This is a genomic window from Streptomyces sp. NPDC051987, from assembly GCF_040680735.1.
GTDB lineage: Bacteria > Actinomycetota > Actinomycetes > Streptomycetales > Streptomycetaceae > Streptomyces.
This window is the reverse complement of record NZ_JBFAXI010000042.1, coordinates 1-56474: the sequence shown is the minus strand read 5'-3', so window position 1 is coordinate 56474 and position 56474 is coordinate 1. Positions and strand designations below refer to the sequence as shown.

At 70.2% G+C, this 56474-nt stretch carries 51 protein-coding genes; 23 read left to right on the top strand and 28 right to left on the bottom strand.

Features of this window, described 5'->3' with window-relative positions; all coding sequences use genetic code 11:
• Window positions 1–315: 315 nt before the first annotated feature.
• The 8 genes from AB0M11_RS22955 to AB0M11_RS22920 all read right to left on the bottom strand — a co-directional run bounded on the left by AB0M11_RS22955 (window position 316) and on the right by AB0M11_RS22920 (window position 9074).
• Window positions 316–1707 (bottom strand): 3-deoxy-7-phosphoheptulonate synthase class II, encoded by a 1392-nt coding sequence (locus AB0M11_RS22955; RefSeq protein WP_365708307.1) that lies wholly within the window; start codon window positions 1705–1707, stop codon window positions 316–318.
• Between the two features lie 40 nt (window positions 1708–1747).
• A complete protein-coding gene (locus AB0M11_RS22950; RefSeq protein WP_365708305.1) occupies window positions 1748–2677 on the bottom strand; it encodes a diiron oxygenase in 930 nt (309 codons plus the stop codon).
• 13 nt (window positions 2678–2690) lie between these two features.
• Window positions 2691–3506, bottom strand: coding sequence for an aminotransferase class IV (locus tag AB0M11_RS22945; protein ID WP_365708303.1), 816 nt, complete (start codon window positions 3504–3506; stop codon window positions 2691–2693).
• 20 nt (window positions 3507–3526) lie between these two features.
• Window positions 3527–5683, bottom strand: a complete 2157-nt coding sequence (gene pabB / locus AB0M11_RS22940) for an aminodeoxychorismate synthase component I (RefSeq protein ID WP_365708301.1) — start codon at window positions 5681–5683, stop codon at window positions 3527–3529.
• A complete protein-coding gene (locus AB0M11_RS22935; protein WP_365708299.1) occupies window positions 5683–6513 on the bottom strand; it encodes an arylamine N-acetyltransferase in 831 nt (276 codons plus the stop codon). Before AB0M11_RS22935 ends, pabB begins: the two co-directional genes overlap by 1 nt.
• Window positions 6510–7337 carry a 4-hydroxybenzoate octaprenyltransferase gene (locus AB0M11_RS22930; RefSeq protein WP_365708297.1) on the bottom strand — a complete coding sequence of 276 codons (828 nt, stop codon included), beginning with the start codon at window positions 7335–7337 and terminating at the stop codon, window positions 6510–6512. Before AB0M11_RS22930 ends, AB0M11_RS22935 begins: the two co-directional genes overlap by 4 nt.
• Before the next feature lie 79 nt (window positions 7338–7416).
• Window positions 7417–8589, bottom strand: coding sequence for a cytochrome P450 (locus AB0M11_RS22925; RefSeq protein WP_365708295.1), 1173 nt, complete (start codon window positions 8587–8589; stop codon window positions 7417–7419).
• Complete coding sequence (locus AB0M11_RS22920; RefSeq protein ID WP_365708292.1) at window positions 8586–9074, bottom strand: polyprenyl synthetase family protein; 489 nt, start codon at window positions 9072–9074, stop codon at window positions 8586–8588. Before AB0M11_RS22920 ends, AB0M11_RS22925 begins: the two co-directional genes overlap by 4 nt.
• A gap of 504 nt (window positions 9075–9578) precedes the next feature.
• Here AB0M11_RS22920 and AB0M11_RS22915 point away from each other — a divergent pair.
• Window positions 9579–10874, top strand: coding sequence for a cytochrome P450 (locus tag AB0M11_RS22915; protein WP_365708290.1), 1296 nt, complete (start codon window positions 9579–9581; stop codon window positions 10872–10874).
• Between the two features lie 321 nt (window positions 10875–11195).
• On the opposite strand, the gene AB0M11_RS22910 is transcribed toward AB0M11_RS22915, so the two are convergent.
• A complete protein-coding gene (locus AB0M11_RS22910) occupies window positions 11196–12026 on the bottom strand; it encodes a methyltransferase domain-containing protein (protein WP_365708288.1) in 831 nt (276 codons plus the stop codon).
• Between the two features lie 212 nt (window positions 12027–12238).
• Window positions 12239–13150 carry a methyltransferase domain-containing protein gene (locus AB0M11_RS22905; protein ID WP_365708286.1) on the bottom strand — a complete coding sequence of 304 codons (912 nt, stop codon included), beginning with the start codon at window positions 13148–13150 and terminating at the stop codon, window positions 12239–12241.
• Between the two features lie 467 nt (window positions 13151–13617).
• Between AB0M11_RS22905 and ispH the strand changes: the two genes are divergently transcribed.
• The 3 genes from ispH to ispG all read left to right on the top strand — a co-directional run bounded on the left by ispH (window position 13618) and on the right by ispG (window position 17659).
• Window positions 13618–14568 (top strand): 4-hydroxy-3-methylbut-2-enyl diphosphate reductase, encoded by a 951-nt coding sequence (ispH, locus tag AB0M11_RS22900; RefSeq protein ID WP_365708284.1) that lies wholly within the window; start codon window positions 13618–13620, stop codon window positions 14566–14568.
• 128 nt (window positions 14569–14696) lie between these two features.
• Complete coding sequence (locus tag AB0M11_RS22895; protein WP_365708282.1) at window positions 14697–16520, top strand: 1-deoxy-D-xylulose-5-phosphate synthase; 1824 nt, start codon at window positions 14697–14699, stop codon at window positions 16518–16520.
• A 17-nt stretch (window positions 16521–16537) separates the two neighbouring features.
• Window positions 16538–17659 carry a flavodoxin-dependent (E)-4-hydroxy-3-methylbut-2-enyl-diphosphate synthase gene (ispG, locus tag AB0M11_RS22890; protein WP_365708323.1) on the top strand — a complete coding sequence of 374 codons (1122 nt, stop codon included), beginning with the start codon at window positions 16538–16540 and terminating at the stop codon, window positions 17657–17659.
• Window positions 17660–17779: 120 nt separating this feature from the next.
• Here ispG and AB0M11_RS22885 read toward each other — a convergent pair whose 3' ends face one another.
• Both AB0M11_RS22885 and AB0M11_RS22880 read right to left on the bottom strand, forming a co-directional pair.
• Window positions 17780–18064 (bottom strand): LuxR C-terminal-related transcriptional regulator, encoded by a 285-nt coding sequence (locus AB0M11_RS22885; protein ID WP_365708279.1) that lies wholly within the window; start codon window positions 18062–18064, stop codon window positions 17780–17782.
• 239 nt (window positions 18065–18303) lie between these two features.
• Window positions 18304–19245 (bottom strand): helix-turn-helix domain-containing protein, encoded by a 942-nt coding sequence (locus tag AB0M11_RS22880; RefSeq protein WP_365708277.1) that lies wholly within the window; start codon window positions 19243–19245, stop codon window positions 18304–18306.
• A gap of 709 nt (window positions 19246–19954) precedes the next feature.
• On the opposite strand from AB0M11_RS22880, the gene AB0M11_RS22875 reads away from it, so the two are divergent.
• A complete protein-coding gene (locus AB0M11_RS22875; protein WP_365708275.1) occupies window positions 19955–20212 on the top strand; it encodes a hypothetical protein in 258 nt (85 codons plus the stop codon).
• Window positions 20213–20298: 86 nt separating this feature from the next.
• On the top strand, window positions 20299–21165 hold the full coding sequence (locus AB0M11_RS22870) for a polysaccharide deacetylase family protein (protein ID WP_365708273.1): 867 nt from the start codon (window positions 20299–20301) through the stop codon (window positions 21163–21165).
• 22 nt (window positions 21166–21187) lie between these two features.
• On the opposite strand, the gene AB0M11_RS22865 is transcribed toward AB0M11_RS22870, so the two are convergent.
• Window positions 21188–22054 carry an endo alpha-1,4 polygalactosaminidase gene (locus tag AB0M11_RS22865; RefSeq protein WP_365708271.1) on the bottom strand — a complete coding sequence of 289 codons (867 nt, stop codon included), beginning with the start codon at window positions 22052–22054 and terminating at the stop codon, window positions 21188–21190.
• Between the two features lie 954 nt (window positions 22055–23008).
• Between AB0M11_RS22865 and AB0M11_RS22860 the strand changes: the two genes are divergently transcribed.
• Entirely contained in the window at window positions 23009–24940 is a 1932-nt protein-coding gene (locus tag AB0M11_RS22860; protein WP_365708269.1) for a hypothetical protein, read from the top strand.
• Window positions 24941–25151: 211 nt separating this feature from the next.
• Here AB0M11_RS22860 and AB0M11_RS22855 read toward each other — a convergent pair whose 3' ends face one another.
• The gene (locus AB0M11_RS22855) at window positions 25152–25322 is read right to left on the bottom strand and encodes a hypothetical protein (protein WP_365708267.1); all 171 of its coding nucleotides are present in this window, start codon (window positions 25320–25322) and stop codon (window positions 25152–25154) included.
• A gap of 187 nt (window positions 25323–25509) precedes the next feature.
• On the opposite strand from AB0M11_RS22855, the gene AB0M11_RS22850 reads away from it, so the two are divergent.
• Together AB0M11_RS22850 and AB0M11_RS22845 are read left to right on the top strand one after the other, a co-directional pair.
• A complete protein-coding gene (locus AB0M11_RS22850; protein WP_365708265.1) occupies window positions 25510–26124 on the top strand; it encodes a class I SAM-dependent methyltransferase in 615 nt (204 codons plus the stop codon).
• Window positions 26125–26228: 104 nt separating this feature from the next.
• The gene (locus AB0M11_RS22845) at window positions 26229–26708 is read left to right on the top strand and encodes an alpha/beta fold hydrolase (RefSeq protein WP_365708263.1); all 480 of its coding nucleotides are present in this window, start codon (window positions 26229–26231) and stop codon (window positions 26706–26708) included.
• A 117-nt stretch (window positions 26709–26825) separates the two neighbouring features.
• Here the strand turns inward: AB0M11_RS22845 and AB0M11_RS22840 are convergent, their stop codons facing one another.
• Entirely contained in the window at window positions 26826–27554 is a 729-nt protein-coding gene (locus AB0M11_RS22840; protein ID WP_365708261.1) for an SDR family oxidoreductase, read from the bottom strand.
• A 75-nt stretch (window positions 27555–27629) separates the two neighbouring features.
• On the opposite strand from AB0M11_RS22840, the gene AB0M11_RS22835 reads away from it, so the two are divergent.
• Window positions 27630–28007, top strand: coding sequence for a MerR family transcriptional regulator (locus AB0M11_RS22835; protein ID WP_365708259.1), 378 nt, complete (start codon window positions 27630–27632; stop codon window positions 28005–28007).
• Between the two features lie 175 nt (window positions 28008–28182).
• Here the strand turns inward: AB0M11_RS22835 and AB0M11_RS22830 are convergent, their stop codons facing one another.
• Window positions 28183–28509: a hypothetical protein gene (locus tag AB0M11_RS22830; RefSeq protein WP_365708257.1), complete on the bottom strand. Its 327-nt coding sequence runs from the start codon at window positions 28507–28509 to the stop codon at window positions 28183–28185.
• A 609-nt stretch (window positions 28510–29118) separates the two neighbouring features.
• On the bottom strand, window positions 29119–29934 hold the full coding sequence (locus AB0M11_RS22825; protein ID WP_365708255.1) for an SAM-dependent methyltransferase: 816 nt from the start codon (window positions 29932–29934) through the stop codon (window positions 29119–29121).
• Window positions 29935–30616: 682 nt separating this feature from the next.
• Here AB0M11_RS22825 and AB0M11_RS22820 point away from each other — a divergent pair.
• A complete protein-coding gene (locus tag AB0M11_RS22820) occupies window positions 30617–32104 on the top strand; it encodes an FGGY family carbohydrate kinase (RefSeq protein ID WP_365708253.1) in 1488 nt (495 codons plus the stop codon).
• A 130-nt stretch (window positions 32105–32234) separates the two neighbouring features.
• Here the strand turns inward: AB0M11_RS22820 and AB0M11_RS22815 are convergent, their stop codons facing one another.
• On the bottom strand, window positions 32235–32693 hold the full coding sequence (locus tag AB0M11_RS22815; RefSeq protein WP_365708251.1) for a MarR family transcriptional regulator: 459 nt from the start codon (window positions 32691–32693) through the stop codon (window positions 32235–32237).
• A gap of 63 nt (window positions 32694–32756) precedes the next feature.
• On the opposite strand from AB0M11_RS22815, the gene AB0M11_RS22810 reads away from it, so the two are divergent.
• On the top strand, window positions 32757–33125 hold the full coding sequence (locus tag AB0M11_RS22810) for a VOC family protein (RefSeq protein ID WP_365708249.1): 369 nt from the start codon (window positions 32757–32759) through the stop codon (window positions 33123–33125).
• Window positions 33126–33238: 113 nt separating this feature from the next.
• Here the strand turns inward: AB0M11_RS22810 and AB0M11_RS22805 are convergent, their stop codons facing one another.
• The 3 genes from AB0M11_RS22805 to AB0M11_RS22795 are packed head-to-tail and all read right to left on the bottom strand — an operon-like array spanning window position 33239 to window position 35633.
• Window positions 33239–34228: an acyl-CoA dehydrogenase family protein gene (locus AB0M11_RS22805; RefSeq protein ID WP_365708247.1), complete on the bottom strand. Its 990-nt coding sequence runs from the start codon at window positions 34226–34228 to the stop codon at window positions 33239–33241.
• Entirely contained in the window at window positions 34228–35397 is a 1170-nt protein-coding gene (locus AB0M11_RS22800; protein WP_365708245.1) for an acyl-CoA dehydrogenase family protein, read from the bottom strand. Before AB0M11_RS22800 ends, AB0M11_RS22805 begins: the two co-directional genes overlap by 1 nt.
• Window positions 35397–35633, bottom strand: a complete 237-nt coding sequence (locus AB0M11_RS22795) for a hypothetical protein (protein ID WP_365708243.1) — start codon at window positions 35631–35633, stop codon at window positions 35397–35399. The genes AB0M11_RS22800 and AB0M11_RS22795 overlap by 1 nt, the downstream gene beginning before the upstream one ends.
• 79 nt (window positions 35634–35712) lie before the next feature.
• On the opposite strand from AB0M11_RS22795, the gene AB0M11_RS22790 reads away from it, so the two are divergent.
• From AB0M11_RS22790 to AB0M11_RS22775, 4 genes are read left to right on the top strand one after another with little or no spacing between them, the layout of a single operon-like run.
• Window positions 35713–35931, top strand: coding sequence for a hypothetical protein (locus AB0M11_RS22790; RefSeq protein WP_365708241.1), 219 nt, complete (start codon window positions 35713–35715; stop codon window positions 35929–35931).
• The gene (locus tag AB0M11_RS22785; protein ID WP_365708239.1) at window positions 35928–36716 is read left to right on the top strand and encodes an SDR family oxidoreductase; all 789 of its coding nucleotides are present in this window, start codon (window positions 35928–35930) and stop codon (window positions 36714–36716) included. Before AB0M11_RS22790 ends, AB0M11_RS22785 begins: the two co-directional genes overlap by 4 nt.
• Window positions 36717–36731: 15 nt before the next feature.
• Window positions 36732–37355 (top strand): TetR/AcrR family transcriptional regulator, encoded by a 624-nt coding sequence (locus AB0M11_RS22780; RefSeq protein WP_365708237.1) that lies wholly within the window; start codon window positions 36732–36734, stop codon window positions 37353–37355.
• A 26-nt stretch (window positions 37356–37381) separates the two neighbouring features.
• Complete coding sequence (locus tag AB0M11_RS22775; protein WP_365708235.1) at window positions 37382–38539, top strand: acetyl-CoA C-acetyltransferase; 1158 nt, start codon at window positions 37382–37384, stop codon at window positions 38537–38539.
• A 125-nt stretch (window positions 38540–38664) separates the two neighbouring features.
• Here the strand turns inward: AB0M11_RS22775 and AB0M11_RS22770 are convergent, their stop codons facing one another.
• From AB0M11_RS22770 to AB0M11_RS22755, 4 genes are all read right to left on the bottom strand, one after another.
• Window positions 38665–39732 carry a nitronate monooxygenase gene (locus AB0M11_RS22770; protein WP_365708233.1) on the bottom strand — a complete coding sequence of 356 codons (1068 nt, stop codon included), beginning with the start codon at window positions 39730–39732 and terminating at the stop codon, window positions 38665–38667.
• Entirely contained in the window at window positions 39729–40493 is a 765-nt protein-coding gene (locus AB0M11_RS22765; RefSeq protein ID WP_365708321.1) for a CoA-transferase, read from the bottom strand. The genes AB0M11_RS22770 and AB0M11_RS22765 overlap by 4 nt, the downstream gene beginning before the upstream one ends.
• Window positions 40494–40567: 74 nt before the next feature.
• Complete coding sequence (locus AB0M11_RS22760; RefSeq protein ID WP_365708229.1) at window positions 40568–41431, bottom strand: CoA-transferase; 864 nt, start codon at window positions 41429–41431, stop codon at window positions 40568–40570.
• Window positions 41428–42201 carry an enoyl-CoA hydratase family protein gene (locus tag AB0M11_RS22755; protein WP_365708227.1) on the bottom strand — a complete coding sequence of 258 codons (774 nt, stop codon included), beginning with the start codon at window positions 42199–42201 and terminating at the stop codon, window positions 41428–41430. Before AB0M11_RS22755 ends, AB0M11_RS22760 begins: the two co-directional genes overlap by 4 nt.
• 78 nt (window positions 42202–42279) lie before the next feature.
• Here AB0M11_RS22755 and AB0M11_RS22750 point away from each other — a divergent pair, with 78 nt between their 5' ends.
• The 4 genes from AB0M11_RS22750 (at window position 42280) to AB0M11_RS22735 (ending at window position 47519) form a co-directional block, all read left to right on the top strand.
• A complete protein-coding gene (locus AB0M11_RS22750) occupies window positions 42280–43056 on the top strand; it encodes an SDR family oxidoreductase (protein WP_365708225.1) in 777 nt (258 codons plus the stop codon).
• Window positions 43057–43087: 31 nt separating this feature from the next.
• On the top strand, window positions 43088–43999 hold the full coding sequence (locus AB0M11_RS22745) for an SDR family oxidoreductase (protein WP_365708223.1): 912 nt from the start codon (window positions 43088–43090) through the stop codon (window positions 43997–43999).
• A 260-nt stretch (window positions 44000–44259) separates the two neighbouring features.
• Window positions 44260–45342, top strand: a complete 1083-nt coding sequence (locus tag AB0M11_RS22740) for a protein kinase family protein (protein ID WP_365708221.1) — start codon at window positions 44260–44262, stop codon at window positions 45340–45342.
• A gap of 137 nt (window positions 45343–45479) precedes the next feature.
• Window positions 45480–47519: a fibronectin type III domain-containing protein gene (locus AB0M11_RS22735; protein ID WP_365708219.1), complete on the top strand. Its 2040-nt coding sequence runs from the start codon at window positions 45480–45482 to the stop codon at window positions 47517–47519.
• Window positions 47520–48214: 695 nt separating this feature from the next.
• On the opposite strand, the gene AB0M11_RS22730 is transcribed toward AB0M11_RS22735, so the two are convergent.
• Together AB0M11_RS22730 and AB0M11_RS22725 are read right to left on the bottom strand one after the other, a co-directional pair.
• Complete coding sequence (locus tag AB0M11_RS22730) at window positions 48215–50386, bottom strand: SpoIIE family protein phosphatase (protein ID WP_365708217.1); 2172 nt, start codon at window positions 50384–50386, stop codon at window positions 48215–48217.
• A 415-nt stretch (window positions 50387–50801) separates the two neighbouring features.
• Window positions 50802–51467 (bottom strand): TetR/AcrR family transcriptional regulator, encoded by a 666-nt coding sequence (locus AB0M11_RS22725; RefSeq protein WP_365708215.1) that lies wholly within the window; start codon window positions 51465–51467, stop codon window positions 50802–50804.
• A gap of 196 nt (window positions 51468–51663) precedes the next feature.
• Here AB0M11_RS22725 and AB0M11_RS22720 point away from each other — a divergent pair, with 196 nt between their 5' ends.
• Entirely contained in the window at window positions 51664–52884 is a 1221-nt protein-coding gene (locus AB0M11_RS22720) for an oxygenase MpaB family protein (RefSeq protein WP_365708213.1), read from the top strand.
• Window positions 52885–52997: 113 nt separating this feature from the next.
• Window positions 52998–54506 carry an MFS transporter gene (locus AB0M11_RS22715; protein WP_365708211.1) on the top strand — a complete coding sequence of 503 codons (1509 nt, stop codon included), beginning with the start codon at window positions 52998–53000 and terminating at the stop codon, window positions 54504–54506.
• A gap of 384 nt (window positions 54507–54890) precedes the next feature.
• Here the strand turns inward: AB0M11_RS22715 and AB0M11_RS22710 are convergent, their stop codons facing one another.
• Entirely contained in the window at window positions 54891–55823 is a 933-nt protein-coding gene (locus tag AB0M11_RS22710; protein ID WP_365708209.1) for an LLM class flavin-dependent oxidoreductase, read from the bottom strand.
• A 109-nt stretch (window positions 55824–55932) separates the two neighbouring features.
• Between AB0M11_RS22710 and AB0M11_RS22705 the strand changes: the two genes are divergently transcribed.
• On the top strand, window positions 55933–56385 hold the full coding sequence (locus AB0M11_RS22705) for a MarR family winged helix-turn-helix transcriptional regulator (protein WP_365708207.1): 453 nt from the start codon (window positions 55933–55935) through the stop codon (window positions 56383–56385).
• The last annotated feature ends 89 nt before the right edge of the window (window positions 56386–56474 follow it).

The window sequence follows — 56474 nt, the reverse complement described above, 5'->3', positions numbered from 1 at the left end:
CGTCGGACCGGGCCCCTGCACCGCCACGCAGGGACCCGGGAGCGCGCCGCCTCCCTTGTCCCTCACGTGGGCGGGCGCTCGAACGGGCACGTCGGCCCGAACCCTCGCTCTTCCTTCCCGGATCAGCCCTGCGGTGGATGCGTCCCCACGGACACATATGTGCGCGGAGCATGCGGGAGCGGACACACCTGCCCGGAACCGATGTTTCCCCATCGCCGCGAGGCCCGTCAGGGCTGCTTCGGGCGAGTCGTGCGCCCTGGCCCAGGACCGCTGCCCGGCGGCCGCGCGACGGACGGTGTCACGGCGGGGAAGCGGTCACTGACCTCCGCTCGGTGCCGCGGCAGTCACCGCTGCGTCCGGCGGCACGGCGCCGGACGCTCCTGGGGTGAGCAGTTCGGCGACCCGGAAGGCCAGGTCGAGGGCCTGGTCGCCGTTGAGGCGCGGATCGCACGCCGACTCGTACCTGCGGTGCAGGTCGTCGAAGCCCAGGCCGGCGCCGCCGCCCACGCACTCGGTCACGTCCTCGCCGGTCAGCTCCACGTGCAGGCCGCCGGCGTGGGTGCCCAGGGCCCGGTGCACCTCGAAGAAGCCGGCGATCTCGGCGAGGATGTCGTCGAACCGCCTGGTCTTGCGTCCGCTGGGCGCCTCGAAGGTGTTGCCGTGCATCGGATCGCACACCCACACCACGGGCGCGCCGGATGCGGTGACCTTCTCGACGAGCTCCGGCAGCAGGTCCCGTACACGGTGCGCTCCCATGCGGACGATGAACGTCAGCCGGCCCGGCCGCCGTTTTGGGTCGAGGCGGTCGATCAGGGCCAGTGCCTGCGCCGGCCGGCCGCCGGGGCCCAGCTTGACCGCGATCGGGTTGTCGATGGTGGCGAAGTAGGCGACGTGGGCGCCGTCGAGCTGTCTGGTACGGTCGCCGATCCACAGCATGTGACCGCTCCCCGCGTACCGTCGGCCGGAATCCGGGTGGTGGCGGGTCAGCGCTGCCTCGTAGTCGAGGAGCAGTCCCTCATGGCTGGCGAACCACTCCGCGATGGGTGGTTCACCGTCCCGCGCGTGCGTCGAGGACAGCGCCTGTCCGATGCGGCCGGCCAGTTCGCCGTGGCGTTGACCGGCGGGCGAGCGGGAGACGAAGTCCTGGATCTCCTGGTGCAGAAGGTGCGGGTCGGTGCCCTCGCGGGGGTAGGCGCGCATGAGGTCCAGGGTGTGGCGCGACGCGTCGTACATCCGAAGGAGCCGGGCCGGGTCCGGCCGTCGTTCGGCCTGGCTGAAGCCCATGCCGTTCACCGCGTCGCCGCGGTAGACCGGGAGCGTGCACCCGTCGACGGTCTCGGTCGGCCGGGACCGGGGCTTCGCGTACTGTCCGGCGATCCGGCCCACCGTGACCACCGGGACCGCCGACGCGTACGACAGGATCACGGCCGTCTGCTGGAGGAGGCGCAGTGTGCCGTGGACCGCCCGCGCCGACAGGCGGTCGAAGCGCTCGGCGCAGTCGCCCCCCTGGAACAGGAACGCTCTGCCTTCTGCCACCTGGGCGAGTCGTGCGGTGAGCAGGTCGCACTCTGGCGGCGTGACCAACGGGAGCCGGTCGGTGAGGTGACCCACCACGTCACCGAGCTCGGCCTGGCTCGGCCACTCCGGCCGCTGGTGGGCGACGAGTGTCCGCCAGTGCGCGGCGGCTTCGCCGGTGCGGGTCACCATGGTCTCCGTCCGCTTCTCCTGGCTGGGCGGCGCGGGGCCGTCAGCGCCGTACCGTCTCGACGAGGTCGTGGCTGATGCCCAGGTCGTCGAGCAGCAGCTGCAACGGCCCGGTGTCCCGCGCGGGTACCGGGCGGGACGCGGCCCACTCGCCCAGCTGACCGGTGTCGATCTCCAGGCCGCCCTGGTGCGCCACGGTCACCCAGGGTTCCAGGTCCGCGGAGCGGAACGCCGTCAGTCCGGCGACGAGTGCCTCGCGGAACATCCGCTGCTGTGCGCTGTCCAGGTTCCGGTAGAGCGAGCCGCACAGCTCGCGGAACACCACGGCGTGTCCGCCCTCGTCCCGCCGGTGCAGATCGGTGGTGATCCGGTTCATCGGCTGGATCTCCTGGGCTGTGGCGAGTGCGGAGAGGAACCCGCTGATCGTCGTCTCCGCGGCCAGGGAGAACGCGATGTCGACGAGGTCGCGGTCGAACCCGGACAGCCCGGCGCGCACCGCGTCCCGTCCCTGGACGACCGACCAGACGTCCGGCGCGAAGCGCAGGTCCGCCATGTCACGCCGCCTGCGGGTGACGCCGACCGCGTTGTGGCACATCAGGATGTGGTAGTGCTCATCGATGATCGTCTGGTGCAGGGCGTCGACGGCGACGTCGTCGCGGCGGACGGGGATCCGTTCCTTAAGCATCAGCCGGCAGGCCGGCAGGATGATCTCGTCCTCGATGGCCGCGGTCTTGGCGTTGTAGGAGATCCACGCCGCCGACAGGATGCGTTCGCGAGCGTCCCGGTCGAGCCGGTCGGCACCGGGCAGGAACAGTACGGGAACCAGGTGTTCGGGGAAGTCCGGCAGCGCCGGGTCGAAGTGACCGTCGAGGTCGAGTTCGTCCTTCTTGACGGCCACCCGCTTCCCCCAGCGGCGCGTCAGCTGCACCAGCAGGTCGCGTTCGTAGGCGGGCTCTTCATGTGCCGCGGTCATCGGGAGACCTCCCTCATGGGTTCGCCACGGGAATCAGGGCGGCGCCCGCCGGAACGGCGAGTGCGGCCAGGCGCGCGTTCCACCGCTCGGCCGCCACGGTGTCCGTGTCCCGGAACCGGCCCAGCCCCTCGGTGACCGGCCGGATGCCGTGCAGGGCGTTCAGTGTCCAGACGGGCAGGCCGGCGAGATCCGCTGCGGTGGCCTGTTCGGTGACGACCCGGTGCCCTGCCGTGCGGGCGAGTTCGCCGAGCAGGGCGCGGGTGACCCCGGGAAGCAGGCCGGGGCCCGGTGGTGGGCCGCACAGAGTGTCGTCGCGCCACCAGACGACGCTCGTGGTCGACCCTTCGAGCACGTGGCCTTCCGCCGAGACCAGCAGCGCCTCGTCGGCTCCGGCCGCGACCGCGGCGGCGCGCAGGGCGGCCAGGTGGTCCAGGTCGGCGCCCTTGACGGCCGGCAGCCGCCGTCGGTCGGGTCCCGCCGCGGTCCACAGCCGCACGGTGGCGGTGCGCGCCGGCGCGGGACGCAGCCACATCCGCAGCCGCGTTCCCGGCCCCGTCGCCACGAGTTCGACGCGGGGGAACCATCGGCCTCGGGCGGGCAGGGACGCGGCGACCGCCCGCAGGAACCGGTTCGTGTCGTCCGCCGCCCGTCCGAAGTGGCGGCCACAGGCCGAACCGAAGCGTCCGGCGTGCCGGTCGAGTCCCCGTACCCGACCCTCGCCCACCAGCCAGGAGTCTGCGACCAGCACCGTCCCGGCGGCGTCGGCAGGCGACCAGCCGCCCTCGGCGTCCCACCACCGGCGGACGCCCTGGCCTGTCGCTGTGCCCATCGCGGTCTTCGTCTCTGCGTTCATCTCGGGGAGCCGCCCGTGTACGACACCGTCGGCGCACGCCAGGCGCGGAGCGACGCCGCGGCCTTGAGCAGCATCTCCTCGTACTCGTCGTGCGGGTCGGAATCGAGCACGATCGCTCCGCCGGCTCCGATGCTCAGCCGGTCACCGACGCGGACCGCGGTGCGGATCACGATGTTCAGGTCGGTGCCGCCGGAGAGGCCGAAGTAGCCGAGGGCGCCGGAGTAGACACCCCTGGCCTCCGTCTCCAGGCCGTCGATGATCTCCATGGTGCGCAGTTTCGGCGCTCCGGTCATCGAGCCGCCCGGGAAGCACTGCCGGGCGCAGTCCAGCGCGCTCACCCCGTCGGCGAGCCGTCCGCGCACCGTGGAGACCAGTTGGTGCACGGTCTCGTAGCTCTCGACGGCCAGGTACGGGTCGACCTCGATGCTGCCCACCTCGCACACCCGGCCCAGGTCGTTGCGCAGCAGGTCGACGATCATCAGGTTCTCGGCCTGTGTCTTGGCGCTGGAGGCGAGGGTGGCGGCCAGTTCGGCGTCGCGCTCGGGGTCGGCGTCGCGAGGGGCGGTGCCCTTGATCGGCTTGCTGGTGACCGTGCGGTCCCGCTCGATGCGCAGGAACCGCTCCGGCGAGGAGCTGAAGACCGTGACGTCGCCGAGGCGCAGGAGCGCGGCGTACGGCGCGGGGTTCGCCCGGCGCAGCCGCAGGTAGAAGGACGTGTCGTCGTCGGGGAACGGCAGGTGCATTTTGTTGGTCAGGCAGATCTCGTAGCTCTCGCCCTGGCTCAGCTGCCGTCGGCACTCCGCGATGTCCGCGAGGTACTGGTTCCGGTCGCGGCCGAGGTGTTCCTCGGCGTTCGAGGGTGGGTCCCCGGCCGGGTCGTCCGGCGGTTCGGCGTCGGCCGGGTTCAGGGCCGTCAGGAGCGCGTACGTCCGGTCCATCCATTCCTGGGCGTCGCGCCGGGTCCGCTCGTCGTGGACAGCCACCAGATAGGTCAGTCCCTCCTGGTGGTCGACGGCGACGACGCGATCGGCGAACATCCAGACGGCGTCCGGCGATTCGGCGGTGTGGCGGGCCGTGGACCCGCACTCGGCCTTGAGTTCGTAGCCGAAGTAGCCGACGTAGCCGCCGGTCAGGTCGAAGGGCAGGTCCGTGTCGGGGACGCGCCGTTCGCGCAGCCGCTGGTCCAGGACGTCGAACACGCTGCCGGTGAGAATGCGGACGCCGCTCGCATCGCGTACTTCGACGGCTCCGCTGCCGGTGCGGTAGGTCAGGACCTCACTGAGCGGACCCGAGGTGTCGCCGAGGAACGAGAACCGCGACAGGCCTTTCTCCACCCGGCTGCTGTCCAGCCAGAAGCAGTACGGGACGTTGTCGAAGAGTTCGAGGAAGACGGCTTCGGAGTCGGCGGCGGTCGGCACGACCGTGCTGATGACCCGCAGCCCCTCGGCCGCGCCGCGCGTGTCGTCGGACACTGCGGTGTCGGTGTCGGTGTCGGTGTCGGTGACGGTGACGGGATCGGCGACGGTGTCCGTGCCGGCGCCCATGACGGTGACGGACGGTCGGTTCGCCTGCCGTGTCCGGCGGGTCAGGCCGGCGAAGTTCTGCAGGATCTCACGCCCGTGCTGGGAGGCGATCGACTCGGGGTGGAACTGCACGCCCCACTGCGGCAGTTCGCGATGCCGCAGCGCCATGAGCACACCGTCGTCCGCCCACGCGGTGGCGACGAGTTCCTCGGGCAGGGGTTCCTGCACACACAGCGAGTGGTAGCGGACCGCGACGAACTCCCGCGGAACCCCGACGAACAGCGGATCTCCCTCGTGGGTGACCTTGGCGAGGTGGCCGTGTCGCGGTTCGGGCGCTGCCACCACCGACGCTCCGGCCAGGTGCGCGATCAGCTGGTGGCCGAAGCAGACGCCCAGAACGGGCAGGGTGGTGCGGCCCAGCAGATCGCCGAGGAGGCCGACGTCGCGGGGGTTCTGCGGTCGTCCGGGGCCGGGTGAGACGACGATGTTGTCGAAGTCCTCCAGCCGCAGGCTCGGCAGTGCCGGGTCGTCGTTGACCATCACGACCGGCTCCCGGCCGTTGATGCCGGCGATCAACTGGTACAGGTTGAAGGTGTACGAGTCGTAGTTGTCCAGCAGCAGGGTACGCATCACGGACCGTCCAGGATCTTCGAGAGCGCTTGGACGTCGGCCGGTTCCAGGGTGATCCCGAAGATCTCCTCGGGTGCGGAGAGCAGTTCGTCCTTGTCGAGTTCCCTGATGGTCACCGGCTCCGCGGGACGGATCTCCGTGAGCGTGCTGCCGGCGAGGAGGTGCCTCACGTCGGGCTGCGTGCGCTGGAGGACCATCCGGTGGTTGAACGGCGAGCGCGGATGCGTGAGGCAGAAGTGGTTGAGGAGTTCGAAGTCCGACGGATAGCGGGCGTCGGTGGTGAAACCGTAGAGCTCCGCCGGGCCTTCAGGCCGCAGGAACCGCAGCACGTGTTCCCCGGTCGGTTCCCGTACCAGGTCGAAGGGCCAGTCGCCCTCCAGGCGCGCGTTCTCGGCGAGGCGGATGGGGGCGTGCGGTCCGTACGCGCCGAAACTCACGTCGAACAGCCAGTGTCCGTCGTCGAGCGTCACGCGCAGGGCGACGTGGAGCGCGGGACCGAATCTGTTCCCGGTGCGGATCCGGGTCCTTCCCGCGAACGCCGAGAACGTGAACCCGATCCGGTCCAGCACCGCTGCCATCAGGACGACCTGTTCCAGGCACCAGCCGCCGCGGCCCTGCCGCACGATCTTCTCCTGGACGCTGTCCAGGTCCAGCGGCACCGTCGGACGCCCCAGCAGCGCGTCGAGGTTGTCGAAGGCGATCGCGTCGACGTGGGCCGCGTGCAGGCCCCGCAGCGTGGCGAGGTCCGCAGCCACGTCGCCCTTATACCCCACACGGCTCAGGTAGGCGTCCAGGTCGACGCCGCCGCCCTGCCACATCGAATCTGTCATGTGAACTGCCCTGCCAGCACGGCCGCGAGAAGGAGCCAGCCGTAGTAGGTGTTGGCGACGAAGGTGTCCCAGCACGACTTCGGATCATCCAGGTCCACGCGGACGAGCAGCCGGCCAAGGAGGATTCCCGCGATCACGACGATCAGGTAGAACGCCCACCCCATCGACATCCGGGAACCGGCCCACCACACGCCGCCGACGCTGAGCACGCCGAACACCGCCAGCCATGCCTTGGTGGCCCTGCCGAACAGCAGAGCGGAGGACTTGACGCCGATGTCCCGGTCGTACTCCTTGTCCTGATGGGAGTAGATCGCGTCGTGGATCAGGGTCCAGAAGGCCCCGCAGGCGTACAGGCCGTACACCGCCGGCGGGTAGTCGAGGCTCCCGGTCGCCGCCGTCCAGCCGATCAGCACATACACGCTCATGACGAGCGCCAGGAACGCCGAGGGCCAGAAGAAGATGCGCTTCATGAAGGGGTAGGCGACGATCAACGGGTACGAGGCCGCGGCGACCAGGACCGTCTGGACGTTCACCATCGCCAGGACCAGCAGCGCGACCGCGCCCTGCGCGGCGGCGAACAGAAGTGCGTTCCCCACGCTGATCGTCCCCGACGCGACCGGGCGCGACACGGTGCGGGCGACTCGGGCGTCGACGTCCCTGTCCACCGCGTCGTTGACCGCGCAGGCCGCACCGCGCACCAGCACCGCCGCGACGGCGAGAACCACCACCGCCAGGAGGTCCGGTCGCCGACCGGAGGCGAGGACGGCGGCCCACAGCCCGGGGAGCAGGTAGAGCACGTACCCCGTGGGCCTGTCCAGTCGCATCAACAGGAGGTAGGCCCGGACCGAGTTCGGGCTCTTCGTGACGACGTCTGAGGATATCTTGTGCAGCATCAGGATCCGATCACCAAGTCACCGGAAGGTGGACCAACCCGCCGATCAGCGTGTTGTGGCGCAGACGCAACTCCTCGACACCGACAGCCAGTCGCAGCGAGGGGAAGCGCGCGACGAGTTGGCCGAGCACCACCTGGAGCTGCATCCGGGCCAGCGTGGCGCCGACGCAGTGGTACGCGCCGTGTCCGAACACGAGGCTGTCCGTGGTGTCGCGGGTGACATCGATCCGGCCCGCGTCGCTGAAGGCCGTCTCGTCGTGGTTGGCCGCGATGATGTTCAGCAGCACCAGGTCGCCCGTCCGGACGGTGGTCCCGTCGATCTCGAAATCCGTCAGCGCGTAACGGGGCATCCCACCGTTGTGCGGGTTCGGCATCGACATCCGAAGGGTCTCCTCGACCGCGTCCGGAACGAGACTCGGGTCGTCCACCAGCGCCTGCCACTGTTCGGGGTGGGCCAGCAACAGCGACACACAGGCACCGATCCGGGCCACCGTCGTCTCGTAACCGCCGAACAGCAGCAGGGCCGTCAGTCCGAGGACCTCGTTGTCCCCGATCCCCTCGGTCGCGCAGATCCTGGAGATCACGTCATCGCCCGGATCACGGCGCTTGTCGGCGACGAGCCGCCTGCAGTAGCCGAACAGCTCACCCAGCCCCTGTTTCGACCTGGCCGGGTCCCCGACGTTGGCGGCGTCCTGGGTCCAGCCGCCGAACGTGTCCTTGTCCTCCTGGGGTACGCCCAGCCACTCGCACATCACCTGGATCGGCAGCGACAGGGCCACGGACTGACGCAGGTCCACCGGTGGCTTACGGCCGGCCATGGTGTCCAGGAGCTGCCCGGTCAGTTTCTCGACGTAGGGCCGCAGTGCCAGCATCCGCTCGGGTGCGAAGTGCGGCTCCAGCAGCGCACGCAACCGGGCGTGGTCGGTGGCGAAGTCGCCCAGCAGGCCGGCGAGCAGCGCCGATCCGCTGTCCTTCGCCGCTGCCTGCGGATCGGGGTTCGTGCGGCTGAGCCGGTCGTCGTCGAGCAGCTGCCGCACCCAGGTGTGAGCGGTGACCAGCCATGCCTCGTCGCCCTCGGCGGTGCGCACCCGATGGACCGCGCCCCGGGACTGGAGAGCGCGCAGCCCCGGCGCGAGTTGCAGCACGTTCGTCTGACCGAAAGGGAGTTGGACCGGGGTACTCACTGACGGCCTCCGCCGGAATCGAGGTTCGGACCACCGTGCCGAGGCGCCCGCTCGGTGAGAAAAGCGAGGCCCGGGTGCCGGACTGCGCCGCGCGGAGCGGCCAGGACGGCCGGACCGACGCCGAACACCTTCCGGGCGGCCGGGCGGCCGCGACGCGACTCGTCCGCGTCGATGATGTCGTCGTGGATCAGGGTCGAGTTGTGCAGCGGCTCCCGTGCCGCCGCCTGCCACCGCACGCCCCCAGGCCGCAGGCCGACTCCGTCGGCCGCCGCCGTCGTGAGGGCGGAGCGGCTCAGATTGCCGCCCGGGGCACCGCTGGAGGCGCCGTGTGCGTCGGTGAGGCCGAGGTGGCCGGAGCACATCCGGGCCGGGGTGGGCTCCGGTGCGGAAGCCTGCTGCCGTATGACGGGCCATACCGTGGCCCGCACCGTCTTCGGCGACAGGGAGGCAGGAACCCCGGTCGACGAGGTGTCGAGTGCGCTCATCGAGATTTTCCTCCGGTCGCACGCCTTCCCGATTACTGGTCAGAACCGACGCGCATGGGGCTCGCGAAATGCACCACTGGAAATCACGTGCTGGATATGGCGCTCAACTGAATTCTCCTGAGCGTTCCGACCGCCATCCTGAACGACCCCTCCTCCCGTGTCAACGACGCAGCGTGAGCGTCCTCGACTTTAGGAAAAACCCCAAAGAACACGGCGCAAGGTCTGGATTAGACTGCCCTGCGGAGCGGTGGCCGCCGTGCGGCACCGAGGCCGAATTCGAGTCCGCCCATTAGGCCGGCGCCCGACGGCGGACCGGGAATGAGTGCAGCGAGAGGTACCGGAGGCCACGGCGCATGCTGCCAGGACCCGCCTGTTTGCCCGCGCCGGGGGGACGTCGCCGGTGATCGGGTGCGCGGACATCACACACCGCGACCGATCGTCGCCGGGAATTTTTTCACTGAAGGCTTGAGAGGCGGAATGCCTGTGTCAGTCGATTCTGGGCAATTGCATGAAGGCAGGCCGTTCGATCCGTACGGCGTACACCGCGACGACCCGTATTCATTTCTGGCCGACGTCGTGGAGACGGAGCCGGTGTTCTACGCGCCCCTGCTCGACGCGTGGTGCGTCACCCGGCGCGAGGACATGGTCGCCGTGCTGCGGGACGACCGGAACTTCTCGGCGCGCGACCACAACCCCCGCTCCTCGGTGGAGTTGCCCGAGGACGTGAGTCGGATGCTCCGGACCTGGCGCGGTGCCGGCGCCCTGGCCGTCGGCTCGCTCGACCCCCCCGAGCACGCCAGGATCAGGGACGTGCTCAATGTCGGGTTCACCCCCGCCAGGGTCAGGGCGTTCGAACCCACGGTCCGTGCGATCGCCACGGAACTCGCCGAGCGGACCGCGGAGTCCGCGGGCCCCGCGGAGTTCGACTTCATCACGGAGTTCGCCGTTCCGTACTCCCTGGAGGTGATCTGCCGGCGCCTCGGGATCCCGGACGAGTACGTCGAGCGCTGCCGTACGTGGTCCGAGCAACGCATCGAACTCATGATGCTGCAGGGCTACACCGATCCTGACTGGCTGCGTGAGTACGCACGTGGCCTGATGGAGTTCGGTGCGTTCGCCCGGTCGCTGGTGCAGGAACGGCTCGCCGCACCGCAGGACGACCTGATCAGTGAACTGCTCCATGACGGCAGGGCGGGCAACACGCTCACCGCCGACGACGTCGCCGTCCAGGTCCCCACGCTGATCTTCGCGGGGCACATGACCTGTGCGGAGGCGCTCGGCACGATCGTCTACCAGCAGCTTCGGTCACCCGGCGGCTGGGCCGCGGTGGCCGACGGGAAGATCGCCACCCGGGACCTCGTCGAGGAGGGACTGCGGTTCGACAGTCCTCTGGCGGGCATGTACCGGACCGCGCTCCATGACGTGGTGGTCGGCGACGTCCCCCTGCCCGCGGGGAGCCGACTGCTTCTGTTGTACGGAGCGGCCGGCCGGGACAGCCGTGCCCACGCGTGTCCGGCCGGGTTCAGTCCGGGCAGCGGGTCGTCCGCGCATCTCGCGTTCGGGCACGGCATCCATTTCTGCCTCGGAGCCGGGTTCGCGCGCCTGGAACTGGAGGTCGCGATCCAGGCCGTCGCCGACAGGATGCCGGGGCTGACTCTGGCGCCAGGAGAGCCGCCACGTCACCGGCCGGTGTTTCCGCTTCGGGCGTTGAGCGAGCTGCGGGTCAGGCAGCAGGGACGGCCGTCCGGGCGGCCGTCGGAACGTCTGGGCGACACGCGGACCCCCGCGGAGCTCACCTGAGCCGCTGCTCCGACGGCACCGCCGGCGACCAGCCTGGACGCCACAGCAAGGACGCCGGTCGGACCCGGCGTCGGTGACGGCCCGCCAGTTCGACTGGCGGGCCGTTCCGGCTTGTCGGCCGTCCGTCCGGCGCGGCACCGTCATGGACGTTGCCCCCCCGCGATGCCGGTGTCTCCCGGTCGGCTCCTGTCCCCCGGTCGGTTCCGAGCCCGGCGCCCACGTCGAGCAGGCTGCCGGCCGCGGTCGGCGGCCGGCAGCCTGGAGAGGAGTTCGAGGGCGCCCGGGAGCGTCAGAAGGAGGAACGGGGAACGACGCACACGGTCATGCGCGGACCGCGGTCAGGAAGAGGTAGCCGCTCTCCGGGATGGACCCGAACCTGCGCACGAAGTCGATGAGCGAGTCGGCCTTCGCCGCACCGACCAGATCAGCCAGCTTGTCGCGGACGGTCTCGAAGGCATCGGCCATGAGGCTGAGCGTGCGGATGACGTTGTCGGTGATGTCACGGATCTCCACGTCGACGAAACCGTTGTCGGCCAGCGCCGCCCGGTACTCGTCCACGGTGCCCAGCGATCGCACCGCGTAGTTCTCGCAGATGTGGTCCAGGACCACGCGCCCCTCGGGGCTGACCGGGTCGCGCTGGATGACGTCGGCGACGGCGAGGCGGCCGCCGGGGCGCAGGACGCGAGCGGCTTCGGAGAGCACCTGTCCGCGGTCGGGCATGTGCCACATCGACTCGAACGCCCAGGCCGCGTCGAACGAGCCGGCGGGGAAGGGCAGGTCCATCGCGTCCGCGAACTGGAACGTGGCCCGGTCGGCGAGCCCGGCCTCGGCCGTGAGCTCCGTGGCCTCCGCCACCTGGATGTGGCTGACGGTGATGCCCACCACGTCCACGTCACAGGCGCGGACGAGCCGCCGCGCGGGATGGCCGACGCCGCAGCCGATGTCCAGGACCCGCTGGCCGGGCCGCGCGGCGAGACCCGAGATCATCAGGTCGGTCAGGCGGTCGGTGGCCACCTCGACGGAGCTGTCGTCGGCGTCGTTCTCCCAGTAGCCGTAGTGGATGTTGCGGCCCCACACGGAACCGTAGATCCGACCGAACCCGTCGTACACGGTGCGGACGTCGCTGGGAGCGGGAGACTGCTTGAGCGTCATGGGGAACTCCGTGTCATGGTGAGGAGGGCGGAAGCCGGCGGTGGTCCGGCCGTGCCGGCGGTGGGCGCGCCAGAGTCCCGGTCGACCGCCCGGGGACATCCGGCAGCCCTGTCGAAAAAGGCGGTCGGAAACCCACCGCGCCCGGCTGGGCAACGCCAGCCGAGCGCCTGCTGGTCCACTGACCGGCCCGTGCGAGCCGTCAGGCTCTTCGTTCACTTCAACTCGAAGCGCAGGAAGCCCAGCCGCAGGCCCCCGGCTCCCCATTCGGCGCCGAGCGCCTGGTTCGCCATCAGGGATATCCGCAGTTGCCGGCGCTCGACCGCGGAAAGGCTGCTGTCGGTGTCCAGCACCGCCTTCGTCCAGGCGGTGCTCTCCTCCCAGAACGGCGCGGTCTCCGACGTGGCGTCGACGTCGTCGACCAACGTGAAACCCGCGGCCTGCGCGGCTTCCGCGTAGTCGCGGACGGTGGCCGGTTTCGTGTAGAAGTACTCGGCCCACACATCGGCCCCGTGCGGGCGGGTGAGGAACACTTCCTCGATGCACACGCTCCCACCCGGGCGAATCACGCGCGCCAGCCGCTCGAACCACTGCGGACGGTCGAAGTAACCGCTGCTCTCGATGGCCACGGCCGCGTCGTACGGGCCGTCGTCCAGGGGGAGGTGCATCGCGTCGCAGACCAGTGCCCGGACCCGCCCGTCCACACCGCACTCCCGCGCGAAACCCTCGACGATCGGCGCGTGCTCCGGCGCGTTGGTGACCGCCGTTACATCGGCGCCGTATTCCTGCGCCCAGAAGAGCGACCCCCCGCCGAGGCCGCAGCCGACGTCCAGGATTCGCCCGGACAGCCGGTGTTCAGCACCCCAGATCTTGGCGGCGTACCGCAGCAGGCCCTCCTGATGCAGCCGGATGCTGCGACGAATGGCATCCGGCGTCGCGTCGTCGACGTCCAGGGGTGTTCGGGAGGACGGGTAGTGTCCTACATGGTAGTGAATCCGGGGTCCAGGCCCGTATTTGCGAACAAGCCTGGCCGTTTTGTCGTCGTAGTACTGGCCGACTATTTTCACCTCGTCCTGAGGCTCCGGCACTGTTCGAGGCGAGGTTGCAAGTTCATCCAGATGTGACACGGTCGCTCCTCCAGAGCCCGGATGCCGACGACGTTGGTGAATGGCCTGCTTCGATGTCCCGCTGCGCTCGCCGTGATGTCGGCGAATACACGCGTTTCGAATGCGACGCGGAATGCAGAGCCGCCCTCACGACCCGAATTGTTGAGTCGCCCTCGGAATTAGGTGGCAGCCATCGGACTCCATCCTGGAGGGCGGCCCTGGTCGTGTCAACGACGCGGTGCGAGCGTCTTCGACTTTGGGAAAAACCCCAAAGAACACGGTGCGAGGTCTGGATTAGACTGCTCTGCGGAGCGGTGGCCGCCGGGCGGCACCGAGGCCGAATTCGAGTCCGGCGATTAAGCCGGCCCCCAACGGCGGACAAGTCTTCCCGAGAAGGACCCGGTTTCCGCTGACCGGCGCGTATGCCCTGTTCAGCAACGCGAGCCAGGCGTTCCGACGCGGACGTCACGGCACGGAACGGAGTGGGAATGAGTGGCGGTAAGCAGGTGCTGCTGGCCGAGCCGCGGAGTCTGTGCGCCGGGGTGCGCCGGGCGATAGCCATCATCGACCTCGCGCTGGAACAGCACGGCGCCCCGGTCTACGTCCGCAAGGAGATCGTGCACAACCACTACGTGGTGCGCGAGTTCCAGCGCCGGGGCGTCCGGTTCGTCGACTCCGAGCAGGAGGTGCCGGAGGGCGCGGTGTGTGTCTTCTCCGCCCACGGTGTCTCCCCTCAGGTACGGCAGAACGCGGACGCACGGGGTCTGGACGTGCTCGACGCGACCTGCCCGCTGGTGGCCAAGGTGCACCAGGAGGCCCGCCGGTTCGCCCGCGACGGGCGGACGTTGCTGCTGATCGGACACGCCGACCACGAAGAGGTCGAGGGCACCTACGGGCACGCTCCCGAACAGACGGTCGTCGTCGAGACGGTCGCCGACGCTGAGGCACTGGACCTGCCCCCGGACGCACCGGTCGCCTACCTCACCCAGACCACGCTCTCGGTGGACGAGACGAAGGACGTCATCGCCGTGCTCCAGCGCAGGTTCACCGATCTGCGCGGGCCCGCCACCGACGACATCTGTTACGCCAGCCAGAACCGCCAGGACGGCATCAGGGCCATCGTGGACCGGTGCGACCTGGTGCTGGTGGTCGGTTCGACCAACTCCAGCAACTCGATCCGGATGGTCGAGGTGGCGCGCAGGCTCGGCGGCAGGGCCGAACTGGTGCCGGACGTGACCCACTTCGACCCCGCGTGGCTGGCCGGCGTGAGCACGGTCGGTGTGAGCGCCGGGGCGAGCGCGCCGGAGGTCCTCGTCGACGAGTTGCTCGACCGGCTCGCCGAACTGGGGTACGCGGACACGTCCGTGTCACGGGTGGCGACCGAGGACATCGTGTTCTCCCCACCCACGCGGCTGACCGGAGCGACGGACGCGCCGTGAGTCCCCGCGGGCGTCAGGCGGCGCACGCGGCCGTCGGCCGGTCCGGCCTCACGCCGGGCAGTAGGCCCGAACTGACGGAGAGAGCGGCCGAGGCCGCCTACCGAACCCGGTGAGGAGACCTGTTCGACATGGCGCTGCTGGAAACCGTGCGCGGCCCTGCGCGGCTGCGTGAGCTGACCGCCGGGGAGCTCCGGGACCTCGCCGCGGAGATCCGCGCGTTCCTGATCGAGCGGGTCTCCGCGACCGGGGGGCACCTCGGACCCAACCTGGGTGTGGTCGAGCTGACCATCGCCCTGCACACGGTGTTCGAGTCCCCACGGGACCGGTTGGTGTGGGACACCGGGCACCAGTCCTACGTACACAAGATCCTGACGGGCCGACAGGCGGGATTCGACCGCCTGCGCAAGCCGGGCGGAGTCTCCGGCTACCCGAGCCGGGAGGAGTCCGAGCACGACCTGGTGGAGAACTCGCACGCCTCCACCGCGCTGTCCTACGCGGACGGACTGGCAAGGGCGGACGCCCACCTCGGCCGACGTGACCGGGCGACCGTCGCGATCATCGGCGACGGCGCGATGACCGGCGGCATGGCCTGGGAGGCGCTCAACAACATCGCGGGCGGGCCGAAGAGGCCGCTCGTCATCGTGCTCAACGACAACCAACGCTCCTACGCTCCTACGGTCGGCGGGCTGGCCGAGCACCTGGCCGACCTGCGCGCCGGGCGAGGGCCGGGCGTGTTCGAACAACTCGGGCTCGGCTACCTCGGCCCCGTCGATGGTCACGACCTCCTCGCGGTCCAGGACTCCCTGCGTCGCGCGCTCGCGCTGGGCGGCCCGGTGGTGGTGCATGTGATCACCGCCAAGGGCCGGGGATACCGGCACACCGAGGCGAACGAGCTCGACCTCGGCCACGCCGTCAGACCGATGGACCCGCACACCGGACGGCCGTTGCGGGCGTCGCCCGCGTCGTTCACGTCGGTGTTCGGCGAGACGCTGGCCGAACTGGCCGAGCAGCGCGACGATCTGGTGGCGATCACGGCCGCGATGACCGAGCCGACCGGGCTCCTGCCGGTGCAGCGCAGGTTTCCGGACCGGGTGATCGACGTCGGCATCGCCGAACAGCACGCGGTGACGATGGCCGCCGGTCTGTCCATGGGCGGCGTGCACCCGGTCGTGGCGATCTACTCCACGTTCGTGAACCGTGCGTTCGACCAGCTACTCATGGACGTCGCGCTGCACCGCCGGCCGGTGACGTTCGTCCTGGACCGCTCCGGGGTGACCGGCGACGACGGGCCGAGCCACAACGGCATGTGGGACCTGTCGGTGCTGCAAGTGGTGCCGGGACTGCGGATCGCGGCGCCGCGGGACGGCACCCGGCTGGCCGAGCTGCTGGCCGAGGCGGTGGCGTGGGACGAGGGCCCGACCCTGCTGCGGTTCCCCAAGGGCCCCGCCGGTGCGGACCTCCCCGCCGTCGCCACCTTCAACGGCCTGGACGTGCTGCGTCGTTCCGGCTCGCTGGACGTGCTGATCGTCGCGGTGGGCGCGCTGGCCGGACTCGCGCTCAGCGTCGCCGACAGTGCCCGGGCACGGGGTATCGGGGTGACGGTGGTCGACCCGAGATGGGTCACCCCGGTCAACCCGGCGCTGGCCGACCTGGCCCGCCGTCACCGGCTCGCGATCACGGTCGAGGACAACAGCCGCGCGGGGGGCGTCGGTTCCGCCATCGCTCAGACGCTACGGGACGCCGATGTGCGCACTCCGCTGCGCGAGTTCGGCATCCCGAGGCGGTTCCTGAGCCACGGCTCCAGGGCCGAGGTGCTCGCCGCCTGCGGGCTGACCGCGCAGGACATCACCAGGGTCGTGGTGGAACTGCTGGCCGGGCTCGACGCGGTACCGGCGTCGCCGGGCCTGGACGACTCCGGTACCTGGCCGGTTCACTCCGGGGAGGAAGTGTGACGACCGTCGACCTGGGAATGCCCTCACCGCGCAGGGACGAGGCCGCGCTCTCGGTGGCCACACGCCGGTCCTCCCGCCAGATCATGGTGGGCGCGGTGCCGGTCGGCGGCACCGCGCCGGTGTCGGTGCAGTCGATGACCACCACGTCCACCGCCGATGTCGACGCCACCCTGCAGCAGATCGCCGAGCTGACCGCGGCGGGCTGCGAGATCGTGCGGGTCGCCGTGCCATCGGCGGACGACGCGGCGGCGCTGCCGGCGATCGCCCGCAAGTCCGGCATACCGGTGATCGCCGACATCCACTTCCAGCCGAAGTACGTGTTCGCGGCGATCGACGCCGGCTGCGCCGCGGTGCGGGTCAACCCCGGCAACATCCGTCAGTTCGACGACCAGGTCGGCGCGATCGCCCGCGCGGCCGGGGACGCGGGCGTCCCGATCCGGATCGGGGTGAACGCCGGGTCCCTGGACCAGCGGTTGCTGCGCAAGCACGGCGGCGTCACGCCGGAGGCGCTGGTGGAGTCGGCGTTGTGGGAGTGCTCGTTGTTCGAGGAACACGGCTACACCGACCTGAAGATCTCGGTGAAGCACCACGACCCCGTGGTGATGTTCGAGGCGTACCGCAGGCTCGCGGGCCGGTGCGACTACCCGCTGCACCTCGGCGTGACCGAGGCGGGTCCCCGGTTCCAGGGCACGGTCAAGTCCGCGGTCGCGTTCGGCGCGCTGCTCGCGGAGGGCATCGGCGACACCATCCGTGTCTCGCTCTCCGCACCACCGGTCGAGGAGGTCAAGGTCGGCGCGCAGATCCTGCAGTCGCTCGGGTTGCGGCCGAGGGGACTGGACATCGTGTCCTGTCCGTCCTGCGGCCGGGCCCAGGTCGATGTGCACACCCTCGCCGAGCGGGTCACCGCGGCCCTCGAAGGGTTTCCGGTGCCGTTGCGGGTGGCGGTGATGGGCTGTGTCGTCAACGGGCCCGGCGAGGCGCGCGAGGCCGACATCGGTGTCGCGGCCGGCAATGGCAAGGGCCAGATCTTCGTCAAGGGCGAGGTGATCCGCACGGTTCCGGAGTCACAGATCGTGGAGACCCTCGTGGCCGAGGCCGCGCGCATCGCCGAGGAGATGGGCGTGGATGTCGAGGCCTGAGCGACGGCGGGTTCGCTCCGCCCTCGCGGAGGGCGAAAGGAAGTGGACAGCCGGGAAACATGACTCGACATCTGATTCACCCGTACACGGGCGGACTGCGATGTCGAGCTCCGTCGGGCGTCAATCCGCGATCTCGCCCGCAATGCGCGGGGGCCACGCATCCGTCCGCAGGATCTGGAGGACGAACGCCCTCGACACCAGCGCGACACGATTCGGTGCCTGTAGCTTTTCGGACATGACGCGGACGTGGTAATCGATGGTCTTCGAGCTGAGGTGCAACTCTTTCGAGAGTCTCCCGCTGGAGAAGCCGGCCGCGACACCCTCCAGGACCCTGGCCTGAACCGAGCTCAGTATCCAGCCACCACCTGGCCTGAATGCATCGAAGCCGTTCTGATCACTGTGCATGGCACCCATCCCATTCGGTACTGCCCGGCGGCGCCAGGACCGTAGCCGGGCAAATGCAGAGCGCGAAGTACTGGGACGAGATCCTAGGTAGACGCCTCACTCCTTGTCACTGTCAGACCGTTCCATCCAGCCGGTTTCCGCCCGCCTCGGAATTCTCTCCAAATTTTGCGGAATTCTGGTGTGGTTTGCATTGGCGCATTCCGGGGAACGGCGTCGGTCCGTGTGCTGCGGAACGGGGATCACGGGTTTCCGCTCGTCCGACCCTGGGGAGGAGAGTCCAACGCTTCGGCGATCATCGCCGCCGTCAGTGTCTGCGCCCCCCTGCCGCTGTTCGGGTCCCAGCCGGTGACGCATTCGATCCGCCTGAGGCGGTAGTCCAGCGTGCTGCGGTGGATGAACAGGCTGCGGGCCGTCTTGTTCTTGCTGTAGTCGGAGTCGACGAAGGCGGTCAACGTCTCCCACAGGACCTTGTGTGCACGGAGCGGCCTGATCATCGCGGCCAGGTCGGTCCGCACCTCCTCGTTCAGCGTGACCGCGTACTCGACCAGGACGTCCGAGATCGTGTAGGCACCGCTCGGGCGCAGTCCCGCCACCACCAGCCTCAGTACGTGGCACGCCTCGCCGAGCCCGTCGACGAGGCGCGCCCTGTCCCGCTCCGCGGTCGCGAGCCAGCCCTTGCCGCCCAGGCACCGGGTCAGCCTCGTCACCCACTCTTCGCCGTCGCGCGGACCCGCTGCCGGGACGAAGAGCACCACGTTGCCGTCCCGGTGCGTGAGCAGTGCGTCCTCTCCCGCCGCGGCGCGCAACGCGGCCATCTGTCGACCGGGCTCCGCAAGCCGCACCACGGCGATCAGGTACCGAGGGGTGAGCCCTTCGACGATGTCCGCGGGCAGCGGATGGCCGTCGGCCAGGTCGCCCGCCAGATCACGCGAAACGTCCGCGGTGGCCTTCTGCCGGTATCCGTCGAGGAAGTCGTGCAGCAGGCCACCCCCGGCACGCACGATGGCGGCCAGCCTCGGATCGCCCGCCGCCGCCTGGGACAGCAGCTCCACCAGGTCGTCCGGCCCCTTGCCGGTCCACTCCTGCCCTGCCGCCCGCACCTTCGCTCTGAAGTCCGCGACCGTGTCCTCGTCCGGTGCCGAGTGGATCGCCTCGACCGAAAATAACGACCTGCCTGTCATTTCGACCATGTGACATCTCAACTTTCTAGATGGTGCTTTGCGCCACGAGCCCCCGTCTGACGCGTTCGACGGACACCGCCGAAGCCGGCGGGAGCAGCGTCCTTCATTCGCCCTGGATCAGGTAGCCGGCCGCTTAATTTTCCGGTACCATTCACACGTTGTCCCGGCCGAGCCGCAGGTTATGAAGGCGGCGTTCCTAGTCCATGCGCAGTGCATGGATCAGCCGGGCTTTCGGCCGGGAAGTGCGCATCGATCCGACCATGCCAGGATCGACCGGGGTCATCGGCAGTAACACTGAAGGAAAGTTTCGCGTCGGAGTAGCGTGGGGTTCCGGCATGGAACTCTCCGTCCATGTCTACGAGGGCACGTCGGAGCATGCGGGAAATCGCCCCGACCGCGAAGATCGTAGCATGACCACTTGGACTTTTTTAAGTCATTACTTGCCAGTCACTTTCCCTTATGTCTTATATCCGCTTCTTTTCTGTAGAATTTCCGTGTGCCGTGAACAGCGCCAGGCATATGCTGAAGGTGTGGCTCGACCCGGCCGCGCAGGAGCGATTCCCTCCGCCGCCGGTCCGTCCGACGGCCGTTCGAGCGCAGACGACGGGCGTGTCACCCACTCGCGCGACAGGCGCTTCGGTTCCCGTAGCCGTGGCCCCACCAACCCGGGTGACGACAAGGTGGACCACCTCACCGACTCCAGGCCGACGTGCGCCTGCCCACCGGCGTGGGAGCCTGGCCCGCCATCTGGGTACGGCCCGGCAGCACCGTCGAACTGGGCGTGACCTTCGGCGGCCGCAGTGTCGTCTGGACACTCAACGGCACGCAGGTGTTCGCCGACGGAAGGCGGGCCGGGGCCACCGAGCTGTCCTTCCAGGTCGAGAACCTGGTGGTACGCCGCCCTGCGCCTCCGTCCAACCCGGCAGGCCTCCGGTCCCCGGGTCCGGGAGGGCACTGCCTGACGTAATCACACCTCACTGTTGATCCTTTTTTAGGGTCGTCGGGTTACCTTTCGACGAGTCAAGGATCGATGCCAGTTGAGGGACGCACACGGTGAAGCAGCGCAGGAGCCGGGGCAGGTTGTACCGGTCGGTGACGGGGACGGTCGCAGTCGCCCTGGCGGTCGGCGGTTGCGGTACGGGCGGCGGGAAGGGCCACACCGCCGGCACCCCCCGGCCCGCCGCATCGGACGGCACCACCCGCGCCGCACCCGGCCGTTCCGGCGCCGCGGCCTGGCGCAAGTGGGGCCTGGCACCGCTGCCCGCCGCCCCGCGACCGCCGGTCGACAAACCGGTGAAGCTCTCGGCCACCGGCACCGTTCCGGTCCTCACCCACATAGCGACCGCGCAGAAGGTCGTCTTCATCACCGTCGACGACGGACAGGAGAAGGATCCCGCGTTCGTCCGGATGATGCGGGACCTGCGGGTCCCGATCACGATGTTCCTGATGAACGACGCCGTCAAATCCGACTACGGCTACTTCAAACCACTGCAGGCACTGGGCGACCACATCCAGAACCACACCCTGCACCACCCCGTCATGAGCACCCTCTCCCTGGCCCGCCAGAAGGAAGAGGTGTGCGGTGACCAGAAGATCCTCACCAAGGAGTACGGCACGGCGCCACTGCTCTTCCGTCCCCCCTACGGCGCGTACGACACCGACACCAGGGTCGCGGTGGGTGAGTGCGGGCCCCGTGCGATCGTGTGGTGGCGGGAGTCCATGCAGATCCGCAACATGCAGTACCAGTCAGCGGACAAGAAGCTGCGCCCCGGAGACATCATCCTGGCCCACTTCCGGGGACCGTCCGAACTCAAGGGCACCACGATGACGCACATGTTCGCCAACCTGCTCCGGCGCATCCATGAACAGGGCTTCGCCGTTGCGCGCCTGGAGGACTACATCCAGCCGCCGACCCGATGAGCCCGCGGCGCGGCGGGCCACGTCAGGAGTTGTCGCAGGTCTCGCGGAGGTAGCCGGCGTGGCCGGCGGGGGTGACGTCGAGGTCCCGGCGCACGACGCTGATCCGGTCACCCCACCCCGCACAGGCCTTCCGCATGCCCTTCTCGGTGTACTCGACGACGATGACGTGGTCACCGAACGCGTCGACATAGGACCCGCATTCGTCGTACTGTCCGCACTCCTCCACCACCGCGAAGTCCAGGCCGATCCGCTTGCGGTCCTTGGCGAGTTCGAGGGTGTTCTTCTGGGCGATGGCAAGGTGCCGGGAGTGTGCATGGCGGGCGAGCAGGGTCTGGAACGCCTCGGCGTCGGCCGCGGTCAGCAGTCCGTGCGGGGCGCGGGTGTAACTGTCGTAGTTGTCCGGCTCGACGGCGTCGAATCCCTTGTCGGCGCACTCGTCGATCCAGCCGTCCACCTTCTTCGCGATCCGCGCGCGCTTGCCCGGGGTGCTGATGTCGAGCATCGCCTCGCCCCAGTCCTCGTCCATGACGACCTTCCCGGAGCCGTCCCGCAGCAGGAGGTCGGCGTCCCACTCCTTCTGCGCGTCGGGCTGGGCCTGGAACGCGTTGACGTAGCAGATGTTGTACAGCCCCGCGGCGGGCGACGCCGTGTGGTCGCGGGAGACCACGGAGACACCCTTCGGCGGGGTGTAGGCGCCGCCGAGCTGGTAGTCGACGCCGGCGTGGACGGGCGGTGTGGAGATCTTCGCCGACGCGGCTTTCGGGGGGCTGCCCGCTCCGCTGGTGGTGGTGCCGGAGCAGCCTGCGGTGAGGAGGGCCGCGGCCAGGACGACGGCGACGGCGCCCCGGGGGGCGGCGGTGCGGCGGGGGTCTGCCTGGGTCTTGCGCATGACGGCCTGTCTCTGGACGGGAGAGCATGCCCCGCCTCGGACGCGCCTGGTCCTGGCCACTGGGGCCGGGCCGACGGGGCGAAGACCCGTGTCACCGGCTGGGAATGCCATGGTTCCGCGGACCGCGACGGCGCTGGGCGGTCCGACCCCGTGACGATATCAAGCCGCCGCAACGGGCATCCCCCGCCTCGGGGTTGGGGCGGGGCGGAGGAAGTCCGACGTTGATGGCGCCGCCTGGGTCCCACCCGCGTCGACGGCGAAGTTGATCTCCCCGAAAACGTGATTCGCGGTGGGCCCACCTTTCCCAAGTCTGAGTTGGCCCCACCTGCGGGGCGCACGGGAGCGTTCGGGGGTTGTTCCGGCTTGAGCCGGCCCCACGGGCTGGGCGAGTCTGGGACGCTCGCGGTAGGCGGCCGTGAGGGGGGCGAGGCCAGATGGCGTCTTCGGAGGAAGAGCCTTCCTACCGATTCGGCGGGACTCGTGGCAGCAGAGGCTGTCGGTGCGCGCATCGGCGCGAGAGAACAGGGTTCACCGTCGTCTGGTGCGTGAGGGCTTGTGCAGGGCGGTTCCCGCGCCGCGGCACACTCCGCGGCGGAACTCGCCCCCGCTGAAGCCGTCAAGGAGTCGCTCGACCAGAGGCTGGTCGAGGACGTGGACGCGCCGCCGTAGCTGCGGCACGCGGTCAGCGCCTTCATCGAAGCGTTACGACACACCTTCGGCACCACTCCCTGCCGCTCCCCCGCGCTGACTGGCGCCGCCCCCGCGGATCGGCGCCGGATCCACGCCTGATCAACCACAGCTCAACGCCGTACAGCGGCAAGCCGGATGCCCGGACCAGCGCCCGCACGGTGACGAATCGTGAAGAGCACCAAGCCACCGTCATCGGCTCCCGCGCATCCGGCGGATCCCGCTGGGCCGGTCCCGCTCGTCCGAACCGACGCGGAAGGAACAACCGTGACCACAGCACCGAACCCCGGCGTCCAGAACCAGATGGTCCCGCTCCCCATCGGTACCCAGGTACGGCTGCAGAACGGCAGCGTCAAGACGATCCTGGAGCACCGCTACAGCGGCGCGGCCAACGTACTGCAGTACCTGGTCGACAAGCAGAAAGCGGACTGGCAGTCGGCCAAGTTCTGCACCGTCGTCCAGCCCGAGGTCACCGCGCCGGTCAGCGTGCCGCAGCCTCCGCAGCAGACCCAGCCGCTGCCCGACGGGCGGTTGGTGGCCCCGGCCACCAGGCACGCCATCGCCACCGACGCCGACCACCCGAACCCCGACGACCAGCGGATCCACCGCACGCCCGGCGGACTGCGGGCGGCCCAGCTCGACGGCCGGACTCGCCTCTTCGGCGCCAACCCCGCCAACCACCCGCAGATCCTCAACCTCACGACCGTCACCGACCGCACCTTCACCAGTCAGGCGCGGCTGACCCTCGGCGACTACCAGCACGACGACAACGGCCTGCACGTCAATGTGCTGGTCGAGGGCGTACTCGACCAGGTCGCGGTGCCGCACGACCTGATCGAGGTCGTGCTCACCAAGCCCCTGGTGATCCCGGGCAAGCCGACCGAGGACACCCAGTTGGAGACCATGCTGGTGCTGACCCCGCCGGTCAACGAGAACCGGATCCAGTTCGACGCCTTCTACACCTGGGCGCAGCTGGCCAGGATGCTGGGCCTCCCGACCTCAGAGGTCGACCTGCGCCACACGGTGTGCACGGCCTTCCCGCAGTTGGGCGTCGAGGCCCGCTGGTACGACCGGCTCGCCTCCGGTGCCAACGGCGTGCTCCACACCAGCGGCGGCAACAAGCTCAAGGACGGCTCGGGACAGATCACCATGCGGCCGATCACCCAGGATGACCGCAAGCGCTCGGAGGTGGTCCGCAACACCGACTGGAACCTGAGCGAGGTCCTGCGCGCCTCGCGCCCCGTCTACGTGGCCTACCAGGACCTGCTGCAGCCGGGCAAGGAGATGGCCACCACCCTGGAGGCCGAGTCCGAGTTCCTGGTCGACTCGGCCCAGTACCAGCAGGTGTTGGGCAGGCTGTCCGAGCTGCTGAGCACCCCCAGCCTGTGGTCCGAGCTCGGTATCACCGACCTGAAGTGCGACGACCTCGACATTGAAAGCGGGAAGGTGAAGCCGCGGGTCTCGAAGGACTCCTACTTCGACACGCCAGGGCTCCCGCTGCTCACCCGCGGAGTGGTGCTGCGCCGGCGCGAGGTGAAGAAGGACGCGGCAGGGGTCTACCTGTTCGCGGTCAAGGGCCGGATGGTGTCGCTCGACGGGAACGGGAAGGAACGGATCAGGCTGGCGTCCCAGGTGCACCTGATCGACCCCCCACAGCAGTCCCGGTTGGAGCACTTCCTGGCGGACAACTCGGTCGACAACGCGTTCGCCCGGGTACTGAACGACGCCCTGCCCGGTTTTGACCCTTCGGGCGTGGCGATCCAGTTGGTCGTCAACTCGAAGCGGGTGAAGTACACCTTCACCCTGGCGAACAGTACGACGGTCGAGTTCAGCGCGGACGAGGCGACCGCCGCCTTCAACGGGAACTCCGCGATGCTGCACTGCATCGAGTTCGGCGTCGGGCACCCGGGCCTGTTCATCGGCCAGGGGTCCGGGGCGCAGGGCTCCGGGGCTCAGGCGTCCGCCGCCCCGGTGCAGCAGCAGCCCGCGGGCGGCACGCCGCTGATCATGCGGCCCTACCACGTGCCGGCCGACCTGGACAATCCGGCGCTGTTCGAGAAGCGGGACTACCGCCAGTATCAGGCGCTGCGGGAGAGCCTCCTGGCCTACCTGTTCGGAACCCCCGAGCCGAAGCTCGAACTGGCCGGCAACAAGGCGCAGCGGCTGGCCCACATCCTGGGTATGACCAAGGAGAAGTAGCGCGGCCTGTCGACTGCAGCGCTCTCAGCCGACGGCGCCTCAGCCCGTCCGTCAGTCGACGTCACCCACGGGCAGGGCGGTGGACTTCGAGTACGACCGCAGTGCCGGCGACGGATCGGTCTTCGTGCATGGTGAACAGCTGGCCGGGGTGAACGTGCTTCCACTGCGAGGGGGTGAAGGGCACGAGGCGAACCGTGGCTCGGCCGCCAGGCTACAAGCCGGAGCAGGTCAGCCGCTTCGGCGAGCTTTTCCCAGAATGCGAGGGGAAGAGGATGGCCGTCCCCGAGAAGTCCCAGATGTCCCGCACCGTGAGGTCGTTCTCGCTGGCGGTCTCTTCCGGAACCAGCAGCGAAGCCGATTCGAGCAGCTCGGGGACGTCCATGCTCTCATTGTCCGCCAGGTTGCGTCGTCGTCGGGCTGCGTTGTCGTGGTCTCGCTCGGGTGGCGGTGGCCGACACCTTGTCTCACGGTCCGGTGGAGGCGCCGCCGCCCGCATTCGGCTCCCCATGGGGGCAGCGAGTCCGTCGGTGTGCACTCGGCGGGCCGTGACGGGCCCCTACGATGATCCGATGCGCCAGTCCGCCGCAGATCCGTACTGGAACACCAACGTCGCCCGGCACCCGGGCATCCTCCGGGCTGTTCCCGAGGGGTGCGGTGATGCCCTGGACGTCGGCTGCGGGGACGGGCTGCTGGCTCGGAAGCTTGCCGGACAGGCGAAACACGTCACCGGGATCGACAAGTCGCCGGACATGATCGCCTGCGCACGCGAGTTCGCTGCCGGTGATCCGCAACTCACCTTCGTCGAAGGCGATTTCCTCACCGCGAAACTCCCCCGTGCGGAATACGACTTCGTCTGCTCGGTGACCACGATCCACCACATGGACTTCGAGGCAGCCTTCGTCCGGATGCGTGATCTGCTGCGGCCTGGTGGCACGCTGGTCGTCGTGGGACTGGCCCGCGAGGTGAGCGGGACGGAGTGGGCGGCATTGATCGCGGCTGCTCCGGTCGTGCGCACCGCGAAGGTGCTGCGTCGCGCGAGTGCTCCGCAGGGCATGCCGGTCGCCGACCCGCAGATGAGCTACGGGCAGGTGCGGGCTGCTGCCCAGCGCCTGCTGCCCGGCGTGCGCTACCGCCGGCATGTACTGCGCCGGTACTCGCTGACCTGGGAGAAGCCGGCCCGCTGATCCGGCATCGATGGCGGTTTCCACCATCTGGGGCGGTTGGAGCGTGCTCGGTCGACGCAGGCGGGGGCCGGCTGGCGTATCAGGTGTCGGGGCCGCCGGATGCCATGCCGCTCGTCCTGTTGCACGCGCTGGGCAAGGACGCCACCGACTGGGAGACAGTGGTGCCCGTCCTGGCCCGTGACCGACGTGTGTATGCCGTTGACCAGCGCGGTCACGGAAGAAGCGAGTGGCCTGGACACTACTCCCTCGAACTCGTGCAGGCCGATGTGCTCGGGTTCCTGGGCGCACTGGAACTCGGCCGAGTGGAGCGGGTGCGCCGGCTCGTCCTGGAGGACGTTCCGGTACCGCGCCCCCGGGAGCCGACCACCCCGGTCAGGCCGGACGGCGACCTGACCTTCGACTGGAGATGGTGCCGGCCATCAGACGGCAGATCGACAGGCCCGATCCCAGGTGGCTGGAGCGGCTCGGCCGGATCACCGCCGAGACCCTGGTCCTGGCACCACGCGGCGCCGGAGGCGTTCACAGAGGTGGTTTCGGCGTTTCTGCCAGCGGAGGAAGGACCCCGTCCTGACCGTCGGCCATGAGCGCGTGGCCGCGGCCCGTGACGTGGAGCCGCGGCCGAAGGTACGGGTGCGGGGCCGTACGACTGCCGAGGCCCATGCGCCCTGACCGGCGGGAGAACTGTGTGGCCCGGGGGCCACTCAGCCTGCCGTCAGCGCCGCCAGGGCTCGGTCCATCGCGGCGTTGAACTCTTCCGGCGTCAGTGGCAGTCGGGACTTGACGTCCCGGCTCCACTGGTCGGCGAGGACCTCGGCGGAACCCGCCTCGACACCGTCGAGGGCCGCGTCAGCCAGGTCCGACGGCGCGATCTTGTCCACGGGCCAGCCTGCGGCCATGTCGGTGTCGGCCAGCCCGAGGTGCACCGCTGTCACGAGCGTGCGCTGCTCGGCGAGCTCCAGGCGGACGCCGTTGGTCATGGCCCAGGCGGCGGCCTTGGTCAGGTGGTAGGCATTGGCGCCCTTGCCCCCGAACCACGACATGGCGGAGAGGACGTTGACGATCGCGCCCCCGCCGTTCCTGGCGAGCGCCGGCGCGAACTCCCTTATCATTGCCAGGTGGCCGAACACGTTGGTCTCCAACTCGTGCCGCACCGCGTCCAGCGAGCCGGTCACCAGGTCGGTCCCCGTCTGGATCCCCGCGTTGTTGACGAGCAGCGAGACGTCCGGGGCGGCCTCGGCGGCGGCCCTCACGGATGCGGGATCGGCGATGTCGAGGGGTAGCACCTCGACCGAGGGCAGGTCCACGGTCTCCGGTCGGCGGGCCGTCGCGTAGACCTTGCGGGCGCCCCGTTCGACCAGGCGCTGGGCGAAGGCGCGGCCCAGGCCGCGGTTGGCTCCGGTGACAAGGGCGACTGAGTTGTTGATGTCCATGTCCGGTACGCTAAAACCTGACGTTGACGTCAGAGGCAAGTGCTGGTCGTCAGGACCGGGGTGAGAGGAATCACCATGACCGTCACGGAGCCCTCGTCCGAGCGGCTGGTCCGCATCGGCGAGGTGGCGCGGGGCGCCGGCGTCTCGGTACGCGCCGTGCGCTACTACGAGCAGCAGGGGCTGCTCACCGCGGAGCGCAGCCCGTCCGGCCAGCGCCTCTACCGGCAGGACGCCGTCACCCTGGTGCGTTTCTTCCAGCAGATGTTCGCCGCCGGCCTGACCAGCCGCAGGATCACTGAACTCCTTCCGTGCTGGGATTCCGGGCACACCGACGCCGAGCAACGAGCCATGCTGCGCGCCGAGCGCGACCGCATCCAGGCCAAGATCGACGACCTTCAGGCCGCCTTGGACCGCCTCGACGAGGTCATCGCGATCACGGACACGCACCCGTAGGCGCGGTCGGTTCGGACGGCGCACCAGCGATCTACGGCTGGAGCACCAGGAACTCCATCTGGTGTCGGCGGCCAGGAGTCCCAACGCCCGCTGGGTCACCTGGCGCGCCGATCGCCCCGCCGGCGCCTGGCGGCTCGCGCCCTCCGCGGCGGACCGCCGCCACCGGTTGCCTGTGTCAGGCCTCGTGCGTCTGCCGCCCTTCCAGTTCCCGCCGTGCGGCGACCGCCCTTGCCAGCACCATGGCTCGGTAGGGATTCCGGGCGTCCAGAGCCGACGCCACCGCAACCGCCTCGTCCAACAGCGCCAGTCGCTGCTCGGGCAGCTCCCGCACCAGTGACGACGTGCTGGCCTCCACCAGGACATAGGCCAGCTTCGACCCGTACACCTCCGGCTCGACCTGGGCCAACAGGCGGTAGATCCGCAGCCCCTCGGTACCGCGCACCACCCGCCGGTTGGCACCCAGCAGCTCGACCCTCGCCCGCAGGGCCATCTCCTGATCCATCGCTTCCCCCTCCGTTACCCCACCTGCACCCGTCCCACGACGGAACAGCACGACGAACGCGCCGGGACCCGAGAACGGGTGCCGACACGAAGGTCGCTGAGTGGATGACGACGAGTCTGCGGGCAAGCCCACACCCCGGACAAGCCTGAACGAGGGTGCGCTCCGTCCTACCGCAAACCACGTCCGAGCAGGCATGATGGACCTGACACTCACTCAAACCCTGGGCAGTCAGCGGCAGAGCGCCGAGTCTGCCGAACGGCGAGCTCCCGTTCTCCGGGGAACGCCGTCAGTCAGCGGTGCGCAGCAAGCAGAAACCACGGACGGGGCCACACTGCGCTCCCCCGAGCGGTCCGGCATGCGGCAGCGGACCGGCTGGGCGGCCTGCCGGTCCGAGAGGCCGAGCAGAGCCAGGGCACGGGGACGGGGGCCAGTTGAGCAATGACGGACCTGGACGCCCGTGGCGGGGACACCAGTCGCTGAAGTCGCCGTCAGGTTGGGCGAATGCGCGCCCTGGATCCCTCGGACGGCAACCGAAGGATCCAGGACGCGCCGCGGAGGTCTGCGACCGGCTGCCGGGGCAGACAGCCTGAGCTGCCCGGCCCCGCGAGATCACGGCTTCTGTGCCACCGCTCCCAGTTGCGGCACGACCGTGGGCGCTGTGCCGGGCGCCGGCCGCCACAGCGAGCAGGACACGAGTCCGGGTTCCAGGAGCGTGAGCCCGTCGAAGTACTGGGCGACGTCCTCGCTGCTGCGGGCGGTGACCGGCGGTTTGGCGTTGGCGTTCCAGAAGTCCATCGCCTCGAGTTGGAGGTCGCCGCCGAGGTCGGGCTCCGTGGTGGGGTGGGTCAGTACGAGGAAGCTGCCCGGGGGCAGCGCCTCCACGAGCCGACGTGCGATGGCCCGCGCCTCGTCGTCGTCGAGGACGAAGTTGAGGATGCCGAGCAGCATGAGTGCGATGGGCTTGGAGAAGTCGAGTGTCTGCCCGGCGATGCGCAGAATGGTGTCCGGGTCGTGCACATCGGCGTCGATGTAGTCGGTAGCGCCCTCCGGGGCACTGGCCAGCAGTGCGCGGGCGTGTGCGAGGACGATGGGGTCGTTGTCGACGTACACGATCCGCGACTCGGGGGCGATCCGCTGGGCTATCTCGTGGGTGTTCTCCAATGCCGGCAAGCCGGTGCCGACGTCGAGGAACTGGCGGATGCCGTGCTCCCGTGCCAGACAGCGCACCGCGCGGCCAAGGAACTCCCGGTCGGCACGCGCGATGTCACGGATGACGGGGATCATTCCGGCAACGTGATCGCCCACCTGCTGGTCGACCTCGTAGTTGTCCTTGCCGCCCTGCCAGTAGTTCCACACGCGTGCGTTGTGCGCCGTCCCTGTGTCGAGTCGCTGCACTGCGGCGTCGGCGCTCTGGTTCTCGCTCACGTCTTCCTCTCCTCGCACGCCCAACAACCGCATGAAGTCGAGCACTTGCGGTCAAGGCTGCGCTACGGCACATCAGTAAGCGCCATTTTGCCGCACAGTGACGTTGTCGCGTCCCGGAACGGGCTCGAAGCGCGTCGGGCCGCCGCCATAGAGTTCTGGCTGTGACAGTTCACCGCATGCCCGGGGCGGAGGTCGCGGTCTCCGCCGAGCTGGTGCGTCGTCTCGTCGACGAGCAGCACCCCGACCTGGCTGGGCTGCCCGACGGCGTGGTGGAAGGCGCTGGGGCTGAGCCTTTCCGCAGGCCGGTACCGGCACGGAAGCGACCGCCTCTTTGCATCGGCATCGGCATCGGCATCGGCATGTGGCACGGCACGAGCTCGTCGGCCGTGACCTTGGCGGCGGGCGGAAGTGCCGCTGCCGCGGACGACGGCACGATGGCGGCCGCCTTGCGGGGAGGCAGCACGTGCACCTGGAGTAGCTGCCCGGCGGACACATCAGGCGGTGAGCAGCATGCCCATACGGGTGGCGGCGCCCCAGGGATCGGTGCAAACCCGCGGAGCGCCGGGTTCGGGCGGGGTAGAGATGGGACGGCAAGTCGGCTGCCGTCCCGCTGAGACCGGACCGGCACCGAAGACCGAGCGACCACCCGCGCCGGCGCCCCCGGTGCCGAAGGAGGCAGCCCATGATCGACGTCGTCCTCGGAGTTGACGTCGGTACCTCCAGCACCAAGGGCGTCGTGGTCGACACCGACGGCCGCATCCTGGGTGCGGCGACCCGCCCGCATCTGGTCGACCGCCCCCGCCCCGGCCACGTCGAGATGGACGCACACGTGTGGTGGGACGAGTTCGTCTCGATCACGGCCGAACTGCTCGACCGGGGCGACATCGCCGTCCAGGCCGTGGGAGTCAGCGGCATGGGCCCGTGCACCCTTCTGGTCGACGAGACGGGAGAGCCGGTGCGTCCGGCGGTGCTGTACGGCGTGGACACCCGCGCCGGGGCCCAGATCGCCCGCCTCAACCGGGAACTGGGCGCGGACACCGTCTTCCGCAGGTGCGGATCAGCGCTGTCGTCCCAGGCCGTCGGACCGAAACTCGCCTGGATCCGGGACCACGAACCCGAGGCATGGACACGCGCGCGCCGTCTCCTCATGCCCGCGTCCTGGCTCGTCCACCGGCTCACCGGCGGCTACGTACTGGACCTGCACTCCGCCAGCCAGTGCACTCCGCTCTTCGACATCCACGAGCGACGCTGGATCCCCGAGTGGGCCCACCACATCGCCCCTGGCATCGAACTTCCCCCGCTGCGCTGGCCCGGTCAGGAAGCCGGCCGGGTGAACACACCCGTCGGCGGCATCCCGGCCGGTACACCGGTCATCACGGGCACCATCGACGCCTGGAGCGAAGCCGTCAGCGTCGGCGGTCACGGCACCGGCGACCTGATGCTCATGTACGGCACCACCATGTTCCTGGTGCACACCGTCGACCGGCTCGTGACCAGCCCCTCGATGTGGGCCACCCTGGGCGCCATGCCCGGCACCCGCTGCCTGGCCGGCGGCCTGGCCACCTCCGGAGCCGTCACCGACTGGCTGGGGCACCTCTTCGGCGACATCACGACCGGCACGCTCTTCGAGGAAGCAGCCGCCTCGCCCCCGGGCGCGAACGGCCTGGTGATGCTCCCCTACTTCGCCGGAGAGCGCACCCCTCTCATGGACCCCGACGCCCGTGGCGTGATCGCCGGCCTCACCCTGCGGCACACCCGGGGCGACCTGATGCGCGCGGCGCTGGAAGCCACCGCGCACGGCGTCCGGCACAACATCGAGACCATGCTCACGGCCGGCGCCGACATCCGTCGGATCGTCGCAGCCGGCGGCGGCACCCGAGGCAGCCTGTGGCCCCAGATCGTCAGCGACGTCACCGGCCTCGAACAGACCGTTCCCCGCACCACCATCGGGGCCAGTTACGGCGCCGCCTACCTCGCCGCCGCACTGATCGGCCAGGCGGACATCACCGTCTGGAACCCGCCGGAAACAGTCATCCGACCCGATCCCGCCACGACCACCGTCCACGACCGCCGCCACAGCCAGTACCTGGACCTGTACACAGACACCGCCGCCATCATCCACGCGCTCGCCCACGATCAGAACAGCCACCCCGCCGCCGACACTTCGTGACGAATCCCCCGGGCTCCACCGCGACAAGGCACCGCGCGCTCCGGCCCGCCGCAGACCGGTCACGCGCAGGCGCGGCGTGCGACCCCTGGCCGCCTGTGCGGGCGCTGCGAATGCGTGCGCACGTCAACGACTAGGCAGCGTCGTCGTCATTGCGCAGGGAATGAACCATGCTCCGCAGGATCCGGAACGCGGCTGCCTGTTCGGGCTCCGTCAGGCCGGCCAGCATTCTCACTTCGACGGCCCGTACCGCCGCACTCGCCTTCTCCAGGCTCCGACGGCCGCGAGGCGTGAGCCGTGCGGGAAGGGCCTTTCCCACGGGCGCTTCCGCGGGCCTGGTCACATAGCCGTCTCGTTCGAGGGCTTGGAGCAGCACGTTCATCGACTGCCGCGTCACGAACGCGCCACGCGCGAGCTCGGAGTTCGACAAGCCCGGCCGCTGAGCGAGCAGTTCGAGGCAGGAGTAGTGCGTCACGGTCATCCCGAGTGGCCGCAGCACCTCCTCCATGGCTGCGCGCAGGGCGCTCGAAGCCTCTTTCAGCAGGTAGCCCAGTGACTTGTCCAGATCGACGCCGGAACCCTTTTGACTCATGTCAGCATTCTGACATACATTGCCTCGTGTCAGGAATCTGACACGTAGCGAAGGAGCATCACCATGCCCGCCACCGGCCCCGACTTCATCTCCCTCCAGGTACGCGACCTCAACGGTTCGCAGGCGTTCTACGAGCAGTACCTCGGCCTCGTCCGCTCGCAGGCCGGTCCCCCGCACGCCGTGGTCTTCGAGACGAAGCCGATCGCGTTCGCCCTGCGCGACGTCCTGCCCGGCACCGATCTCGCCTCCGTCAGCCGGCCCGGCACGGGCGTCGCGCTCTGGCTCCACGCCACCGACGTCCAGGCCATCCACGACGCGCTCGCCGCCGACGGTCACACCATCGTCTCGGCACCGATCGACGGCCCCTTCGGCCGTACCTTCACCTTCGCCGACCCCGACGGCTACCACGTCACTCTTCACGACCGCGCCTGACAGGCCGGACGCCGCCGACGCCCACCGCTTTGCCGTAGACCACCGGGTCGCTTCCGAGGAGTTGCAGCCGCTCGGCAGTCCCCGAGAACGTGCGGCTGGTACGGCAGCGCGGTTCAGGGCGCGAGGACGCGTGCGCGGCAGGCGGACGGGGTGCCCCAGGTCATGCGGAGGGCGCGGGCCTTGCGGAGCCACAGGGACAGGTCGAGTTCCTCGGTGTAGCCGACCGCGCCGTGGCACTGCAGGGCCGTGCGGGCCGCGAAGTACCCGGCCTCGCCGGTGGCGACCTTGGCCGCCGCGACGTCCCGGCCGGCCCGGGGCGCGGCGGAGGCCAGGGAGAGGGCGGCGGCGTGGACGAGCGGCTCGGCGAACTCCAGGGCGATGAGCGTGTCGGCGAGGCGGTGTTTGACGGCCTGGAAGGAACCGATCGCCTGACCGAACTGGTGGCGCCGGCGAACGTGGGCGACGGTCTGCTCCAGCAGCGCCCGGCCCACGCCCAGTGCCTGCGCCGCGGTGGCAAGGGCGGCGACGTCGGCGGCGTGCGCGGCGGCGCGCGGCACGTGCGGTCCCTCGGTCAGGACGGTGGCACCCGTCGGCCGGGACAGCCGCCGGGCCGGGTCCGCGGACTGCTGGACGGGCCCGGTGGACCTGGCGACGAACACGGTGTCGTCCGCCACGACGAGAACCAGGTCGGCGGCGTCCGCGTCCAGCGCGTAGGGGCTGGCGTCGGTGAAGGGGTTGACGGTCGCGATGGTCTTCCCGGACCCGATGCCGGGCAGCCAGGTGGCTGCGGCGGTGCGGTCGCCGAGGCGGTCGAGGAGGGCCGCCGCGGCGACGGTCTCCGCGAGCGGGCCGGGGACCGCGTGGCGCCCCAACTGGATGAACGCCAGGTCGAGTTCGAGCGGGAGCAGGCCGAGGCCGCCGTGTTCCTCGGGGGTGGCCAGGCCGAAGACGCCGGAGTCGGCCAGGCGGGCCCACAGTGCTCGTCCGGGGGTCTGGTCGCCGCGGGCCCACGCACGGACGGCGCCCGGGGTGTCCGCCGCCGCCAGCATGCTGTCCAGTGAACGTGCGAACTCCCGCTGCTCGTCGTCCAGGAGGAACCGCATCACCGGCGTCCCTTCGGCAGGCCGAGCAGCCGCTCGGCGATGATGTCGCGCTGGACCTCGTTGGTGCCGGCGTAGATGGGTCCGGCCAGGGAGAAGGTGTAGCCCTCGGCCCAACTGCCGTCCTCGGGTGCCTCCTCGGCGTGGTCGGCGAGTTCGCCGTACGGACCGAGCAGGTCGAGCGCGGTCTCGTGCAGAGCGATGTCCAGCTCGGACCAGAACACCTTGTTCATGCTCGACTCCGCGCCGATCGCCCCGCCGGCGGCGATGCGTGCGGCACCGGCGTAGGTGAACAGCCGGTAGGCGTGGGCTCCGATGAGCGCGTCGGCGACGCGGTCGCGCAGCGCCGTGTCGGCGGGGTCGGCCCGGTCCCGCCACAGTCGGACCAGCCGGTCGGCGGCGGCCGTGAAGCGGCCGGGGCTGCGCAGCGTGAGGCCGCGTTCGTTGCCCGCGGTGCTCATCGCGACCCGCCAGCCCTGACCGGGGTCGCCGATGACGTCCTCGTCGGGCACGAAGACGTCGTCGAGGAAGAGCTCGGCGAAGGCGGGTTTGCCGTCGAGCCGCCCGATGGGCCGTACGGTCACGCCGTCCGCGTCGAGCGGGAACATCAGGTAGGTCAGGCCCCGGTGGGGCTTGTCCGCGCCCGGGTGGCTGCGGAAGAGGCCGAAGGCGCGGTCGGCGAACGCGGCTCGGGAGGACCAGGTCTTCTGGCCGTTCAGCAGCCAGCCCCCGTCGGTCCTTCGGGCGGTGGAGCGCAGGGAGGCGAGGTCCGAGCCGGCTTCGGGTTCGGACCAGGCCTGGGCCCAGACCACCTCTCCGGCGGCCATGGGGGGAAGGACGCGGGCGCACTGCTCGGGGGTGCCGTGTTCGAAGAGGGTCGGGGCCAGCAGGTTGATGCCGTTCTGGCTGACCCTGCCGGGCGCGCCGGCCGCGTAGTACTCCTCCTCGAAGATCAGCCACTCCACCACGGAGGCGCCCCTTCCGCCGTACTTCTCGGGCCAGGAGACCACCGACCAGCGGTCGGCGGACAGGGTGCGCTCCCATTCCCGGTGGGCGGCGAAGCCCTCCTCCGTCTCCAGGGACGGCAGCGGCGTCCCCGGCACGTGAGCGGTGAGCCAGCTGCGCGCCTCGGCCCGGAAGGCGTCCTCGGCCGCGGAGAAGTCGAGATCCATCAGGTGTCCGCCTGCTTCGTCGCGCGGAGGTCTCTGCCGCCGAGGGACACGGCCGTCGCCGTCGCGTCGTGGGCGTGTGCGTGGGCGTGTGCGTGCGCGTGGGCGTGTGAGAGGGAGCCCGGTCCAGGGCGCAGGTCGTCGCGGCGGTCGGGCCGGTCCGTGGTGACCGCGGCGACCGGTCCGCGGCGCCCATGGCGGACGGGCTTCCCCGGTGCGGCGGTACGGGCAGCCGGCATCCACCCCCTCCTTCCCTAACAAGTGTTTGGTAGGTTAACGTACGAGGCGTCAGCCGTCGAGAGGCGCCCGGAGCCGCCCATGAGCAGCGTCGAGGAGTTCCACGACAGGTTCCACCACAGGTTCTGCACCGGGTGCCGCTGGACACCGCGGGTCCCGGTCCGCTCGGGTCCGGCGCGCCCGCCCAGGCCGGTGAACCCGCCTGTGAGACGGGTGCTCGCTCTTCCGGGCCGCGACGAGATACAGCGGAACATCATCGCCGAGTGCGTCCTCGGCCTGCCCAAGGAGGGCCGCCCGTGACCACCTCCCCGCCGCCCTATGTGCCCGGCCACCGACTGCTGGCAGGACGTGGCGCCGTCGTCACCGCGGCCGCCGGTGCCGGCATCGGCGGAGCGACCGCGCGCAGGCTGCTGGAGGAGGGCGCGAGCGTCGTGGTGTCGGATGCGCACGCGCGCCGGCTGAAGGAGTCCGCGGCCGAACTCGCCGACACCTTCGGGGCGGACCGGGTCGCCGCACTGCCCTGTGACGTCACCTACGAGGAGCAGGTGGCCGCGCTGTTCGACCTCGCCGAGGAGCGGCACGGGCGGCTCGACATCGTGGTGAACAACGCGGGTCTCGGGGGAACCGCCGATCTCGTCGACATGAGCGACGAGCAGTGGAGCCGGGTTCTCGACGTGACACTGGGCGGCACCTTCCGGTGCACACGGGCCGCGCTGCGGCGGTTCAAGGCCGCTGGTGGCGGTGGGGTCGTCGTCAACAACGCCTCGGTGGTCGGCTGGCGGGCGCAGCGGGGGCAGGCGCACTACGCCGCCGCGAAGGCGGGGGTGATGGCGCTGACCCGCTGTGCGGCCCTGGAGGCCGCCGAGTTCGGGGTCCGGGTCAACGCCGTGGCACCGAGCCTCGCCATGCACCCCCACCTGGTGAAGGTGACCACAGCGGAACTGCTGGAGGAACTGACCGCGCGGGAGGCGTTCGGCCGGTACGCCGAGCCGTGGGAGGTCGCCAACGTCATCGTGTTCCTGGCGTCCGGCTACTCGTCGTACATGACCGGCGAGACCGTCTCCGTCAGCAGCCAGCACGCGTGAGGCGCCCGTGTCCCGGTGCCGAGCAGCGGCAGTGACCGTAGGAGGACGACGGTGAGCTCCGGGCCCGACCGGCGCGGGCAACTCCTGGCCACCGCGGCCGAGGTGTTCGCCGCGCAGGGCTACCGTGCCACCACGGTCCGCGGGATCGCGGACGCCGCGGGGATGCTCGCGGGCAGCCTCTACTACCACTTCGACTCCAAGGAGTCGATGATCGACGAGATCCTCGCCACCTTCCTGGACGACCTCTGGTCACGATACGACGGCGTGCTGGCCGCCGGGCTCGGGCCGCGGGAGACCATCGAGGCCCTCGTCACCGAGTCCTTCCGGGAGATCGACCGGCACCACGCCGCTGTCGCGATCTACCAGAAGGAGTCCAGGCACCTGCAGGCCCAGCCGCGCTTCGCCTATCTCGCCGACTCGCAGGCGAAGTTCGAACAGGCGTGGCTGGGCACCCTGGAGCGCGGAGTGGCCGACCGGGTCTTCCGCGCCGACCTCGACGCCCGGCTGACGTACCGCTTCCTGCGCGACACCGTGTGGGTGGCCGCTTCCTGGTACCGGCCGGGCGGCCAGCACAGCCCGGAGGAGATAGCCCGCCAGTACCTGTCGATGGTGCTGGAGGGCATCACCCTGCGGAACTGACCCCGCGACAGCGAACAGGAGGCACCATGGCCGAGGCATACATCGTCGAAGCGGTCCGGACCCCGGTCGGCAAGCGCAACGGCGGGCTGTCCGCCGTGCACCCCGCCGACCTCGGAGCACACGTGCTCACGGCGCTGATGGAGCGCTCCGGAGCCGACCCTGCGGCCGTCGAGGACGTCGTGTTCGGCTGCCTGGACGCCGTCGGCCCACAGGCCGGGGACATCGCCCGCACCTGCTGGCTGGCCGCCGGGCTGCCGGAGGAGGTGCCGGGTACGACCGTGGACCGCCAGTGCGGTTCCTCGCAGCAGGCAGTGCACTTCGCCGCCCAGGGCGTGCTCTCCGGGACGCAGGACCTGGTGGTCGCGGGCGGTGTGCAGAACATGTCGATGATCCCGATCGCCTTCGCCACCCGCCAGGCCGCCGAGCCGCTCGGCCTGACCCAGGGCCCGTACGCCGGTTCCGAGGGCTGGCGCGCCCGCTACGGCGACCGGCCGGTCAACCAGTTCGCGGGCGCCGAGATGATCGCCGAGAAGTGGGGCGTCTCCCGCCAGGACATGGAGGAGTTCGCGCTCCGCTCCCACCGGCGGGCGATCCGCGCCATCGACGAGGGCCGCTTCGACCGCGAACTCGTGTCCTACGGCGAGGTGACCGTCGACGAGGGCCCGCGCCGCGACACCACCCTGGAGAAGATGGCGTCCCTGAAGCCGGTGTTCGACGGCGGCAGGATCACGGCGGCCGTCTCCTCCCAGGTCTCCGACGGCGCCGCGGCGATGCTGCTGGCGAGCGAACGAGCCGTACGGGAGCACGGTCTGACCCCACGGGCCCGCGTCCACCACCTCTCGGTGCGCGGCGAGGACCCGATCCGCATGCTGTCGGCGCCGATACCGGCGACCGCCTACGCGCTGAAGCGGGCCGGCATGACCCTCGACGACATCGATCTGGTGGAGATCAACGAGGCGTTCGCCCCCGTCGTGCTGGCCTGGCTGAAGGAGACCGGCGCCGACCCGGAGAAGGTGAACGTGAACGGGGGCGCCATCGCGCTCGGCCATCCGCTCGGCGCGACCGGCGCCAGGCTGATGACGACGCTCCTGCACGAACTGGAGCGCACCGGCGGCCGGTTCGGGCTGCAGACGATGTGCGAGGGCGGCGGCCAGGCCAACGTCACCATCATCGAACGGCTCTGAGCGGGACAGGGCCCGTCGGCTCCCCGATCCCAAGACCTCGGGGAAACCGGCGGGCGTCAGGAGACGGGCGTCAGCAGACGGACTCAGCAGACGGGGGTCAGCAGACGGGGGTCATGAGACAGACGTCAGGAGAGGGCCGACAGCCACTTCAGCGTCGTCTGGGCCTCGGCCATGATCCGGTCGACCAGTTCGGCGCAGGACGGCAGGTCGTCGATGAGTCCGGCGATCTGGCCGGAGGCCATCACCCCGAGGTCGGTGCGGCCGTCGACCATGGCCGCCTTCAGCAACATGGGGGTGTTGGCCGCCAGCAGGACCTGGCTCCAGGTCAGGTCCTTGCCGTGCTTCATCGCCAGTCCGTCGCGGACCATGGCGGCCCAGCTCATGCCGGACTCCCGCCTGAACGCGGACGCGTGCCGCACCGCGCGGAGCAGTGCGGTGACCCGGCCGGAGCGTTCCAGGCTGTCGACGAGCTCGCTGCGCAACATCCGGTGGGGCAGGCCGTCCACCTTGGTGGTGACGGTGATGTCCGCTACGCCCGCCGCCAGATAGCGGGCCTTGACGGCGTCCGGGACCGTGCTGTCCGAGGTGAGCAGGAAGCGGGTGCCCATCGCGACACCGGCCGCGCCGTAGGCCAGTGCGGCCACCAGACCGCGGCCGTCGCGGAAGCCGCCGGCCGCGATCACCGGGATGTCCACGGCGTCGACGACCTGTGGCAGCAGCACGGTGGTGGCCACGCTGCCCGTGTGGCCGCCGCCTTCCCCGCCCTGCACGACCACCGCGTCCACGCCCCAGGCCGCGACCTTCTCGGCATGCCGCCGGGCACCGACGGAGGGCACGACGATCACTCCCGCGTCCTTCAGACGAGCGATCAGCTCCCGGCTCGGCGCTAGCGCGAAGGACGCGACCCGCACCCCCTCCTCGACGACGACCCCGACGCGGTCGGCCGCGTCCGAGGCGTCCGCCCGTAGGTTGACCCCGAAGGGGGCCTCGGTGCGGGCCTTGACCTCGCGGACCGCCGCCCGCAGTTGCGGCACGGTCATGGTGGCGGAGGCGAGGATCCCCAGCGCGCCGGCGTTGGCCGCCGCGCTCACCAGCCGTGGCCCGGCCACCCAGCCCATGCCGGTCTGGACGATCGGATGGCGCACCCCGACGAGGGTGGTGAGCGGCGTGACGATCGCGGCGGTGTCGCTCATGCGGGCACCTCGCGGTCGCGGACGCCGCCCGGGTCGATGACCTCCCGGATCAGCCGCAGTTCACCGGCGGTCGGTTCGCGGGTGTACGGCACCTCGTCGGGGACGGTGAGCGGGAAGCCGGTGGCCGCCACGACCTGCTCCACCGTGACGCCCGGGTGCAGGCAGCGCAGCCGCATCGTGCGGTCCGGGGTGGCGAAGTCGAACACGCCCAGGTTGCTGACGACTTCGGGGATGCGGTGGTAGCGGGTGGCCGAGGGGCCCGCCGCGGCGGCGCGGTCGTAGCCGACTCCGCAGACCATGTCGACGTGGGCGACGAAGACCCGCGGCGAGTGCTTGCGCACCCAGTAACTGGTGGGGTTGTTCAGGGTGTTGACGGGAGCGCCGCGCACTCCCAGCAGCTGGCGCGTGGGGTGGGCCCAGTCGCCGATGCAGGAGATGTTCTGGTTGCCGTGGCGGTCGATCTGGCTCGCACCCATCATCACGTGCCGTCGGCCGGTGGCCACCAGGGCGAGGTGCTGCCGGTAGGGCAGCCAGCCCTCCACCACCTCGGCGGCCGCGCCGACGGCCGGCACGTCGCCGATGAGCAGCGCCTCGCCGTCGGTGAGCAGCAGGTCGGGGGCGAAGGTGAGCTTCGCCAGCCGGGCGCCGATGGTGGGCACGGTGCCCATGGGACTGGCGAGGATCTCGCCGGCGCCCCGCCAGGCCTCCGCACACGCCACCACGCAGTACTCGGCGCGCGTCGTCGCGTTCGCCGGGTTGATCGCGTTCGAAGTGTTCGTCGCGTTCGAAGTGTTCGTCGCGTTCGGACTGTTCGCCGTGTTCGCTGTCGGGTGGTTCACGCCCGCTCCTCGTGGAATGCCGTGACCGCGGCCTGGTACGTCTCCTCGTCGCCGGAGAGATAGCGGTCGGTGAACGCCCGCCAGGTCTGCGGGTCGCGGGCCGCCTGGGCGTAGGCGCGCTGGAAGGCCTCGTCGCGGCCGTGGTCGGGGGCGCAGGAGGTGAAGTGCGCACCGTTCGGCGCCTGTACGACCCCGGTCACGAAGGCCCGCTTGACCAGCAGGGTCTGCGGGGCGGCGTCCTTGAGCAGGTCGGCGGTGTCGACGATCTGCTCGCAGGAGACGTAGGCGGCGTCCGCGGCCTGGCAGAAGAGGTCGTCGAAGTACGGGTCGGGGCCCAGATACTGGGCGTTGCCCTGGGCGTCAGCCCGGTTGAGGTGGACCAGGGCCGCGTCCAGCCGCAGGGCGGGTACGGCGACCAGTTCCTCGGCGTCGTCGTAGGGTGAGGTGACCGTGCGCAGGTGGGGGTTGACCCTCATGACGTCGGAACCGAGGCCCGCGCGGATCGGCAGGAACGGCAGCCGCTGGGCCGCGGCGGTCAGCCCCCACATGAACATCGCCTCGTCCAGTTCCACCAGTTCGAAGGCGCCGCGCTGTCGGGCCGCGGTGAAGTGCGGCTCCAGGGGGACGGAGTCCAGGGTGGCGAAGGCGGCGACGAGCTTGCGGATCCTCCCGGCCGCCGCGAGCAGTCCGACGTCCGGGCCGCCGTAGGAGACGACGGTGAGGTCGGTGACGTCGGAGCGCAGCAGGGCACGGACCAGCGCCATGGGCTTGCGCCGGGAGCCCCAGCCGCCGATGCCGAGGGTCATGCCGCTGCCCAGGCGGCCGACGACCTCCTCGGCGGTCATCGTCTTGTCGGTCAACGCCCCTCCTCTAGTGCGGACTTCGCCGCGGCAGCGGCCAGGAACGCGTCGCGGTGCCGGTCGGCCACCCCGCTGAGGTTGGCCTCGAAGGTGAAGCCCTGCTCGAAGCGGTAGCTGCGGCGGACGTCCACCGGGTCGATGCCGTTGATCGCGGCCTTGGCCAGGCGGATCAGCAGGCCGTCCTTGGCGGCGATCTCGCGCGCCAAGTCCAGTGCGGTCTCTGCGAGTTGCTCGCGTGGGACGACGCGCCAGACCGAGCCGTGCCGGTGCAGCTCCGCAGCGGTGACGGTGCGCGAGGTGTAGTACAGGGTCCGCATCAGGTGCTGCGGGACGAGCCGGGCCAGATGGGTGGCGGCACCCAGCGCCCCGCGGTCCAGCTCGGGCAGGCCGAAGGTCGCGTCGTCGCTGGCGACGATCGCGTCCGCGTTGCCCACCAGGCCGACACCGCCGCCCAGGCAGAAACCGTGCACGGCGGCGACCACCGGGACCTCGCAGTCGTAGACCGCGGCGAACGCCTCGTAGCAGCCGCGGTTGGTGCCGATGAGCGCCGCGTGTCCGTCGGTGCGCTGCATCTCCTTGATGTCCGCGCCGGCGTTGAACCCGCGTCCGGTGGCGGTCAGGACGACGCACCGCACCTCGGGGTCGGCGCCGGCCGCGCGCACCGCCGCGGCCAGGTCGTACCAGCCCCGCACGGGAAGCGCGTTGACCGGTGGGAAGTCGACGTCGACGACGCGGATGCCCTCTTCGGGGGTTGTGGTGGAGACACCCATGAGCGGATCAGCTACCTTTCCACCAAACGTTTGTTAGGTACGAAGGTAGCAGCGGAGCACATTCTCCGGGAGGGCCTCATGGCAGTGGTCATCGATCTGAGCGGGAGCGTGGCGGTGGTCACCGGCGGCACGCGGGGGGTCGGTGCGGGGATCGCCCGGGGGCTGCTGGAGGCCGGGGCGGACGTCGTCGTCTGCGCGCGACGTCCTCCGGAGAAGCCGGTGGAGGAGGCCGGCCGTACGGCCCGGTTCCTCCCGCTCGACCTGCGCGACGCCGACGCCGTGACCGCCTTCTTCCAGCAGGTACGCCAAGAGCACGGCGGGCTCGACACCTTGGTCAACAACGCCGGCGGAACCCCGTACCGGATGCTCGCCGAAGGCGGGGCGCAGCGGCATGCGCGGGTCGTCGAACTGAACCTGCTCGCTCCCCTCACCGCCTCGCTCGCCGCCTACGAGGTGATGCGCGCGCAGCCCGGCGGCGGGTCGGTGGTGATGGTCGGCAGCGTCAGCGGCAGTCGCCCCTCCCCCGGCTCGGCGGCCTACGGGGCGGCCAAGGCGGGCCTGGAGCACCTCGCCAGGTCCATGGCCGTGGAGTGGGCGCCGCTGGTGCGGGTCAACACCCTCGTCCTCGGCATGGTCCGCACCGAACTGTCCCACCTGCACTACGGCGACGAGGACGGCATAGCCGCCGTCGGCCGCACCGTGCCGCTCGGCCGCCTCGCCGACCCGGCCGAGATCGGTGCCGCCTGCGTGTTCCTCGCCTCCGACCGCGCCTCCTACATCACCGGCGCCAGCCTCCTCGTGCACGGCGGCGGCGAACGCCCGGCCTTCCTCGACGCGGCCACCACCAACAAGTGAACCGCCCACCCACGACGTGAGGATGAATCCCATGAACGGACTGTGCAGCGGACGCGTCGCCGTCGTCACGGGGGCGGGGCGCGGGCTCGGCCGCGCGCACGCCCTCGCCCTGGCCGCGGAGGGCGCGGCGGTCGTCGTCAACGACCTCGGCGTCGGTCTCGACGGCACCGGGGCCGCCACCGGCCCCGCCCGCCAGGTCGTCGACGAGATCCTGGCGTCGGGCGGGCAGGCGGTCGCGCACGGCGGCGACATCGCCACCACCGAGGGCGCGTCGTCGCTGGTCCGTACGGCCCTGGAGACCTACGGCCGCCTCGACGCGCTGGTCAACAACGCCGGCTTCCTGCGCGACCGGATGCTCGTCAACCTCGACGAGGACGACTGGGACGCCGTGCTGCGCGTCCACCTGAAGGGCCACTTCCTGCCGCTGAGGCACGCCGCCGCTCACTGGCGCGCCGAGGCCAAGGCCGGGCGGACGCCGACCGCGCGGGTGGTCAACACCAGCAGCGGGGCGGGGCTGCTGGGCTCGGTCGGGCAGGGCAACTACAGCGCCGCCAAGGCGGGCATCGTCGGGCTGACGCTGGTCGCAGCCGCGGAGTTCGGCCGGTACGGCGTCCAGGTCAACGCCATCGCCCCGGCCGCCCGCACCCGGATGACCGAGGCGGCGTTCGCCGACACCATGGCCGTCCCCGCCGACGGCGGCTTCGACGCCATGGCACCGGCGAACGTCTCCCCGCTCGTCGTGTGGCTCGCGTCCGCCGCCTGCGCGGGTGTGACCGGGCGGGTCTTCGAGGCCGAGGGCGGCCGCATCACCGTCATGGAGGGCTGGCGACCTGGCCCCACGGTCGACAAGGGCGCCCGCTGGACCCCGGCGGAGGCGGGCGAGGCGGCCACGAAGCTGCTGGCGGACGCGGGGACGCCGCTGCCGGCGTACGGGGCGCAGTAGACCGGCGTGAGCGGTCTGAGGCGCATGCCTGCCGGGGCCGATGGGCGCCGCAGGTGCCCGTGCCGGTGCGGGCGGCGCCTCGCGGTTCTTCGACAGCTGCGCGTTCGCGGCGCCTGAGGGAGAAGGCGTCCCGCACTCCATGCCCGGCAGCCTGGCCTCGCACCGACAGGTCGCCCGAGGCGGCAACCCGTCGCCTTGGCGTACGGTCGGTGCCGTACGCGGGACTGCCGAAGCCCTGTCAGGGCACCGAGGAGCCGTCGATGCCCGACCAGAGTCTGCTGCGCGCCGCGCGTCTGGCCGGTTACGGTGCCGTGAGCACGCGGCTCTCCCTGCTCAGCGATCACCGGCTCGGGGAGGTCGTGGCAGCCGCCCGCCCGCTCGGGTCGGGCATCGGCGGCAGGTCGGCAGAGCTGGACGTCGACGGAACGCGTGTCTTCGTCAAGCGGATCCCGCTGACGGACACCGAACTGCGTGCGGAGAACGTGCGGTCGACGGCGAACGTCTTCGGACTGCCGTTGTTCTACCAGTACGGGGCGGGCTCGGCCGGGTTCGGTGCCTGGCGGGAGCTTGCCGTGCACATCATGACCACGAACTGGGTTCTCGGTGGTGAGTTCGCGGGATTTCCGCTGATGTACCACTGGCGTGTCCTGCCCGACTCCCCTCCCGAGGGGTTCACCGACGGGCTCGGGGGCCTGGAGGGGGCCGTCGCGCACTGGGAGGGATCACCCGCCGTTCGACGCCGGCTGGAGGCCATCGGCCGGTCCTCGCGCAGCCTGGTGGTCTTCCTGGAGCACGTGCCGCACACACTCGCCGGCTGGCTGGCCGACCACGGCGACACCGCCGTGCCCGACGACGGCAACGGCTCGCCCTACCCCTGGGTGGAGAAGGCCCTGATGGACGCGGCCGCCTTCATGAGTTCTCGCGGACTCGTCCATTTCGACGCCCACTTCGACAACATCCTGACCGACGGCCGCCGGCTCTACCTCGCCGACTTCGGACTCGCGCTCAGCTCCCGCTTCGACCTCTCGGCGGAGGAGTCCGGCTTCCTCGCGGACCACCTCGGCTACGACCGCTGCTACACCGCGAGCCACCTGCTCCAGTACCACGTGCTCGACCGCGTGCGGGGTGACACGGAACGCGCGGTCTTCCTGCGCGAGTGGATCGCGGGCCGGCGGCCCGGCAACATCCCGCCGGAGATCACGGCGATCATCGACCGGCACGCACGCCCTACCGCCGTCGTGGACTCCTTCTTCCGCCGGCTGCTCACCGAGAGCAAGCGGACGCCGTTCCCCGCCGCCGAGATCGCGCGGCAGTCGCGCGCGGGCGCCCCGACTCCCGGGTGAGGAAGGCCTTCAGTGCGGTCGCCCACCCGGCGAAGGGCCGGCCGGGCGTTCCCGCCGAGTAACGAAGTCCCATCATTGCTCCGATGTTTCCTGTCGGAGTCATTGACGTCTCCCGACCGCTCTCCTACTTTGCCTGCATGTTTTCCACCAGACAGCAAGCAGGCACCAGGGGACCCTCCGAAGCGGTCCGCTTATTCATCGGTTCTTATCGCGCGATCGCGGCCGGCCTCTGTGCGTTCCTGAGCCTCGGGGCACTGGCACTGGCACCGCCCGCACACGCGGCGACCGCGGTCAGCTACTTCGTCTCGCCCAGCGGCAGCGACAGCAATCCGGGAACCAGCGCCGCCGCTCCCTTCCGGACGCTCACCAAGGCGCAGAGCGCGGTCCGGGCGATCGACAAATCGACGTCGGGGCCGATCACCGTGACACTGGCCGGAGGCGTCTACCGGCTCACCAAGACACTCACCTTCACCGCCGCGGACTCCGGCGGCGGAACGGCCGGCACGGTCTGGTGGAAGGCGGCAGCCGGACAGGCCCCGGTCATCAGCGGCGGTGTCCGGATCAGCGGCTGGACGCGGACCGGCGCGGGCAGCGCCATCTGGTCCGCTCCGGCCCCCAGCGACCTCGACACCCGGCAGCTCTACGTGGACGGCGTGCGGGCCCAGCGTGCGACCGGCTCCCTGCCGGTGTCGGTCACCCAGACGGCCACCGGGTACACCACGGCGTCCGGCGACCCCATGGCCGGCTGGCGCAACCCGTCCGCGATCGAGTTCGTCTACCGGGGCGGACTCGGGCTGTGGACCGAACCGCGCTGCCCGGTCGCCGCCGTCACCGGCACCGCCATCACCATGGCGCAGCCCTGCTGGAACAACTCCACCCAGCGTGTGATGCGGACCGACGGCTCGGGCCGCACCTACAACCTGGTCGGCCGCAAGTCGATCACCGAGGCGCCGACAGCGGTGGAGAACGCCTACGAACTCCTCGACAAGCCCGGCGAGTTCTACCTGGACAAGAGCGAGCACCGGTTCTACTACATCCCCCGTTCCGGCGAGGACCTGACCACCGCGGACGTCGAGGCGCCCTCGCTCGACACCCTGGTGGCGACCTCCGGCAAGGCGTCCGACGAACTCAGCCACGTCGGCTTCCAGGGCATCCAGTTCAGCTACGCGAACTACACGACCTCCAACACCGGCACGGGCTTCTCGGAGATCCAGGCGACCTACCAGGTCACCGGCAGTACCGGCTACGCCACCCAGGGACTGTGCACCTTCGTGTCAGGGGGCACCTGCCCCTACGGCAACTGGACCAAGATGCCCGGCGCCGTCCGCTTCACCTACGACAAGAGCATCCACTTCGACCACGACTACTTCGTCCACCTCGGCGCGGCCGGACTGGACCTCGGCGACGGCTCGCAGAACGACACGGTCACCGCCTGTGTGTTCACCGACATCTCCGGCAACGGCCTTGACCTGGGCGGTGTGGACATCCCGCAGCCGAGCAGCGCGGCCCAGCACACCAGCGGGATCACCGTCAAGGACAGCCACTTCTACGGCACCGCGGCCGAGTACCGCGGCGGGGTCGCGATCGACGCCGGATACATCGAGACGTCGACCATCACCCACAACCAGATCGACCACGTGCCCTACACGGCGATCTCCATCGGCTGGGGCGGCTGGCCGGACAAGGTGAGCCTGCCCGCACAGCCCAACTACTCGAACAACAACACGATCTCGAACAACTCGATCTACGACCACATGTCCCTGCTCGGCGACGGCGGTGCCGTCTACACGAACGGAATCACCGGCACCTCGATGGCGAGCGGTGAGAAGGTCACCGGCAACGTGGTCCACGACCAGCTCAACACCTCCGGCGGGCACGTCCTGTACACGGACAACGGCGCCACCTACGTGTCGGTCCTCGGCAACGCCGTGTGGAACATCAACGTGTCGCCCTGGGGGAGCAAACACGTGAACTACACCGCGGGCGACGGGACGTACGACCCCACGGACATCGAGGGCAACTACTGGCCCAACGGCCCGTCCGACTACGACAGCAAGGGCGTCGTGATCCAGGACAACCACACCGTCACCGGGGCCGCCCAGGTCCCGTCGAGCATCATCGCGGCCGCCGGTATCGAGTCGTCGTACCAGTCGATCCTCTCCTGGCAGCCCGCCTGAGCCGGCGTGCGGGTCCGCAACCCCGAGCTTCAGGGAACGAACAGCTCGGGGTTCCCGCGGACGTGGTCTCCCACTCCGGCGGCGGGTCGCCCGATGCCCCTGAGGAATCCACCGACAGCGCCCGCTGGAAGCGAGTCACCGCATCACCAACCCGCGCCCCGCCGAGCAGCCCACCGGCCTCTCCGACCCCGACGTGTGTGCAGTAGCGGCTGCACTGGTCGGCTCGCATTCGAGAGCAGAAAGCCACCCAAGTTCGCAGATCATTTGGAGCTGGAAAGGTAGATCCTGGCTCACTTTCGGGCTCATCCCGGGGCTCATCATCGGAGTTCTTTTCGGACTGCAGTATTCTCTTCGGGGCTCGGGTATGGGTTGGTAACCGTGTTGGCCTTCGGGATCCCGTTCGGACAGGCAGGAGCGGTGTACCAGTTCCGCCACCTCGATCTTCAGCGCTGTCTCGCAGAAACCGATCTTTGATCGGCCGCTTTTTCTCCGGCAACGGCCACACCCGGGTCGGCGACACGGCAGAGCTGCGGCGAGCTCCGTGTAGGGACGCCGACACCGTCCCCAGTCAGCGGCTGCCTACGAGCGGTGGACCCGATGAAGTGTCTCAGGCGCCCTCCCACCACGCCTTTATGCCCTCCTCGGTGACGAACTCGTGGAAGTCCATGCTGGCGATCTCCAGGTTGCAGAGGTCGTCACACGCGGGGGCTTCCGGGCAGCGCCTGCTCGGCCCAGATGACCTTGCCTTCGCGGCCATGCCGCGTGCCCCAGCGCTCGGCGAGCTGGGCGACCAGCAGCAGACCGCGGCCGCCCTCGTCGTAGACACGCGCCCGGCGCAGGTGCGGGGCCGTGCTGCTCCCGTCGGCGACTTCGCACAACAGTGTCGACTGGAAGATCATCTGCAGCTGAACCGGATCCTTTCCGTAACGGATCGCGTTCGTGACCAGTTCGCTGACCATGAGCTGCGTGGCGAAGTCCAGCTCCTCCAGACCCCATGCGGCCAACGAGTCCGACGCATGCTCGCGGGCAGTGGCCACCACCGCCGGATCGGAGGGGAGATCCCACGTGGCGACGTGGCCGGCATCCAGCGTCCGGGTCCGGGCCACCAGGAGGGCGACGTCGTCGGCGGGGCTGGTGGGGAGCAGCGCGGACAGCAGCGCGTCGCAGGTCTCCTCCAACGAGGCCGGCGCCCGGGCGAGGACGTCCGCCAGCAGCGCCAGCCCGGCGTCCACGTCACGGACGAGGCTTTCGATGAGGCCGTCCGTGTACAGGACCAGCAGACTGCCTTCCGTCACTTCGAACTGGGCTGTCTCGAAAGGCAGCCCGCCCAGCCCCAGAGGCGGCCCGATCGGCAGCTCCGGGAAGACGACTTCACGTGCGGCCGCGCCGGTGCCGACCGTCGCGGGAGAGACCAGGGCCGGCAGCGGGTGTCCGGCGCTGGCCACTGAGCACAGGCGGGAGACCGGGTCATAGACCGCGTACAGGCAGGTGGCGCTCATCTCGTCCGAACCCCGCGTCTCCTCGCGCTGGAGCCGGATCACCACGTCGTCCAGATGGGTCAGCAATTCATCGGGCATGAGATCGATGTCCGCGAGGGTGCGCACGGCCGTCCGTAGCCGGCCCATGGTGGCGCAGGCGTGCAGGCCCCGGCCGACCACGTCGCCGACGACGAGTGCGACACGGGCTCCGGAGAGCGGGATCACGTCGTACCAGTCGCCTCCCACGCCGGACTCTGCGGGCAGGTAACGGGAGGCCGTCCCGACCGCGCACTGTTCCGCCACCGGCTCTGGCAGCAGACTGCGCTGGAGGGTGAGGGCGGTGTCACGCTCGCGGGTGTAGCGCTTGGCGTTGTCGAGGTGGATCGCGGCTCGCGAGGCGATCTCCTGGGCCAGGAGCAGTTCCTCCTCGTCGAAGGCGGCGGCGGTGGTGCGGTGCCGGAAGAACTGCACCAGGCCCAGTGGCCTGCCGTGGGCCCACAGCGGCACCAGCAGCATCGAATGGACGCCGAAGGTACGCAGGGCTTCCCGTTGGACCGCGGACTGCGCCATCCACTGCGGGACCTGTGCTGCGGTGATGCTGTACCGGATGGGCTGCCCGGTGGCCAGCACGCGGCCGGGCTCCGATCCCTCGGGGAAGGTGTGGGCCTGCCCCAACGGGAACGCGGAGTCCGGGCAGTCGCGCAGGGCGGACCGTTGGGCGATCCGGCGCAGCACCAGTCGGCCGGTAGCCGGTCGTGCGGCCCTGCCCGGGAGCAGGGCGTCGAGCAGGTCGACGGTGACCAGGTCGGCGAGGTATTCGGTGCCCACATCCGCCAGTTCCTGCGCGGTTCGGGTGATGTCGAGTGTGGCCCCGACCCGTCGGCTCGCCTCGTTGACCACCACCAGCCGACGCTGCAGCCAGCGGTCGCGCTCCTCCTGGTACACCGCCACGGCCTCTTCCGCGACGCGGTTCATGTACGTGAAACTCTGTGCGTTCCAAGTGATCAACGCTTCGCTGGCCAGGCCATTGTCCGAGGCCAGCCGGTAGACCTCCTCGCCGACGATGCGGTGGAGGCTCGCATGGCCCAGCCTGAGCGCTCGCAGGAACTCGGTGAGCGGCACTCCGTGCCGCACGAGCACGCGAGCGGTCTCGATATCGGCGGGCGGGGCCGCTGCCGAGGCCGCGTCGAGGCCGTACTCGTTGATGTCCAGCGTGGCGGTGACATGCTGGGAGACGGCTGCCGGCGCCACGATGGCGGTGTCCTCGTACTCCCACACCCATGGAAGGTCGGGCGAGATCTCCTGAAGCACGGCGTCCGTCAGCTCGTCCGTGCGGGGCCTGAGCTCTCGGGCAAGATCACGCAGGAAGGTGTCGACGTCGATCCCCACATGGGCACTGTACGGCGAGGGGGACCTGGACGCAGGGCCGAGTGTCAGGGGGCGACGAGTGCCGCAGTGTGAGAGCGCCACAGCCTTGATCGCCGCGGCGCTGATGCGCGCTGCGGGGTCGGCGGGCGCTCTCATGCTGACCTCCTCCACCTGGATCGGCGGGTCCGGCCGGGACCGCGCTCCGGTGTGGGCGAGCGCTCGGCCGACCGTTACCGCGACATCGGCCGACGAGTCGCGGATCCACCGCGGCACGGGTACTCGGCGAACAGCCGGAGGGCATCGGGGCCGGTGTGGTCGGGCCGGCAACGCCGTGCAGGAGGAGCGTCGTCGGCGTGCTCACATTCCCGAACGTCGACGGCGGAGCGTCAGTTGGGGTTCAACGCAGATGCCGCACCGGGCGGGCGCTCGGCCGGACTCAGCGCCGTCCCGGCTCGCCCGTGGCGAGCAGTCCGTTGACCACGAGCGTCGCCAGCGCGTCCGCCGTGTCCGCGAGCAGCTGCGACGAGACGGGCTCGGGCCTTCCCAGGCGGCGCGCCATCGGGCCGTCGACCATGCCCCCAACAGGCGGCACGACAGCGAAGAACAGCACATCCATCGGGACGGGCGCCATGCGTCCGGAGGCGACGAGCCGCTCGATGCTGGACGACATGAGTTCCAGGGTCGGTGCCACGAAGCGCTCGTACAGGTAGTCCAGCCGCTCGGTGTCCCGGGAGGACTCGTCGACGAAGATGCGTCCGATCAGCGGCGTGTCCGCCGCGGTCCGGTAGAAGCCGATGATGATCTGCCGCAGCCGCTCGGCGTCATCCGCTTCGGGGTCCACCTGCGGCATCCGCCCCAGCTGCGCACTCAGCGCATGGTCCATCACCGCACGCCAGAACGCCGCCTTCGACCCGTACCGGTCGTTGATGAAGTTGTGGCTGACACCTAGGCGTCGGGCCAGCTCACGGGCTGAGGCGTGGTCGTATCCCAGCTCCGCGAAGGCCTCAAGGCCTCGCTGGAGGATGCTCTCCTCGTCCGGCACCGAAGAGGTGCCGGCACCGGGGCGGCCCGGCCGTCGAACAGACTCGGCTCGTACTCCCATCACTGCCTCCTGAACTGCTTGCTCGCTCCTGCGCGGTGTCAGCCTCTCAGACGTCGCCGGCCGCCCCTGACCGAGCTTACTTGACACCCGTCAGGTTACCGGTAATCTGACGAGTGTCAGACACTACTGTCGGCCTCCCCCCAACCGCCTGATCGGCAGGACGCCCGGCGCCTGGCCGCACTTGAAGTGGAGATCCATGTCCGCGAAGCGCATCCCCCACACGGCACCCGGACCAGCAGTCGGCCTCGTCCCGGGGCCCACCCGACACCGCGTCGACGTCGAGTGCGCGGCGCCGCTGCTCACCGCCGGCGATCCGCTCGCCGACGCCGTCATCGCCGAACTGGACCTCCACGGCGCCAAGGCACGGCAGGCCCTCGACACCGGCCTGCGGAAAGGCCTGGCAGCCCTCGATGAGCGGCCTCCCGAAGCCGTGGCGGCACTGCTGAGGCAGACGGAGACCACCCCGTCCTGGGTCGATCCCCTGATGCTCCACCGCGGCGATGTCGTGAGCCTGTCCGTCCCACCCCTGTGGTTCGCCATCTGCTCGATCACCAGTGCCCTCGTCCACGCCTACGCCTCCCCGGCCATCGCGCGGGCGGTGGCCGCAGCAGACAGGCATGCACCCACTGCTTCACGCCACCTCGTGCAGGCCGGCGTATGGGCACGGCAGACCATCCGGCCGGGAGGGCTGCTGCGCGGAGGCCCGGGTTACGTGGCCACCGTCGAGGCGCGGCTGCACCACGCCCGCATGCGGACCACATCCCTCGCGCACTGGAACAGCGGCGCCCCGGGTCTTCCGGTCGGCCAACTGGACATGGCACGCACCTGGCTCGGCTTCACCCTCGTCGCCTTCCAGGCACTGGCGGCCGTCGGCGTCGAGATCACTGACGAGGAGGAGCGCCACCTCTACCGGTACTGGTCGTACGTCGCCCATCTTCTCGGCCTTGACGAGCGCCTGTACCAGGACGTCGTCGACCACGCCGGCGCCCGTCGCCTCCAGGACCTGCTGAACGACCTGACGGCCGCGCCCGACGCCGCCTCACGCACGGCGACCGCTGCCGTGATCGCCGCGCAGGCCCACGCGACGTCTCACGCCCCGGGCACGGTCCTGTCCGAGGGGCAACTGCGCGACCTCCTCCACAGCGTGCTCCGGCGGTCACTGGGGCAGACCGCGGACCGTCTCGGCGTGCCCGACATCCCGGCCGGGGACGACCTCACGCCTCTGGTCAGCACCGTGAACCGGCAGTCCCGTTTCTGGCAGACCTTCTCCCCCGCCTCGGCTCAGGCAGCCCGCCGACAGGCCGTCGACGAGCCCGGCCCGGGGCACGAACCCATCGCGGTCGTACTTCCGCTCGGTGCCGCTTTTCAGCGCCGCGCGGAAGTCCGTCACCCGGGATCGGGAAGTCCGGCGGCCTGACCCTCCCTTCCCGCTTCCGCGCCGTGCCATGTGACGAGCTCCGACGAAGCAGCCGTCCGTGCCGTAGCAGGACACTCTCCTGCCCCTTGACCACCTCGTCTGGAGACCTCCTCATGTCCCACACCTCGACCTACGGACCGGACACGGCCACCGTGTCCTCGCTTCCGTCGGCCGACGCGCCGCCTCGTCATCGCTGGTGGATCCTCGCCGTCATCGGCGTGGCCCAGCTCATGGTGGTGCTCGACTCGACCATCGTGAACATCGCCCTGCCCGCGGCCCAGAAGGACCTGGGCTTCTCCGACGGCGACCGGCAGTGGGTCGTCACGGCATACGCCCTCGCCTTCGGCAGCCTGCTGCTGCTCGGCGGACGTATAGCCGACCTCTTCGGCCGCAAGGCCACCTTCCTGGTCGGGCTGGTCGGCTTCGCCGGCGCCTCCGCTCTCGGCGGCGCCGCGGGCAGCTTCGAGATGCTGATCACCGCACGCGCCATCCAGGGCCTGTTCGGCGCCCTCCTCGCACCGGCCGCACTGTCACTGCTCACCACCACGTTCACCGACCCCAAGGAACGCGCCAAGGCCTTCGGTGTCTTCGGCGCCATCGCCGGCGCCGGCGGTGCCGTCGGCCTGCTCCTCGGCGGTGTGCTCACCGAGCACCTCGACTGGCGCTGGACCCTCTACGTCAACCTCGCCTTCGCCGCTGTCGCGTTCATCGGTGGAACCGTGCTGCTGCGTCGCACCACCCGCGACACGACCGCCACCCTCGACATCCCCGGCGCCGTCCTCGTCGGCGGCGGACTGTTCTGCCTGGTCTACGGCTTCGCCAACGCCGAAAGTCATGACTGGACTTCCCCGCAGACTTGGGGCTGGCTGGCCGCGGGCCCCGTCCTGCTCGCCGCGTTCACCGTGTGGCAGACGAAGTCCTCCCACCCCCTCCTCCCCCTGCGCGTGCTGCTCGACCGCAACCGCGGCGCCTCCTTCATCTCCATGCTGATCAGCGGTGCCGGCATGTTCGGCGTCTTTCTCTTCCTCACCTATTACCTGCAGCAGATCCTCGGCTACACGCCCATCGAGACCGGACTGGCGTTCCTGCCGATGGTCGCCGGACTCATGATCACCAGCACTCTCGCCACCAACGTGCTCATCCCCCGCATCGGCCCCAAGGCGGTGGTCCCGCTCGGCATGGGCCTGGCCGCGGCCGGCATGGCCTGGATGACCGCCCTCGACCTCGGCAGCTCGTACGTCGCGGACATCCTGCCCACGTTGATCGTGACTGGACTCGGCCTCGGCCTGGTGATCGCTCCCGCCATGAGCCTGGCCGTCTCCGGTGTCGACCCCGAGCACTCCGGGGTCGCCTCCGCCGCCGTCAACGCCATGCAGCAGGTCGGCGGCTCCATCGGCACGGCGCTCCTCAACACCCTGGCCACCAGCGCCGCCACCGACTACCTGGTCGGCAAGAACCCCAGGGACCCCGCCGTGCAGGCCCACGCCGCGCTGAAGGCCTACTCCACCGCCTACTGGTGGTCGGCCGCCTTCTTCGCCGTCGGCCTCATGGTCAGCGTCGCCCTCTACCGCCGCGGCGTGCCGGAGCAGGACCCCGACGCGGCACCCGTCGTACACATGTGAGAAACGAGCAGAGGCGGCACCGCGCATGAGCCGGTCCGCCGCCTGTGACACCTCCGGCCACAACGGGGCCGCACCGACCCGGAAACACCGGGCTCGGTGCGGCCCGTTCAGCGATCTGGCGTCCACCGGCTCCGCCGACCCCACTGTCGTGGAGTGTGGGAATGGCGTCGGCCGATAGTGTGGAGGGAGAAGTCCCGCAGACTGGCCGACTCGCGGTCAAGAGCCAGAGAGCATTTCGGATTCCCCGTGACCCCCGGATTACGAGCGTCGTCCCCGGAATCTGTAACGACCTCGGGATAAATTGCGTTCGAGGGCGTCGGCCCGGTGTCAACGGTCGATCAGTCCAGGTGATGGCACATCGGTTGCCCGCTACGACTGCGGCTTTCAGCGCCCGTCGCACTCCGCGCGTAGGGGCGTGATGATCTCTTCGACGAGCCAGTGTGCGACTTGCGGGGGGTAGGGGCTTCGCAGGCTCAGCACGATGTGCGTCAGGCCAGCGCCTATGAGCTCCCGGATGGCCTTGCGGTCACCGGCTGGGTCGTCGTAGGAGACGATGTACTGCACGGAGCGGGTGATCGTCTGTGGGTCCCGGCCGGCAGCCACGCAGTGCGCGTCTAGGACGCGGCTGCGTTGGGTGATGTAGTCGAGGGTGTTGTGCGGCGGGCCGGGGATGTTCCAGATGTCCGCGTGTTCGGCGACCAGGCGAAGGGTTCTGGTTCCCCAGCCGCCGATCAGCAGTGGCGGGCCTGGTTGCTGGACGGGCTTGGGTTCGTTGCGATTGCCCTTGAGTGTGTAGTAGTGGCCGTGGAAGTCGAAGACATCCTCCGTCCACATGTGCTTGAGGATGGTGATGGTCTCGGCCAGGCGGGCGATGCCTTCGGCCGGCGGGACCAGGGTCAGGCCGTAGGCGTCGTACTCCGCGACGGCGGGGTTCTCGCCGGTGATGCCACCGGCGTTGGGTGGCTGGTGGGTGCCGCCCACACCGAGGCCCATGACCAGGCGACCACGGGAGATCACGTCCACCGTCGTTGCGATCTTGCCTAGGACGGCGGGCTGGCGGATGCGATTGCTGGTCACAAGCAGTCCCAGCCGAAGCCGTTGGGTCTGTGCGGCCAAGGCGCTCAGCAGCGTCCACCCTTCGAGAATCTGTCCGTCCTTGGGGCCTGCGATCGGCATCAGGTGGTCCCACAGCCATGCGTCCGCGATCTCCGGCAAGGCGTCAGCCTCCTGCCACACTCGGAGGATTTCCTCGTAGGAGGCGCGCATCGGGGTGGTCTTGATGCCGAACGTCACTCGGTGCTGAATCTGGTCGGTCATGGTGCACACGCACCCTTCGGCTCGACGTGTCGCCGCTGATGACGGCAACACTGTCACCATAGATGATCGTCAGCTACCCTGACGATCAGTCCCACGATACGATGCGGGCATGACGGACCATGCAGCCTCTGAGGCCCTTGCCTCCCGACTCGGCTATCTGCTCAAGCACGTGCAGCTGCGGCTGGCTGAGGCGTCCGCGCTGGCGCTGGCGCCGTTCGGCATCGACGGCCGCGAGCTGGCGGTCCTGGTCGTGCTCGCGGCGGAATACCCGTTGTCCCAGCTGGAGGCGGCGGGCAGGCTCAGCGTCGACCGCACGACGATGGTGGCGCTCGTCGATGCCCTGGAGGAGAAAGGGCTCGTCGAGCGCCACCGTAGCTCCCAGGACCGGCGCAAGAACACCGTGCAGCTGACCCCAACGGGTCAGGACACCTTGCGCAAGGCCGAGCACGCCCGCGAAGAGATGGAACGTCAGTTCCTCGCCCCGCTCTCCCCCTCGGACGCAAACCAATTGGTCCGAGCCCTGCAGATCCTCGTCACCGCCCCGAAGACCGTCGACTACTGACCTTGAATGCGTAATGTCGTCATGCTGGTTGGCGTCGGAGGCCGGTGCCGGTGAGGCAGCCGTCGAGGACGTCGGGGCGGTACTGGAGC

Coding starts and splice junctions, on each gene's coding strand:
- AB0M11_RS22725 (WP_365708215.1), bottom strand. CDS start 51,467: ATGGGAGTACGAGCCGAGTCTGTTCGACGGCCGGGCCGCCCCGGTGCC.
- AB0M11_RS22710 (WP_365708209.1), bottom strand. CDS start 55,823: ATGACCGACCAGATTCAGCACCGAGTGACGTTCGGCATCAAGACCACC.
- AB0M11_RS22755 (WP_365708227.1), bottom strand. CDS start 42,201: ATGGGTGTCTCCACCACAACCCCCGAAGAGGGCATCCGCGTCGTCGAC.
- AB0M11_RS22950 (WP_365708305.1), bottom strand. CDS start 2,677: ATGACCGCGGCACATGAAGAGCCCGCCTACGAACGCGACCTGCTGGTG.
- AB0M11_RS22805 (WP_365708247.1), bottom strand. CDS start 34,228: ATGCGGTTCCTCCTGGACGACGAGCAGCGGGAGTTCGCACGTTCACTG.
- AB0M11_RS22840 (WP_365708261.1), bottom strand. CDS start 27,554: ATGGACATCAACAACTCAGTCGCCCTTGTCACCGGAGCCAACCGCGGC.
- AB0M11_RS22750 (WP_365708225.1), top strand. CDS start 42,280: ATGGCAGTGGTCATCGATCTGAGCGGGAGCGTGGCGGTGGTCACCGGC.
- AB0M11_RS22775 (WP_365708235.1), top strand. CDS start 37,382: ATGGCCGAGGCATACATCGTCGAAGCGGTCCGGACCCCGGTCGGCAAG.
- AB0M11_RS22770 (WP_365708233.1), bottom strand. CDS start 39,732: ATGAGCGACACCGCCGCGATCGTCACGCCGCTCACCACCCTCGTCGGG.
- AB0M11_RS22945 (WP_365708303.1), bottom strand. CDS start 3,506: ATGGGCACAGCGACAGGCCAGGGCGTCCGCCGGTGGTGGGACGCCGAG.
- ispG (WP_365708323.1), top strand. CDS start 16,538: ATGCCCTCACCGCGCAGGGACGAGGCCGCGCTCTCGGTGGCCACACGC.
- AB0M11_RS22855 (WP_365708267.1), bottom strand. CDS start 25,322: ATGGACGTCCCCGAGCTGCTCGAATCGGCTTCGCTGCTGGTTCCGGAA.
- AB0M11_RS22740 (WP_365708221.1), top strand. CDS start 44,260: ATGCCCGACCAGAGTCTGCTGCGCGCCGCGCGTCTGGCCGGTTACGGT.
- AB0M11_RS22910 (WP_365708288.1), bottom strand. CDS start 12,026: ATGACGCTCAAGCAGTCTCCCGCTCCCAGCGACGTCCGCACCGTGTAC.
- AB0M11_RS22880 (WP_365708277.1), bottom strand. CDS start 19,245: ATGACAGGCAGGTCGTTATTTTCGGTCGAGGCGATCCACTCGGCACCG.
- AB0M11_RS22815 (WP_365708251.1), bottom strand. CDS start 32,693: ATGAGTCAAAAGGGTTCCGGCGTCGATCTGGACAAGTCACTGGGCTAC.
- AB0M11_RS22885 (WP_365708279.1), bottom strand. CDS start 18,064: ATGCACAGTGATCAGAACGGCTTCGATGCATTCAGGCCAGGTGGTGGC.
- AB0M11_RS22795 (WP_365708243.1), bottom strand. CDS start 35,633: ATGCCGGCTGCCCGTACCGCCGCACCGGGGAAGCCCGTCCGCCATGGG.
- AB0M11_RS22935 (WP_365708299.1), bottom strand. CDS start 6,513: ATGACAGATTCGATGTGGCAGGGCGGCGGCGTCGACCTGGACGCCTAC.
- AB0M11_RS22790 (WP_365708241.1), top strand. CDS start 35,713: ATGAGCAGCGTCGAGGAGTTCCACGACAGGTTCCACCACAGGTTCTGC.
- AB0M11_RS22800 (WP_365708245.1), bottom strand. CDS start 35,397: ATGGATCTCGACTTCTCCGCGGCCGAGGACGCCTTCCGGGCCGAGGCG.
- AB0M11_RS22705 (WP_365708207.1), top strand. CDS start 55,933: ATGACGGACCATGCAGCCTCTGAGGCCCTTGCCTCCCGACTCGGCTAT.
- AB0M11_RS22830 (WP_365708257.1), bottom strand. CDS start 28,509: ATGGATCAGGAGATGGCCCTGCGGGCGAGGGTCGAGCTGCTGGGTGCC.
- AB0M11_RS22930 (WP_365708297.1), bottom strand. CDS start 7,337: ATGCGACTGGACAGGCCCACGGGGTACGTGCTCTACCTGCTCCCCGGG.
- ispH (WP_365708284.1), top strand. CDS start 13,618: ATGAGTGGCGGTAAGCAGGTGCTGCTGGCCGAGCCGCGGAGTCTGTGC.
- AB0M11_RS22715 (WP_365708211.1), top strand. CDS start 52,998: ATGTCCCACACCTCGACCTACGGACCGGACACGGCCACCGTGTCCTCG.
- pabB (WP_365708301.1), bottom strand. CDS start 5,683: ATGCGTACCCTGCTGCTGGACAACTACGACTCGTACACCTTCAACCTG.
- AB0M11_RS22720 (WP_365708213.1), top strand. CDS start 51,664: ATGTCCGCGAAGCGCATCCCCCACACGGCACCCGGACCAGCAGTCGGC.
- AB0M11_RS22865 (WP_365708271.1), bottom strand. CDS start 22,054: ATGCGCAAGACCCAGGCAGACCCCCGCCGCACCGCCGCCCCCCGGGGC.
- AB0M11_RS22835 (WP_365708259.1), top strand. CDS start 27,630: ATGACCGTCACGGAGCCCTCGTCCGAGCGGCTGGTCCGCATCGGCGAG.
- AB0M11_RS22745 (WP_365708223.1), top strand. CDS start 43,088: ATGAACGGACTGTGCAGCGGACGCGTCGCCGTCGTCACGGGGGCGGGG.
- AB0M11_RS22845 (WP_365708263.1), top strand. CDS start 26,229: ATGCCGCTCGTCCTGTTGCACGCGCTGGGCAAGGACGCCACCGACTGG.
- AB0M11_RS22820 (WP_365708253.1), top strand. CDS start 30,617: ATGATCGACGTCGTCCTCGGAGTTGACGTCGGTACCTCCAGCACCAAG.
- AB0M11_RS22955 (WP_365708307.1), bottom strand. CDS start 1,707: ATGGTGACCCGCACCGGCGAAGCCGCCGCGCACTGGCGGACACTCGTC.
- AB0M11_RS22920 (WP_365708292.1), bottom strand. CDS start 9,074: ATGAGCGCACTCGACACCTCGTCGACCGGGGTTCCTGCCTCCCTGTCG.
- AB0M11_RS22810 (WP_365708249.1), top strand. CDS start 32,757: ATGCCCGCCACCGGCCCCGACTTCATCTCCCTCCAGGTACGCGACCTC.
- AB0M11_RS22850 (WP_365708265.1), top strand. CDS start 25,510: ATGCGCCAGTCCGCCGCAGATCCGTACTGGAACACCAACGTCGCCCGG.
- AB0M11_RS22895 (WP_365708282.1), top strand. CDS start 14,697: ATGGCGCTGCTGGAAACCGTGCGCGGCCCTGCGCGGCTGCGTGAGCTG.
- AB0M11_RS22735 (WP_365708219.1), top strand. CDS start 45,480: ATGTTTTCCACCAGACAGCAAGCAGGCACCAGGGGACCCTCCGAAGCG.